Source organism: Paenibacillus sp. 2TAB23 (genome assembly GCF_052115165.1).
In the GTDB taxonomy this organism is placed as follows: Bacteria; Bacillota; Bacilli; order Paenibacillales; family Paenibacillaceae; genus Pristimantibacillus.
In genome coordinates, this window is record NZ_JBFRGD010000001.1 from 57,672 (window position 1) to 114,972 (window position 57,301).

Sequence of the window (57,301 nt, forward strand, 5' to 3'; positions counted from 1 at the left end):
AACGGAATTTTTCCTGCGTATCTGCTCTTTCGGCATCCGATAAGCCGCCGTGGTATTTGCCCGCTTGAATGCCCCTTCGTGTCAACTGCTCATATACGTTCTCCACTTCTTTGCGTGTGGCCGCATAGATAATGCCGGATTGATCTTTGCGTCCTGATAAAAAGTTTTCAAGAAACTTTTTCTTATCAACGCCGGTAACGACGGATAGCGATAGATTAGGCCGGGCAAAGCCGGTTACGAATATGCTGGGCTCGCGAAGCTTTAGCATATCGGAAATATCGGTCGCAACCTCTGTCGTGGCCGTTGCCGTAAATGCCGCAACGAGCGGCCGGTCCTTCATGCGGGCGATCCAGCCTGCAAGCTGCCGGTAGCTTGGACGGAAATCATGTCCCCATTGCGATACGCAGTGGGCTTCGTCAATGGCAATGAGCGGGATGGCAAGCTGCTCCGACAAGGTTTGGAACATTGGCGCGTCAAGCCGCTCCGGCGCTACGTACAGCAGCTTGTACTCGCCCTGCATCGCATTGCGCATCACATCCCGGTATTCTGCCGCTCCTAATGAGCTGTTCAAATACGCGGCAGAAACGCCTACTCTCCGCAGCGCGTCAACTTGGTCCTTCATCAGCGATATGAGTGGAGAAATGACTAACGATGTGCCTGGCAGCAGCATGGAAGGAATCTGGTAGCATATCGATTTCCCGCCGCCGGTTGGAAGTATCGCAAGCGTATCACGCCCATTCAATATGCCCGAAATAATATCTTCTTGTCCTTTGCGGAATGAATCATAGCCGTATACCTTTTTCAGTGCTTGTCTCGCTTGTTCGATCAACTCTCCCACCTCCATAACAACTATAAACCATTCGTACCGCAAACATAAACAGAGAGGACCCTGGCAGCAATCTGTCAGGGTCCTCCCAAACGCATTCGTTTATTTCAACCTGCTTGCAGCACATTTATTAGCCTGTTACCACTTGAATGACATTGCGAACGGATTGGGCAGATTTATCGAGCGCAGCTTTTTCTTCTGCAGTCAAATCAAGCTCAATCACCTTCTCGATGCCGTCCCCGCCAATAATCGCCGGAATTCCCATGAATAAATTGTCATAGCCATATTCGCCTTCAAGCAAAGCGATAACCGGGATAATGCGTTTTTTGTCTTTAAGGATAGCTTCTGTCATTTGAACGAGCGAAGCGGCTGGCGCATAATACGCACTGCCATTGCCAAGCAGGTTCACGATCTCGCCGCCGCCAACGCGTGCGCGTTGAACGATAGCCTCGATACGATCAGCCGGGATTAGCTTTTCAATCGGGATGCCGCCTACGTTCGAGAAACGAACAAGCGGTACCATATCATCGCCGTGGCCGCCTAGCACGAAGCCGCGAACATCTTCAACAGACACGTTGAGCTCCTGCGCAATAAACGTGCAATAACGAGCCGTATCTAGAACGCCGGATTGCCCGATTACGCGGTTTTTAGGAAAACCAAGCGCTTGGAACGCCGCATACGTCATCGCATCAACCGGATTGCTTAAGATAATGACATAAGCGTCTGGGCTGGTCGACTTGATGTTCTCGCATACGGATTTCACGATTCCGGCATTGGTGCTGACAAGATCATCGCGGCTCATGCCTGGTTTACGTGCGATACCCGCTGTAATAATAACGACATCGGAATCCTTTGTATCCTCGTAATTAGCCGTACCGATAATTTGGGCATCAACCCCAAGCACCGGCGTTGCCTCCAGCATATCAAGCGCTTTGCCTTTTGTTGGGTTTTCAAGCGGCGCGATATCAACGAGAACAACGTCGCCAAGTTCCTTCTGAGCAAGCATAAGCGCAGTAGTTGCGCCAGTAAAGCCCGCTCCCACTACCGTGATCTTTTTACGTTTAATCGCCATCTTGAATAAAACCTCCATTAAGAGAATTTCGAACCCACCTAAATCCTCCCTTCCAAGGGAGGACCCCGAGGCGCTGCGCCCTCTGGACACCCGCTGGACTAACGTGGGAGATTAATCGGCGCTTGGTTTAGGACTGTTGAGCTTGGATCGCTTTCGTCCCTTTGGGACACGCTTTACGTTCGCTTGTTGGGAATGTGTCCCTTGTGGGACTTCCATTCCTAGATCAACTGCCAGTGAGAAGTGCAGAATGGGTCCCTTGCGGGACCGACATTCCCAGATCAAAATCGGCTGCGAAGTGCATCCGACATTCCCAAACCAAAAGCGGCTGCTACGTGCTGAATGGGTCCCTTGCGGGACCGACATTCCCAAATCAAAAGCGGTTGCTACGTACTGAATGGGTCCCTTGCGGGACCGACATTCCCAGACCAAAAGCGGCTGCGAAGTGCAGAATGGGTTCCTGCGGAACACCCATTCCCAGATCATGATCATTTGCTACTGCAAAGTGAAGCTTGTGTCCCTTCAGATCACCATGCTTAGGTCAACAGATACAGATAATACGAAGTGTAGAATATGTCTCTTGCGAGACGTCTATTCCTAGAATGAGAACAAGTTCTAGGGATTGAAGCAAAATGTGCCCCTTTCGGGACACATTCTTTGTGGTTTGAACTATTTAGTTAAAGATTGGACTACATGTTTTTGATGATTTGATCAGCGAACTCGGAGCATTTCACTTCAGTTGCGCCTTCCATCAAACGTGCGAAGTCGTAAGTTACGGTTTTGTTGTTGATCGAAGCTTCCATACCTTTATAGATAAGGTCAGCCGCTTCCTGCCAGCCTAGGTGCTCAAGAAGCATTACGCCGGAAAGGATTACGGAACCTGGGTTTACTACGTCAAGGTCAGCATATTTCGGAGCTGTACCGTGAGTTGCTTCGAAGATTGCGTGTCCAGTCAAGTAGTTGATGTTCGCGCCTGGTGCGATACCGATACCGCCAACTTGTGCAGCAAGTGCATCGGACAGGTAGTCACCGTTAAGGTTCAATGTTGCGATAACATCGAAATCAGTTGGGCGAGTTAGAACTTGTTGCAATGCGATATCAGCAATTGCGTCTTTAACAATCAGCTTGCCAGCAGCTTCTGCGTCTTTTTGTGCTTTGTTAGCCGCGTCAGTGCCTTCTGCTTCTTTAATGCGGTCGTATTCGCCCCATGTGAACGTTTCGTTAGCGAATTCTTGCTCAGCCACTTCGTAGCCCCAGTTTTTGAACGCGCCTTCTGTGTATTTCATGATGTTGCCTTTGTGTACAAGGGTAACGGATTTTTTGTTATGTTTGATCGCATACTCAATCGCTGCGCGAACAAGACGCTGCGAGCCTTCTTTGGATACTGGCTTGATGCCGATACCGGATGTTTCTGGGAAACGGATTTTGTTTGCTCCCATTTCATTTTGAAGGAACTCGATCACTTTTTTCACTTCTGCTGAGCCTTCTTGGTACTCGATACCCGCGTAGATATCCTCTGTGTTTTCACGGAAAATGACCATGTCAACAAGCTCAGGACGTTTTACTGGGGATGGTACGCCAGTGAAGTAACGAACTGGACGCAAGCAAGTGTACAGATCAAGCTCTTGACGAAGAGCAACGTTCAACGAACGGATACCGCCGCCGATAGGCGTAGTCAATGGCCCTTTAATGGCAACGATATACTCGCGGATTGCTGTAAGCGTATCAGCTGGCAGCCACTCGCCGTATTCGTTGAATGCTTTCTCGCCGGCAAAAACTTCGTACCAAGCGATTTTTTTCTCGCCGTTATAAGCTTTCTCTACCGCTGCATCAAGTGCGCGTTTCGAAGCTTTCCAGATATCGCGGCCAGTGCCGTCACCCTCGATGAAAGGGATAATTGGGTTGTTAGGTACGTTAAGAACACCATTGTCAATTGTAATTTGCTCGCCTTCTGTTGGAAGCGCGAATTTTTCGAACTGTGCCATGAATGAAATCCTCCTTGGATTGGGATCTGCTTATCGAGCAGATCAAATGATTGGTGTTGCTTGCAATATATAACCTTTCATATGTACAGCAATATAAAAGACTATATGAACGTCTAGGGAACAAACAACTTGTTCGCTCCCTAATCATTGTATCTCAAATAAGCAATTAGCGCTGCTCGATTGGGATATACTTCGCGTTTACCGGTCCAACGTAATCTGCACGCGGTCGAATTAGGCGGTTATCTTGGTATTGCTCAAGGATATGTGCGCTCCAACCAGATACGCGGCTGATCGCAAAGATAGGCGTAAACAGATCGCGTGGAATTTCAAGCGTTGTATAAACGGAGGCGGAATAGAAGTCAACGTTAGGCTTCAATCCTTTTTGTCCCGTTACGAGCTCTTCGATTTTGACGGACATTTCATAAAGCTCCATATTGCCTGTCAATTTGCCAAGCTCACGCGACATTTTTTGCAAATGCTTCGCACGTGGATCGCCGTTTTTGTAAACGCGGTGTCCAAAGCCCATAATTTTGTATTTATTAGCTAGTGCGTTATTAATGAAGCTCTCAACGTTAGCTGCAGAACCGATCTCCTCCAGCATAACCATAACAGCTTCGTTCGCGCCGCCGTGAAGAGGACCCTTCAATGCGCCGATCGCAGACGTTACGCCCGAATAGATATCCGACAACGTTGCAACCGTTACGCGTGCAGCGAACGTAGAAGCATTCAGCTCATGGTCTGCATGCAGCACAAGTGCCTGGTCTAGCGCTTTAATAGCTACTTCAGCCGGCTCTTTGCCAGTCAGCATGTATAGAAAGTTATAAGCGATCGATACCCCTTGCTTAGGAGCAACAGGCTCTAAGCCTTGGCGGATACGCGCAAATGCAGCAATAATAGTTGGAAGCTGTGCTTGCAACTTAATGGCTTTCACTTGGTTCGCTTCTGGAGACATATCGTTAGCCGAAGCATCGTACAATGCTAGGCTGGAGACTGCTGTCCGAAGAGCAGCCATGGAATTTGTATCTTTTGGATATAGCTTAATTTGGTCAATGACGCCTTGGGGTACTGCCGCAAATTCGTCCAATTGCTTCTGCAGACCGTCAAGTTCAGAACGAGTTGGCAATTTTCCGTACCACAGCAGATAAGCGACCTCTTCAAATGTAGCGTTTTCAGCGAGATCGTCAATATCGATTCCGCGGTAGGTCAGTACGCCATCAATTATCGAGCTGATGGAGGACGCCGCGGCGACAATTCCTTCCAAACCTTTAGTTGCTGTCATCGTTCTCTCTCCTTTAACATGGGATTCGTTAACAATAAAAGGGATTCGTTTTGTACCATCGCCTTTAATCATAAATGATTTCGGCACCGAAGTGAACAAATACGGACATAAAAATGCTTTATCGGCATCATTGATTTTTTGAATGGGCTACTTGTCACATTAACACACAATAGCGCGGAAATGCTAGTTTTTCACAATATCTTAGTGTTCCACCTGACATGAACAGATATACGTTTTCACGCACTGGCGTGGGCAAAATGTGGGCAATATAAATAAATCATGACATTGCATTAAGAACACGCGTTCGCATATAATATGAGCATAACGTTAAAGGACGGTGCTCATATGTCACGGAAAAAACTTGAAGGTAACGGGATGTGGGAAAGTAGCAGAATGATGCTGCCTGAACACAAAGTAAGACTGAATCAACTTACTGAAGACGAAAAAAAGAGGCAACGTATTGATTTGGATGAGCAGGAATGGGTAATCATATCACAGCTCGTAGAGGATTCGCTCAAACACCGGCAACTGATCAAACTACAGATGTTCCATGAAACCGAGGAATTAGAAGTCAGCGGCATAGTCGATCGGGTAGATCAACTCAAGGGCCGTTTTATGGTTGATGGCGAATGGTTTGCGATTAAGGATATTGAAGGCGCCAGTCTTGAGGATTGACCGGCAAAAGCTGATTGAGCACCTAGAGCTGAAATCAGAAGAGTTACGTTTGAAGATTGACGGATTTGACGAGGCAAAATGCGTCGATAGTGGTTTGGTATTAATGTGGGTCGCTAAGCAGATCGTTGTAACCCACCTACTGAACGATCTTTACAAAGGTACATTTAATGAAGGATAATTCTCAATTCCGTCGAATTGCTCTTTAAACTAGGAGGGCGATATAATGCGGATAGATGATTATTTGGGGCTTGTTGTTGTATTGGAACTCGATACAATGGTAACACATGAGGGCTATCTTGAGGACGCTGAGGGTACACATGTCAAAGTTTCTAATGGTTCCGAGGTGTGGGTGATTCCGAATGAAGAAATCGTTAAGATTACGCCTATTTTACCCAAGCGATTTAAAAGTGAATAGAGTAAGTAAAAGCCGCTTAGCGAACCATAAATTCGCAAGCGGTTTTTTCAATTCAAATAAATGCTTATCAGGTAAGTTTTTCCATATACCACGAACATGATTATCCAGTAGTCCTATCATACAATTATTCGTACCACATTTAACATTTTCAAGCTAATTTAATTTACACATATCGCCAATTTACAAATTCCATAGTAAAATAGTCACAATCGCAAATTTGAGCAAATACTCCAACCGATGGAGAACAACAAAGGAAAGTGTTTATGCTTACCCCAATGACTGACAGAGAGATATCTAAATCAATATCAAATATTGTAAAGCGATCTGAGAGACAAGAAGATGTGGCACTATTAAAAAAATCATTTACAGATGATGTTGGGGCATATGACCAGATCGACAACAATGAAAATCAAATAATTTATGGAAGACGTGGCACAGGAAAAACACATATACTAAAAGTTCTACAAACAAATAAAGAACCAGAAACAAACATAATTGTTCATTATATTGATTTACGTACCTTAGGAAGTACAAACTCCTTCACAGATAAATCAAGATCTATTTCTCTAAGATGCTACGGACTATTCAAGGATTTGCTAGGCGAGGTCCACAATGCTTTATTACACCATGCAAGTGGATTAAATCCAGATGAGGTAGTAGTTGATTTTGAAGAATTGAACAAGCTTGCTGAGACTGTAACTAATATTATGTTGAAAGAACAAGAGGTACAATTTAATCGACAAGAACATATTGAAACAACAGAAAGTGATGAAGGTTCTTTATCTGTTGATCTCACACAAATTGGAATTACCTTAGGTGGAAGAGACGAGATAAAGCGAGGGAAACAAACTGGTGCATCAATCACTGCGATTCCAAATTATAATTTCGTAATTCCAGATATATCAAGTAAGGTTAAGAAAATTCTTGAAAATTGTAAAATCACAAAGTTCTATTTACTAATAGATGAATGGAGTACAATTGATTCAGAAATACAACCTTTTTTTGCAGAGTTTATTAAAAAAACTTTTTTACCCCTTCCCAGATTTGTAATTAAGATCGCTGCTCTCGAATATCGCTCAAAATTCTTTATTAAAGACACAAGTGGGAATTTTACTGGCTTTGAATTGGGAGGAGATATCTCCGCTGATGTTAATCTTGATGACTACTATGTATACGACAAAAATCCTGAACTAGTCAAAATGGCATTTGGAAAAATTCTATTTTTCCATGTCTCATCCCAATTGCCCGAAAACTACTTACAAAATAATTACGATATAAAAACTTGGGAAGTTTTTGTTTCTAAATTTTTCACTTCTACACAAACTTTTTCTGAAATAGTAAGGGCTGCCGAAGGAGTTGCAAGGGATTTAATTCATATTTTCAATCTTTCATACTTTAGTTCAAGGAGTTCCTCAGACAAAATTGATTTAAAAACTGTAGAACAAGCTGCAAGAACATGGTTTTTGAATGATAAAGAATCTAATCTTTCAGAAAACCAAAATCATATACTAACAAAGATTGTTGATGATGTTATTGGACACAGAAAAGCACGCTCCTTCTTGCTAGAGCAGCAGTACGGCAAAGATGAGATGATAAGATCACTTTTTGACGCCCGAGTCATCCATTTAATGCAAAAAGGTTACTCAGATAAAGATACACGCGGTGTAAGATTTGATATTTATTCTGTAGATTATGGCACTTATGTACACCTTAAGCGAACTGCTAGTCAACCTGAACTAAAACTAGTGTTTGAGGAAGACCTAATACAAGAAAATTCATTATCTTCTAGAAATACTGAGTCACCACAACAAGAACTCATCCTGTTCGAAGATGGAGTACCACATTCTAGTGAAGAAAGAATCGTACCTTTTGATGATAAAAGGAGTATTAGACGAGTCATACTTACAAAGGAAAAACTTAGTATTCCAAATAACCCCTCTTCTTAATTGAAGAATAGGATTCAATAGACAAGCCAACGTTATACTTGGTCATGTCTATTGAATTCTTAAATTTCTGTTATTGACTCATAAGTCGTTGAGCGATAGCGAGCCCTCGCCAGCCTTGTTCAGTAAGCCGTGGATCTAGTATCTTGCCATCTAAATCCACAGAACCAAATTCTTTAACGAACCACACTGGAGTTGGCATAAGATTAGTATGTTTCACCAGCTCCTTTTTAACGTTGGACAACTCCGTGACCAATCCCCTAACCTGTTTCTGCAGCTTATCAAATTCCACTTGTTCAACATTTGTCATCGATTGTTCCTCCTGATTAAATATTGGTTGCAGCACACATGCAACTCTAGCTTTAAACTCCGTCCAACCTGTCCATTTTCCGTCGTCATGCATTAAGCGTGGGCATATCTTTCCACTCCAGTCATAATGCCTACGAAGTCGATCCACGCCCCAACCTCTCTCCTTAAGCATGATAGCCACAAGCTCGACAGCATTGTCCAATATCTTCGCATAGTTACCGCTCTCACACAGTTCTATTCCGATTGAAGTGCGATTACCACTCGCCGTCCCGCTGCCGTCACCTGCATGCCAACCATTCTCGTTAATAGGCAGGCACTCGATCGCACCATGCTCATCAACGACAATATGAAAGGATGCAGTTCGGTTGTTAGTCATGTTTGTCAGCCAGGCCCTTTCGTTTTTCGCTGTACTGGATGGATTGCCCGTATTGTGAATCGTGATCGATGTAGCAGACATAAGCAGTGCAGGACGACGATTGCACGCCGTCCCTTTAGGAATGTGGTCTTTTACATACTTAATTGGCATCCTTAGTCACCTCATCAGCTGACACAACGGTTAGCTCCGGCGTTATGCCGCCGCGCTGCGTCGCTCTTTGCACTTTCTTATCGAGCTCTGACCCAACCCATTTCAGCAAAGCCTCAAGCACATTAAGCGGCAGCCAGTTGCCCCAGCCAGCTCGCACTGAGTTAGCGACCATAGACTGGATAACGTGGTACAGTAGCCCCGCCGTCAATGCACCGAACAGGATACCAGGCAGCTTAAACACAAGGTCTAAGAGATGACCACCTGCAGGAAGCAATAGCATGAACAAAGTACGGGCCACGCCGTCGATCCCGTAGGAGCTGCCGTAGCTCATATCCTTTTTAGCAGCCCTCGTACCGCTGATCCAGTCCATCAAGATAAAAAACAATAGAGCAATCATAGACGTATACACCGCTTCACCAACCCCATACATGAACTCAAATACTGGTACGAATAGAGCTCCGATTGTTGTAAAAATAAAATGATCCTTATTCACGCTGAACGCCTCCTCAAAATAAATAGCCCCGCCGAAGCGGAGCTTTAATAGTTTAAATTTGAAATTTCTTTATATTGCGACTCTGTTATCCATCCCTTAGCAGCAACTGCCCTACGTAGTGCTGATTCGTCCATTTTACCAGCATCCCATAAGCGTTTAATGGAATCAAACATCCCTGCCACCTCCTAGTGCGTCCAGAACCAGCGCATCGATGACGGCTTGTTGAGCTGCTAACTGACCTTCCAGTTGCTCAATTCGGATTTGCTCTGCTGTCTTTGGCGACGGTGCGTTCTCTGCCTCGATTTCTTCCGGCGTTCTGTCTCTAGGCTCTACGTCAATTAGTACACCATCTTCAACAACTAACTGATAAAAGGGATACAACTCAACTACTTTTGAAGCGAGCTCCTTGCCTTCGTCCGTTTTCGTATCTACAAAATGACTGTCAGGATACGTCTCGGCAGATAACCAATCCGATGATTCATAGCTTCCGTTCTTATGCACCACTAACATATTGAACCTCCTTATCTGTAAGCAATATAAAAGTACACCTTGCCACTTTCGTTCGTTTTCGGAGCTCCTGAGCCTGCATTATACGACACAACAAACTTCATCGTACTTAATGGAACAGTCAGTGGTGAGCCGCCTGCAATTGACGTAGCCTGATAACTACTTGATGCCATATGATTAGCCACTTGTTCAATGGTTGGAGCTGCTGCTCTAGCAAATACCATTACATAGCTCGCTAAAAAAGGCAGAGCAATGTCACGCGATGCTGCTCCATCACCAGTGTAGGTACCTAACACATATCCGATACTACTAGGAAGTCCATCTAACTTGGTCTTATCGGCGGAGGTATAGTCTTCAGTAGACAACTGTTTACCCGCAACTTTATCGACCTTATCTGTATTCAGCGCTTCAAGCGATTTGGTCGGCGGAGTAAACCAGTCGGCCTTTCCCGTAATCGCGCGTATCATCGCGCCAATCTTCGAAAATAGGTTAGTAGGGGTATCGGTGTCCGTAGTCCCGACCACGATTGTATCGTTAATCGTACGCATGCCGATTACGATATCTGTAGCCGAACCTGCACCGCCTGCGCCTGTTGCGATACCGTCAAGTTTCACCTTATCTGGAACATCAAAAAAGCCAGCTTCTGTTATAGTCGCTACGCCGTGAGCTGTTCCTCGAGATCCGATATGCGCATTAAGATCGTAACGAGTATTCAAAGCATAAGCCTCATCGAGCAGCAGCTTCCAATCCTGCACACCGTTTTGTGTTTTGATATCTGCAATGTCTTGTGTATTTTTAGACACAGCGCCACCTAGTGTGGATTGGTACGTGACTGTCGTATCTATCACGTTTGATGAATAAAGGTACTTGTCCAGAACTTGATAGGTTACGGTGTATTCGGCTGTTGGGTCGTAATCAGTGGTTGGTACGGATGCCCTAACAAAACCGTATGCGTCAGCGTCGTATACTCTTGTCCACTTATTATCAGGATCTCCGTTTTTATAAATCTGGATGATTTGAGCGGATCTGTTTTTAAGTAGAGATTCCGTATATTGGATGCGATTAATGAAAGCTGTACCCGATCCAACTCGCGGTGTAACTTTCTCTCGAACTATTACCCCCTCTATCAACTCCAATTGATTACCACCAGCCTGCAATGCAATGGCTCCTGTGTCTCCTTCAAACGGTTCCTCAAAGCCTTGCGACAAAACATAGTCAAGAGTATAAGGAGTGTAAGACAGTGTTGCATAGCCTGTCGTTGGCAACGTGGTTACATTTAGAACGACTTCTAACTCCACAAAATCAGTATTGATCGTTGATGCGATCGTTCCGTTCGATGCGTCTGTGTAGGCTAGGAAGTGAACGAAGCCGTTTGCGTCAGGTGAATATGTCGTGAAGTCACTTGTCGAGAACGACAAACTGGCAACAGTACCGTTTGTGTGCGTTTGCGGTGACGCATTCCACGCCGAAACACTTTGTCTCCATCCAGTGAAATACGCCTTGTTTCCAGAAGGCACACTTCCGAAACCGTGCCACCTACAAATAAACTTCGTCACATTCACTTTCAACCACGCTACACGATCCGCAATCGATACCGCAGAACCGAATACACCGACGCCGTAATTGCGGATTACATGTTCGATAAGGTCGAACGAGAATAGCGTTTGCGAAATGTTTCCGTTTCCTGTGTTCGGTAAGTCAAAAACAGCGGCGTTGAGTGTCATTATGCTGTTATACTGTCCTTGACTTAGCTCAACAAAATTACTATTGCTTGGCGCTAGTAAAGACGAGTTCGTGCCGCTGTTACCGCCTGGCGTTCTCTTGACAATGTGAGGATTAGCAACCGTACTTGACGTAATCTTGCCGACGAATTTCGCATTTAGGGTTACTATTGGTGTCCAACTTTTAGTGCCGGTACCATTGTACGGAGTTTCAACATTCCCGTCGTTCATCCTCCAGCCGTTAAAATATGCTTTGATTTCTGACGTTGAAGGAACATACGACTCACCCCAACCACTATCAGCGTTGAACACCGCTAAATTGAAACCCCCTGGCCCGAAATACGCCTGATCACCCGACGAAAATCCCAAGCTAGGAAATAGTATCTGACCGTTATGCTTGGCGACGTTAATATTTATAGAGTTTGGCGAAACGCCTGGAAGGACCGAATGCAAGAAATAAACCGACTTATACCCTGTATAAACAGTTCCTATAATCCACGCCAACGAACCATTCAATAATACACCCGTTTTCCAACGTCGAAATGTTCGTCCAGTGGCTGTATCGTAGCTGTCAGCTATGGAACGATCAATGTTACTGGCAAGCATCGGGAAATTAACGTAATCGTCATTGCGTGTCGTGAAAGGCGTTGCAACGCTGCCTATTTCAAGTTGCCAGTCGCTAAATAAGAAAGTTCCTGCGCCGTTGCTAGTAAAAATAATCTTTAAATTCGTTGTATTAGCATGCGTTGTGAAATTAACAAAGCTTGCCGTGTCAAGAATCGGTATATCTGAAGATACGGTTTTCGTTCCAAAATTATCAAATTGCTGAATCCAGACTCTTCTCAATGAAGTACCCACGTTTAAAGATAGTCTGTACGAAGTACTCCCCATTACTTTTGTTGATAAATCAGAACCACCAGTTCCCGTAAGTGTTAATTGATAAGGTGCATTCACAACGGCGTTCGAGTGAACTATATCAGGAATACCAGCCAGCATATTCTTCCCGATCTTACGGACTGCTGCACCTTGCAAGTGTTTTACACTATCAACATATGGAAATTTCTCAGCAAGCTTATCTCCTGTATATTCAAGATCAATGTCAATTTTTGCGTAATCCGCTGCGGTTACTTCATAAAGAAAGATTTCATCTGCGTAATACACGTTAGTAGCGGCGGAAGCAACTCCGACTCGCATCCTAAATCCTTCACCTACAACCGTATTTGCGATTGGGATCTTTCCATAAACAAATTGCCATGATCCAATAACACTTGTATTGAAGTTAGCCTGATATCTCACATTAGTAGTTGCAAAATCTCGAATTGTTAAATTGAGAGCGCCGTTAGTCCACGACTCTACATAGACCCACATACCAAACACATAACATTTTGTGGCGTCAAGCCTAAAAGGATAGTCTTTTTGTATATTCGCTATGGAGTTTGAACTATTAATTTTAATCGAACTGTTCCCGCTGCGTTTCTGTGTTGAATTCAATTCGACTGAACCAGATAACGCAAACGGTGTTAAGCTCTCGCATCCCCCGTCTTTCCCCAATAAGTTAACAAGTGTACAACCCAGCACCTTAAACTCAGCTGGCGAAGCTTGTGTGGTATTAACTACGTTAAGACCCCTTTTTATAGTGGCAGGTATTGTGGAAGCCTCAGACTGTGCTGCCTTTAGAGCCGCAATGTCCGCTTTAGCCGTTATAAGCTCAGGAATCGAATCAGACCCTCCCTCATTATGGCTGCTTCCGTGTGCACCTGGCGTTGTTGTCCCAGTAGCTGTAATCGTCGCAGTCTTTGTACCTGGATTAGTCGTAACTGTGATGCCGATACCACCAGTCAACGTAAGCGTATCTGTTTTCCCAGTCGCTTCTATGTTATTGACCTTGGCAAAAGCGTTCTGGTTTACTTCTGCTCCGGTAGCAACTCCATTAAGCTTGCTTCTTTCAGCTGCTGTGTAATCTTCAGTTGAAAGCTGCTTTCCTGACACTTTATCCACTTTGTTATTCCATGCAGTGCGCTCCTCAGCTGTAAGGTGGCGTACATTATCATCTACATGTGACTTGGTAGCCGCCAGAGTAATGTCTGGCGTATCAAATGGATTCGCCTTACCGGTAATCGCTTTGAAATATTTGGCGATCCAGCTCCATATTTGAGTCACTGTGCCGGTCAGTCCGTATGCAGTAGCTGTGTTTGGATCAGCCGTGCGAGTACCGACTACGGTATCGGTTGCCGATCCAGCTCCACCAGCTCCAGTAGCAATACCTGCAAGCTTGTCCTTTTCGGCTTGCGTAGTGTGGATGGCGGCATTACCGCTGTGTGTCGTCAGATTGCTCTGCACCGCATTCGTCTTTGTGGTCGCATCAGTGGCTGCAGTAGTTATCGCAGAGTCAACCTCAGCCTTACGGGCAATATCGTCCGACGCAGCTGGAGCCGCAACCTTCGCCCGTCCCGACGCATCTCGTTGCATAATGCGGCTGGCCGCCGCTGCTGATGTAGATCCATGGGCAGCATTTGCGCCAGTGTGTGTGTCCAGGTCACCTTGTACACCGTCAAATCCCTCATTGATCTCGGTGTAGGAATCGCTTATACGTTGATTACCTTGCAAATTCGTATAACGGTTAGCCATGCTTTTCAACTCCTTTCCGTAGTTGATTCAGACGTGCTTCACAAGCCTCATGCACACCAAGCAGGATTGCCTCCTCCTGCCCCTGGTGATAAGGCACAATGGCCTGTATAACTGCACAAATCTCTGTTACGGGCTTTAACGGATCGATCGCAATGTTTAATACGTGCTGCACTTGTGCCATATTAAGCCTCCTTCAAAGTAAAAGAGCCGCCCATTGGACGACTCTTGTTGGTTATTGTTTTTCTAGCTCAGCTAGTTCCTTTTTCAATTCGTCTGCTTCTATTTTAAGAGATTCAATTTCTAGTTTGTAGGCTTCCTTTTGTTGTTCCGTTAAAGTATCTGCTTGGCTAAACCCAATCATTATAATTTCACTATTCCTATCATCGATTGCTGCGCCTCTTTTTTTAATTTCTGCGATTCTTTCCTTTTTCGTGTCGGTTTGTGTTTCCACGGGATTAGTAACCTCTCCTTTAGGTGCGCCGAGAACGACCTTTTTATTAACAAACCCAACTTCGAACCCCGCAGCCTCTCCGATCACACGCACTGGCGCATAACTCGATCCGTTGACAATGATCGCCGTGCCAAGCTTCACACCGTTAACTAGCACATCTGTTTCACCACTTATCTTTTTTCCTACAAGACTAATAGAATCAGCAGCTGCCCCCACTCCGAACGTTAAAACTGAACCTATCATGATCCCAATTGCAATATATCCTATCTTTTTCATGTCTAAACCCTCCGCGATGGTATTTTTTGTCTAGTATACCATCTAGTTTTGAGAGTGGGAATGAGATGGGACATTAATCCCTCCCCATGTAACGGAACCACCGCCTGCAGTTGCTAATACTGTTCCTACAGGAATGCCTCCGTTAAGCGAAGCAGCACCAGCCGAACTTGTGGAAGAACCCTTCGTTGCTTTACCAGCAATTATTATTGATAGGTTATTAAGTGCTGCCGCAAGGCTCTGACTGTCCCCCCTACTGTACAATTGAGACCAGCTTGGAATTGTGACAGCATTCCCCGATCCAGGCCTAAACCCTATATCATGAGAAGATTGAATAGAATACTCAGTCCCGAACAGACTTGAAGCAAATATTATTCCATTTACTGTTCCATCCGTTGAGTGGAGCGCAGGTGATCCGAATAAACTTGAAGTAATTTCTGAATACACGTTTGCTGATAGTAACGCCCGAAAGAAATCCCCTGTATTACTCATCTCAGCTCGCGGATACTGCCCGGCAGGCTTTGTCTGAATCAAGGATCCTGTCACTGTACCTCCTACAAATGAAGAAGCCGTAATTGCACCACTGAAGCTGYCGCTCGCCGCCACAAGCTGACCAGTAAACGTACCCGACGCGGCTTGTAAAGAGCCTGCAAATGTACCGCTTGCTGCCTGTAACTCTCCTTTGAATGTACCTGTAGCAGCTTGAAGCAATCCGGAAAACACTCCATCAACGCCTTCCAACGTCCCAGTGAACTTTAACCGATTAGCTTGTGCATCATAATGCAAGGCGCTGCTACCGTTTACCTGCCAGTCCATGACATCAGAGTTAAGTGTCAGCTTACTTTTGCCATCCTCACGCTGGACGACGATGCCATCAGTTCGACTGTGTGAAACGCCATAATAGGCTTTGTCGTATTTAACCGAATCTTTGTTTATACGGTCAATTTGTTGCGTCAATGGGCCTTTCATGACAAATTCACTTTTCTGCTCAGATTTGGACGGACTCTCTATACGCATCTTGAGCCCGCCGCGATAGCTGAACACCTGATGCATAATAATAGTTTGGTATTTTGCCACTCCGTCCCACGGCAAATGAGTGTCCTGCCAAGGTGACTGCGTATCCAGCCATGTTCCGCCTTCATAACGCTCAATACCGAGCCTATCACCGGGCTCCAATTGCGGATAGCCTCGGGCGTCCATGTCGACTGGCATATAGCTAAAGCCATTTAACCTCGCATACAGCGCATTTGTCATGGTCTGCGTCATAAACGGATTGGTTACATGCAGCGTGTGGTTCTCGTCACCGCTTCCTGCTTCGTAGGTCAGCTTATCCTCCTCGTCATATGTCACTACAAATCGTGTGTATGTCTTGATCGGATTAAGCTGCTTTATCCGTACATAGTCAGCTCCAGTCATTGACCAGACAGGATTGTCAGCAACCGCGAATCGTCGAAATTTGATCGTTCCATCTTTGCCAACAAACACGCATGCGCTATTGGCCGAGGCGATATACCCCAGCACCTGCCGCATGCTAAAGCCAGCTGGCCCTGCTTTTATCTGATAGGACGGATTAATTTGTACGCTGCTATCGTAGGTGTAACCCAACATGCTGCATATCTCGTCCCAAACAGCTTGTTGCGATGTCGGGTAACTTAATGCGCTAATGTAAGGCGTGTCAGCCCATACGAGCCTGTCGTAGCACGTAAACACCCAAACATCATTAACCTGCTTACGACTATCGACGTAAAACTCGCCAAGCGGCATGCCTGATTGATCACCAAGCCAAGTAACATTCATACCTTGCCACGGATACACAGCTTGATCCCAAGTTAAAGAGGATAGCGACTGGGAGAGGTACAGTCTAATCCGAGCATTTCCAGAGATAACATTTTGTGTCCGCAAGGTGATCGTCAGCATACCGAGCACTTTTGTACCGAGTTGGAATTCTTCGCCGGCACGTATGCTGTTTTCTATTTGGAAATCTACGATTTGAGCATGATTGTAAGTCACGCCGTCAATGTCTGCGTAAATTTGAAAGTCCCGATCCCTACGCCGCAACTGGTCTAAAAACACCTCAGATATCGGATACATGGCTATTGCTCCGTCAGGGTAACTTTAAGCCCTGACCACAGTACCTGATCGCCCTGAGCAACGGAAAACGGTGCTGGCCTGTTCCCGACATAAAACGTTTTTGTCGTGTATGTGCCGATTTGCGGATCGGGATAATACAATTCAAAAAACACATTGTTCATAGACTTCAGCAGCGCAGAGATTTGGACCCAAGTGAGCACGCCCCACTCCATATCAATCTGCCGCTTGACAGCGATACGGTCCCGATTAAGAGTACCGTCCGCTGTTCGAGTGGTCGAGTCGCCATCATCCAAGTCCATCGTCGTAACCGAAAATTTAGAAGGATACGCTGCAATGAGCGCTCCGTTAACCTTGAGCTCCAATATCAGCCCTCCTTATATCTGTAATAAGCCACCGCCTGCTTGTTGGTTAGCAACATTAATAGCCCGCGCCGCTGTCCGACCGAGCTCTGCTTCCCCAACCTGCAACACAGCAGGTCTAGCATTACTATCCTTTAATGCGCGCAGGATCTGCTCTAGTACCGCCACAACCGGCTGCTGATTACCCCCAAGCATGTCCTGAAGCTTTGACAACGGGCTGACTACTTCAGGATCGACAGAGGCTCCTTTGTTATCGCCCACCATCGCCAGTGTTGGACCGTAGGCCAGACCGCCTTTGGCCAGGCGCGGAATTTTGGGCACCTTCATTCCAAAACTCTTACCACCTAAATCACCCGGTACCCAATCTGGTACATCAATTTTAAAATCGTTCAATCCGGATATCATTTCGTTGATTGCGTCAATAATCAGATTCAACGGCGTTTTCACAATCCCATAGAGCGAATCAAATACACCTTTAAATATTCCCTTAACACCTTCCCAGGCTTTACCCCAGTCACCGGTAAACACTCCAGTTATAAACTTGATGATCCCTACTAGCGTAGTCTTAAGCCCATCTATGACTATCCCGATACCTTCAAACACCGTATTAAACGTAGGCTTCAGCTTTTCCCACAAGACGGATATGATTGGGTTGATTACCTTCTCCCAAAGGAATTGCAGTACCGTTATAACATCCTTGATTATCGGTATAACGGTCTTGGTGAGGATTGCATAGATGCCGTTCCACGCTTCTGCCAGCACGCTTCCTATAGCATCGGCAAGCGGCAGTACAACATTCTTCCAAATCATCATTAGCAGGTCAGCTAGGATTTGAAACACCGGCTTTAATACCGTGCCAATGAATTTACCCAAGGGAATAAGCACGTCTTGCCAGAGCTGCTTAAATATGCTGATCAGGTTAGGGATCAACGTTTTAATGAAAAAATCAATAACCGGCTTCAGTATCTTGTTCCAGGCATCTACCAAGACCGTCTTAACAAAGTTGGCCATTGGTTGCAGCGCGTCAAGCCAAGTATTGCCCAGGTCTACAAGCGCCTCTCGGAAACTCTCGCTTTCTGAATACAAATCGATAAAGCTATAAATCAACAGTCCCAGCCCCGCCGTTATTAATACAATAGGCGAGGTGACCGCAGCGAATGCTGTCGATATGGCATAGAGCAGAAACGGTACAGCAGCACCAGAGGCGATGAAGGCACCGATCGTTGATACCAGCGATGCAATACCGGAAATAATGGGAGCAATCGCCAATATCAAACCTGCCACCTTGAACGCTACGAAGAAACTCGCAATGAACAGGGCACCTTTTACGAACGTCTCCTGATTGTTCATGATCCAGTTAGACAGCCCGCTCAGCCCCTGTGCAATGAGTTGTAGCGTGGAAACGATCAGGCCTCCTGACCAAGCTGCCAGTGGCTGCAGGACGTTATCAAACAACCAGACGCCATATGGCATGAACGCGGTAATGACTTCCGTCAGCACGCGGATACCGCCGCTTAACACGTCGATGAATGCAGGCAATGCTTCGGTAATCGTCCATTTTCCGAGCGGTACAAGAACCTCTGAGTAAAACCATTTAAGGCCTACACCTACACCTTGAGCAAACGGCTTTAGCGCATCGCCCAGCCCTTGCAGCGACTTTTTAAGCGGATTAATATTCCAGCCTGCACCGCTGAACATGGATTTAATATCATTTATAAAACCTTGAACCTTCGCTTTGATTGGATCGACATCGATATCAGGAGTTGAAATGCTACCCATATCCATGCCGGTTGCTCCCATTCCCTCGAACATGTCGACTGCGGAGCCTGCAGCATCGTCCAGTGCCTTCGCTGCGCCTTGGGATATGGTATTGAGTTGGTCAAAGCCACCAAGCGATCCTTTAATCGCTTTGCCAGCCTTTTTCACATCCTTGCCGGCTCCTGTTGCCGCCGCCCCCATGTCGCCTACACCTGACGCTGCCGCCTCTGTTGCTGTTGTCACAGCCCCCATGCCTCCAGCAGTCGCTTCACCAAACACAAGCTCCGTGAATGCTTTAAAGTATGCCGCGGCTATTTGCAGCTTAGCAATAAGCCAATTAAGCCCCTTAACGACAGGCGTTAGGATGTTGATAAAACCTGCGCCCATGGTACCCTGAAATATTTTCCACTGCTCTGTCATGACCCGAATTTGGTTAGCCCAGCTGTCACCATTACGTGCAAAGTCACCTTGAGCATCGCCTGTAGCACTCAATAGGTAGTTATAGCGCAGCAGCACTTGCTCTGCTTGAGACATGGCCGTCCAAGCCTTGGTAATGCCTTGCGATAAGGCATAGGCTTCCATGTTGGCCACGTTCATGTTAACACCGAGCGCCATTAGTGGTTCAGTCTCACCTGCGATTCCCGATCGGATCTTATCAAAAGCATCATCCGTGGACAAGTTGTAGAATGAAGCCATATCCGCAGCCAGCTTTGTTATATCTATGGATAGATCCCGCACAACTGACCCCGTAAGCCCCGATGATTTGAGCATAGCCCCCATAACAGAGGTATAACGTTTAGCCGATAACTCCGATAAACCGTATGACTCCAGAGCAGAATTAGCAAAAGCATTCACATCTGCCGCCATAGCCCCAAATGTCACGTCAACAACGTTCTGAACTTCCTGCAGGTCGGATGCTAACTTGATTGCTTGATTACCAAAATCAATCAAACCATTAACCGCAAAAGCTGCTGCAATGATCCCACCAATGCCGATAAAAGCCTTCGCAACTTGGTTCGAGGCTTGCCCAGCTATTCCGGAGAGCTGACGGTTAAACTCACCGAGGTTCAACCCTAAATCTAAATCAATCCTGCCTGCTGCTCCTGGCATCTATCCGCCACCTCCAAATAGCCGAGCCATTTCGGCTTCCATTCTCTTCATCCCATCTACCAATGCATCTGGATCATCTAACTTGTTCTCCGCGCTTCGCTTGCGCCAATCACTATAAATGCGCCGCTGGTCAGCACTCCAGCCTCGCCGTACCTTGGCATCCGTTTCTGCTCGTATAGCCACAATACTGCCGAGCGGCGTGTCAGGCATCAGACCGGACAGCAGTGCGCAAAACTCGTCCCAAGACATATCTGCATGCTGCCGGATACGGATGCCGTACTGCGCGGCTAGGCTCGCTTCAATTAAAGGCCAATCGTCGTGCAGGTCATACCAACTATTTGGTTGACTCTGCCCGTTGAAATCGCGCAGCTGCCTCGTCATAAGAGATTCCGGACTGAGCCGCAAGAATCCCCGTTGACAGGATTTTGACATTTTCTAAACTGAACGTCATAACGCCAATCTCGTCGAATGCTTCAGCCCCCAACGCACCCTTAAGCGCATCGAGCATCCCCTGAAGACCTTTGTCAGCTGCCTCTTGGAATGCGAGGACTGCCTGAATACCGTTGTCGATCGGATATTCTTTTTTATCGATTTGAATAGCTGGCTGAGCCTTACTAAACTTGCCTGATAGATTGATTACCTTTGACATGTGTTATCCCCCCTTATGGCGCAGCCGGCGTATATGTCGGCTTGCCGTCACTCAATAGTTCAAATTCCAATCCGTCAATATTCGTGCTGTCGCCGCCTGCTGGAGCTGTCAGGTTGATAACACAATCCATAACCAGCTTCGCACCACTAGGCATTGTCCACTCAAACTTTGTTTCCACATCCTGACCGGTACCGATCATCAAGCCTGCAATGTAGTCATTGCCGGGATCACCGTAATTTCGCTTTCCTGTGAAGCTGATCGTCATACCCTTGCCTGTTACTGCCCGGCGCGTCCATCCGCCTTGGTCCATCGGCGACCATTCTTCCGTGTTGCCATCGATGCTAATAGAGAAATTCTCCAAGTCCTTGACGGGTAGCATTTCCGTTGCTGTCGATGCGCGACCAGCAGTACCGATTTTAAAAATGTTATTATGAACCGGAAAAACGCCTGTTTCTGCCATCTAATTCCCCTACCTCTCGTAATAAATCGTGACTTCGATCACGTATTCGTAAATCCCTTCATCATCCGTGCCAACGTTAACCGGCTCGGGCGTTCTCATATCGAATATAGCTCGGCGTCCATTGATCTCAGCCATCTGGCCAAACATCACACTAAAGACCTCCTGTGCCTTCTGCTCTGCTGCGTCAGGATTTTTGCCCCAGTGCACCAAAATAGATACACCCTTAATCGCATAACTCGTTTGCTCCAGACCACCAAGCGCAATAACTGGCTTACCGCCGCCGTTAAGGTTGTACACGCCGATGCACTGCGGCTTCTTACCGTCCAGCTTGCCGATGTACCAGCTTGGGCAATCGACTTGCGTCTTGAGCCAGTCCTTCACCTGTGCCAGTGTCATCATCGTATCAAGCCCCCTGCAAATCGTTTCCAAAGATCTCTAAATACCTTCTTAACGACATTATCCTTTTTGCCGTTCGCCCACGCTTCAAGCCACAGTCCCTGTGCATTTCGGTTCTTATCCCGGCGGAAATTGTATTCGGGATGAAAGTAAAGCCTGCGCGCATACGGCGTATCATAGATCAGCGTCACTTTGCCTTTTTTACTTTGCGACTCGTCAATAAATACGCTTCGCTCCAGCTCGCCTGTTTGCTTAGGCACGACCTCGGCAGCCATGATATCACCCAAGATACTATCCTTTGATGCGTCTAAGGTTTGTTCTAACGCTTTTACTGCTGCATCTTTAATCTGCTTGACCGCTCTAGGGTCCATCTTTCCGCGTGCCTTAACTTTGCCCATCAGTTCAACTCCAGTTCGGTGGAGAAAATGCTGCCGTCTGGATTATGAGGGCGAGCTGACCTGAAAATGGAGCGCTGTGCTCCGCCAACGACGACATAACCCTCTATCAACTTATCTGGGTTAATGTCACCCTGAATGATCACCTTGCCAGAGAGCGTCACCAGACGGCGCTCCTTATCCAGTGTCTGGCGCATCTTCTCGTCATAACAGCAAAGCCCATCGAAGATTAACTCCTCGACAGGCCCCTGATCCTCGCTTAATTCGGTTTGATAGACTTTAATTGGGGTGTTAAGGATCCACGTCGGAAACGGTAATTTGCCGCGCATCAGCATAACCCCCTATTGGTCAGCCCTGTAGCCCGCAGCAGACTTGTTACAGCCTCTGTGGTTTGGACGCCGCCTGCACCCTCAACAGCCTTAAATGACAACGACACGCTGCCGGCAGAGTATCCAGCAAGCGGCATCGTCACATAATCCCCATACTGGTACATAAATGATGCCTGCTGACAAACCGCTTTGATTACATTAAGCTGTTGAAAAGTAGACAGCCCGACCATTCCGCGTCCAACGATGCGGTTATAGGTCAGGCTGTCGATTTGATCAGATGCTAGCTGCAGCTCTTGCTCAAGCTCCTCGCCCGGTATCTGCCCATCACCATATTGCGCATAATTCTCTGGGGATGCGTAGGCCATACAATCACCTAATTCTGCTCAGCAGCAGTAATTTCCGCTGTGAGAGTATTGGCATCCTTATCGGCTACACCTTCAATGCCTAGCTCTGTGGCCTTCTTTCGGAGTGCCTTAAGCTGCTTCTCCGCTTCTTTCTTAGCAGTTTCTGCAGCCTTGTCCTCTTCTTGGGCTACCTGTTCAACCTCGTAGCCTTTTTCAGCAAACCACTCCAGCAAGTGAGGATCGTCTGTCTGGCCAACGCCATTCATAAACATGACGCCTGCCGACAAGCCTGTGTATTCTCTGTTTGGTGCAATGACTTGTGCCATTAGCTACCGCCCTCCTCTTCATCCACTGGCTCTGGATAATTCGGTTCCAGTGCATCCGGCGTGACGGTACCAATTCGTACGGTATTCCGTTGCACAGAATGCCCGTCTCCCTGAGCTTCCAGTACGTCCTGTGTTGGGCTACCTTGCTTAATACCGACGTAGTAGCCGTTGACATAGCCTTTTGGCAGATCGTCTTTATACTCCATTGATTAGCCCTCCTTACTGTACTTTAATTTTGCGCATAACGCCGGCAGCCTTGGTTGCCTTGAGCGCTACAGCTGCAACCATCTCGACCTCGCCTGTTTTAACAGCACCGGACGTATTGAAATCCGGTAGCCAAGTCCGGACAGGTGGGTGACCAGCCATACTCACACCGTGGAAACCATCTAAGCCTAGACGCGGTACATAAATGCTCGTTTCTCCGGTGCCATTTGTGCCAACAACAGGGTTATTCGTGCCTGCTTTCGCTCCCAGATCGACCAGCGGGATCTCGTTATATTTCTCGACCTGCTTACCAAACTCATCGCGTGTCGTGGTATATGTGCCAGCACGGCGGGCGCACGCTCTGATCTTGGCAATCAACTTCAAATTGCCCATAATTGCAGACGGATCACCGTCAAGCCCCATCAAGAACTCGTCAAGCTGGTCAAGAAACACCTTGTAGTTCGTATCAATCGCGGCTGATGTAGACAAATCGATTGCGGTACCAGGAATGTATTCTGTGCTGGAACCCGTAAGAGCCTTGTCCAAACCGTCAAACGTTTCAGCATTAACTGCCGAGTCACCATTGATGACCGTATCATTAAACAGCGCCTGCGCAGCCTTAATCTTCTGTTGCATCTGCAATTGAACCTCATCAGCAATGCCGCCCATACCTGCAATGATGCGGTCGAGCTGATAGGCGCCGCCAAACACCTTAAGATCAACCGTATAGCGCTGTTTCTTCACTTCTTGCGGCGTGTATTCCTCGTTGACCGAGCGGAACTGTGCTGTAGGCTGCGTGATCAAACGTGTGTAGCCGTATGTCAGAGTCGCGCCACCACCTGTTGGGCTCACTGCATCGTCAAACGTCAGGTTCTCCAACAAAAAATTATTCTTACGAAACTCGTCAATGACGCCTTGTGTCAAGGCATCCTGAACGTTCTTCTTTGCTTCACTCAATGTAATTGGCATACTATTTCATCTCCTTATGATTGTGCTTGTGCTTGAATACGTGCAGCAATTGCGTCCTTAAGGGACGTTGTTGTAGCAGGAGGTGTTGGATTACCACTTCCACCGATCTGAAAGCCTGGCTTTTGCTGTTGCTGCTGGTTCGGATCTTCGACCTTAAACAAAAACGCCTTTGATTCCTTCAGCCCTTTGAGCTGTTCTTCTAGCCCAACGATCTTATCACCATCGATAACCAGTTTTGTGCGGTCAAATAGGCCAGCAGCCAGTGCCTCGTCATGCACCTTACCAGTCAGCGCAGTCTTGATTGCATTTGTCAGCGTTAGCTCCTTCAGGTCAGATTCATATTGCTCCTTCGCCGCTGTGTTGTCGCCTTGCAGCTTCGTGATCTGCGCCTTCAGTTCCTCACTGGCTCCCGCCGTCTTGCTGAGCTCATCCAGTTGTTTGTCGCGCTCCTTCAGCGTATCTTCTGCGGTCTTCTTCGCGCCGTTCACTTCATCAAAACGCGATTTAGGTACAAACCCCTTAAGTTCATCACCTGAAGCAGCAGCAGCCTTATCGGCCAAGTCCTCGGTCAATCCCAATGCTATAAACTGTTCCTTATTCATATGTCCATCCTCCATTCATCTTCGCTTGTTAACCCGGTCGCGTCCGGTGATGTCCTGTTCTTTAACGTCTACAGTACCGAAAAGACGGCATGAAAAAAGCACCCTCGCCTATGCGTGAGTGCTTCTACTTCTTCTTTTTGTTTTTCTTTTCAACGTCAGCCAATTCATGTGGCCGAGTTATGGCTTCAATATATTTTTCCAAGAAGTCTGGATCATTGGGATTATGCTTATCCAAATATCCGTCATCAATGCCCCCAACTTGGCGCTCTTGCTGCTTTGAAATCTTCGTCATACTTCCACCCCAATTCCTTAACAATGTCCTGGAACAAAGCCTAATCTAAAATGGCGTCTACTGCCCACTGTATGCCTTTTTCTATATCGATTTGAGGATACTTTTGCTGAAGCTCGCGCAAGAAATCAATGAACTCCTGACTCTGCAGATTATAGGAGACGTCTTCAAAATAACCACTCATCAAATTAATCTGATTAGAAGTACACTTAAGCAACAATTCTTTCGTTTTTCCGATATCCTGACTTAGCACATTTATTATGGGTTGCCAATAGTCATCCAGCGGTGCAGAACCTTCATTAGACAACATTTCAATGATCTCCATATTATATGAAATAATCTCAAAGTCCTTCACTTGTCCTCATCTCCTAACATCCGCTGAGTTTCATCTGGGAATATTGTAGTTACCTCGCCTCTTTTGGCATCATAGCAGACGCCGACCGTTACGCCCTTATATTCAGCGTACTTGAATACTGCAATCAGCTCGCCATTTACGCGTTTAGGGGTCAGCTGAAATTTAGATGAATCAGTTAGGTTGGTTACATAAGAAGCAGCAGCATCGATATCCTTTGCGCTCCAGTCCTTAGGGAACCATGCTTGCTTCGTACCGGACTGCTTGATTTTTTCCTTATGGGCCGGCACATTACCGATCCGAACACCATTCTTGTACTCTTTAACAATATTATACGGGATACCATGCTGTTCCAACAACTGGATATTCTCTTCACCATGGCCGCCTTTACTAAACTTACCCACGGCCTGCTTCTTAGGGTTCTTCGGATTCGTGAATTCCCCTTTAGACGCATGCGACAGATGTTCAGGTTTAATCGTAATCCTTTTGTTGCCATTGCCAAGTCCATTATCCGGCTTTCTCTCGATCGGTAGCTTATTCTGCTCCCTACTGCTATCACGCCGCAGATAATCATGCTCAGCCAAATGACCACGTAGCTTCTTCTGCCACTCCTTGACCTTCGCAGCAGCGGCTGCTTGATTCTCAGGATCAACGCTGCCAGCTTCACGACGCTTATACTTACGAATCTGACGTTCCATGTAACGCTGCTTCTGCTCGGACTTGTAGTTGCCTAGCGCAACCTCATCGTCAACCGGCTCTGGTAAGCGGCTCACACCAGGGAAGAACGTCGCCATGTTGTGTCGGCAATTGGGATGAAATAAGCCCGCGGCAATGGCTTTACTTAGCAGCGGGTATTTACCATTCTTTTGGGAACCCTTGCTATACACATCATCGATATAAACCTTACCTTGCCACGGCAGACAGAGCGGCGAGCAGTTGTTATGCGCTGATATAACGACAGTACGCACGCCTATTTCGTCACGCCTTGCGCCCTCTCCCGCAAACGCAGCTCTCTGCGAAGCAGCACGCAGCGCCATTTCAGCATAGCTAGCGATGTTGACGCGACGGCCATTGGAATAGGTGATACTATCGATCCCCTTATCCAAGAAGTCCCTTGTCGCCATGTCAATGGCTTTTCCGAGTGTTGCTGCACCGCTGTTCATGTACACGTGTGATTTATATATCGTTTGTCGGTACACATCGTCCATTTTTCGCAGAATAGCATGCTGTGATGCTCTGAGCTCGCCCTGTGACGCCTTGACCAGCGACCCTACACGCGGCTCATTGATCTTAAAAAAGTTACTGTCATCATCCATGCGCGGTTTAGGATGCGTAATGTCTTCCCGCTTTCCGAAGCCGAATCGATTCCACAGCCTACCTGCGAAATCACCAACATTGCGGGCGCCTCGCAGGAACGATCCGCGAATGTTTCTTTCAATGTCCTCCTCGGCAATAGGCATATGCTCCTCTACAATACCTCGGTTTCGCTTCTGGTAAGCATTTAGCGCTGCCAACTTCCTAGCCTGCCATTGCGTCCACTTAAAGCCGTGCTTCTCTTGCTCGGCTTCGTGGCGTGAGAAATTACGCTTCATGCTCTTAATCAGATCAAGCTCCATTTCAGCCATTATCTGTCGCATGTTAATTTTACTCATTCTTCATCAACGTCCGGATCGTCTTCCTCATCGTCAGGCGGCGGATCTCGATTAAGCGAAGGCTCCTGCGCTTCCATCGGTCCTTGCTCAGCTTTCAGTCGCTCGACTTCTGCAGCCTTGTCCTCATCGCTCCAGGTGTCGCCATACATCTCCTCGATAGCGCGCTCCACGCTCATAACACCAAACGTACGCGCCTTGCCCACTGTCTCCACGACAGCATCAAACGATGGTGAAGCATACTCCCCAAACGTAACGGTTGCCGCATAATCGGCAGTTGTGCGGTTTCTCATTGTGTCGTATACCTTCAGCACCACATCAACAAGCTGCGGAATAACTTGATTCAACACCTCTACCAGCTTACCGCGAGTGTAGAGCGTTGCTTTCTCCTTCTCACGCTGCGCCTCAGCGTTATCGAGCTTTTTCAAGTCGATGCCAAGCGTAGATGGGCTGATAATGCCCTGCAAACACATATCCAGCGCTGAAGCATAGGACTCCACAAAAGCCTCATACAAGATTGCAGGCTGCACGGTGATAACCTGCCCCTTGTTGTCCTCAGCTAGTGATGTTCCAAGCCGGATGAACTGATTGTCAAACGGGTTAGGCCGCAGCAGCTCGCCTGTCTCACTGGAGCGCGGTATCATGTCCTCTGGAATATACTTTTGAACACGTCCGGCGCGTATCGCATCAACCCATTGGCTAATAACCTCATCCAGCGCGTCGAATTCGTCGTTCTTTGAGTCAAACAACGATTTGCCGCGGCCTTGCCACTTCGCTGATTTGTAAAATTGCATCGGAACGGCCATCATAAAGCCACCGTCATAGGTAACTTCTGGCTGAAGGTGTGACGTTTCAGGCACCGAAGCCAACTCTACCTCTTTACCATGAGCATCAAGCAGACGTGAGCGAACATATCCCTTGCCAAACGTCTCTTCCAGCCGGTAATCCCGGTCCTTGAAGTGGTAGTCCGTATAGAACAGCACCTCCTGAAGCCTTCCACGTTGCCGCTTGTAGTCTACCTGCTCACCGCTGTAAAACTCAATGATCGGATATTCCGTCACGTCCGGATCGACCGTAATCTTAAACGCTCCGTCACCGGCTACCAGCGTGTCGGTGATACCCTCACCTAGCAGCTTATCCAAGCCGTTGTCCTCAGCTATTGTTTGCCAGTTATCGGCTACCTCTTGCGGCTGGAGCTCGATCGCATCCAGATCCGCTATGATGATGTCACTGAGCGTTCCCGCTATCATTGACGGCAGCCCGCTGTGAATCTTGCGGATTCGCAACCCCTGACTCGCTGACGCTGCCCAGAAACGCGCTCTGCTTACGTTGTCCGTGGCCGTCTGCATCGCAAATTGCTCCAGCTCGGACGGATCACCACGAAACCAGAGCCGATTACGAAGTACGTTGGTGCCGTAGCTCAGAGGCTCCGTTATCGTTATGACTCGATTCTCTGCAGCAGGCTGTATACGCAGCATCTTCATGACCATATTCTTAAACCACCCCATTCCTATACCTCCAATCTCCGCTTAAACGGCTGCACGGCGTATTCGCTACTATCCAGACAGTCAACTGGATAACTGCCGTCATCGGTTCGCACCCATTCACCGGCCATACGCTCTTTCTCGTCCCATGTCGCATTCTCCAAAGCCTCCAGCCACTGCTTAAGGTGTTGCATGACTTTATAGCGGCCCTGGTTGATTAAGATGTTCGTCAGCCTTATGCGGTCCACAATGCCCTCTTTCTTGTATGCTGGCACGACTTGAATGTGTATGCCGCGGCGCTTCAACTCGTTAGCCAGCGCCTGCCTGAACAGCTTATCAGCCGACTCTGCAAAGATATGAGCACACGACAAAAAAGCCGGATAGGTTTCCGACCATTCTACGATTTTATCAACGATCTCCTGTGCATACCTGTCATGCGTGTATCCTGATTCCTTGCCTTGCTTGTGATAATAGCCATCCAGTAGCACAACGTCCTTATAACGCGGCGTCATGCCTGTTAGCGTGGCCACTGTAGCGTCAGTGCCCCCGATGTCGATGCCGATGCTAAACTCAATGAACCGGTAATCCTTTATGTCCTGCCGTGTGACGACGACAGCCTTGCTATAGCCTGTGTAAATCCGTCCTGTTGCTGCTGTTCGCTTGCCTAAGATGTCAGCCTTATACCACAGGCTATCCTTGTCATACGTAGCCAGCACGACTTTTAAGCGGTCATTCGGAATGCTCAGATTACCCAGCACCGTGAAATGCCCGTAGTTATATCCGGGATTCTCACCGCGCTCCAGCAGCTCATCCTGGTAGTTCAGCACATCACTATAAAACCAATGTGATGGCGGCTTAGGATTCAAGTCAAAGAACAGCTGCCTGAAGCTACTGGCCAGCGTCCGGTCAAATACCTCCTGCACAAATGACTGATGGCACTCGTTAACCTCAGTGCCGTATACCGTACCGTATGAGTTACCCTTGATCCGGGCCGCATCGTTCGCTTTACCGCCGCCGGCAATGATGATAATCTTCTCACCGGTCTTCGTCTGGATGTACAGGGCATCGCGGTTCTTGTACTCACCCTCACGGCAGCGGCCCTCAAATAGCCACTGTAGACCAAAGCCGTTGGAGTCGATCACGTTCATTTTAGCAGCACCTAGGGAAACCCCGAATACCAGGTGCAGCTTATCCGGATGGATCTCCAAGCACATGGCGTAAGCAATCAGGTTGATGATGTTCTTGCCGGCACGCTTGCCACCCTCCGCCACATTAAGCCAGGAATCCTTGCTACGGCGTATATAATCGGCCTGCTTGGCCGTCAGAGGCGCATAATCAATCATCGTCCAGCACCCTCTCAGGAGCCGGGTTATTAATCAGATCGGCCAGCGCCGTTATCTGGGCGTTCGGATCAACTCCGTCTTTGTTTGGCACCTTCGATTTCAGCACATCGATACGGGCCTTTTGCTCCTCTGTTGCCAGCTCAGTGCGTAACAGGTCATCGTACTGGCGGATGAGGCTTTGAAGCGTCCCCATGGCCCGGCTCTGCGCCTGCAAGAAGGTTGCCTGCTTGTCCCAAGCCTGTTGCACTTCCCAACGCTTCTCAGTACCAAACATCCCCGGCTTATCGCCGACAAGCGTCTTCGTACTGTCCTTCTGGTCCTTAACGTACATGATCTGCTGCGCCCGAATGATGGCCGTATACTGGATCATGATGTTATCCCAAACGATATCAAGCGGGATCTGCTGCTTGAGCTGCTCCATGATTTCCAACGACTCGGCAGGCATATACTTCTGGAACAAACCATGGGTGACTGCATTGCTGTTGCCACGTGGAGCTGCGCCGCCTTTATTACCCATAGCATTTTTACTGCCCGGTGGTGCGCCTGGCTTTTTTGTGTGCACACCTTTTTGAGAGGGTGCACCTTTTTTTCGCTCCCAGCCATGTCGCTGTTTCCATGACTTCACCGTATTGAGGGATACGCCAAACTTGTCGGCTATCTCCTTGTATTTCATGCCGCGCTGATAATCGGCTTCTGCTTTCCTATGCATGCTACATTATCACCACCTCCGGGCTTTATGTTTGTTTTGCAAAAGAAAAAGCCGTTCAAATTTCGAACGACCTTTAAAGTGTACCCTTAGGACTATTCAGGCTTATATTTCTGAAAACCTATACTGATATCAAACATGACGTATATTTTTAATTTCAAAACTACATCCTAAGGTAAAAAGAATGGAGTGTAACCAAATGACCATACCTGTTCCTGGGCACGAAATTGTACTTAAACCTGTAAAAAAACCTTTCAATAGAGGTGCTGGACCTTCAGGAGAATGCCATATAAACTTAAGTAACACAAGGACTATTACTCTCCCTCCTCACTCCGTTTTCAGGTGTGAATTTGATATAAAAGGCCACAGACAGAATGCGATTATAATCTACGAATGGCAAGGTAAAGAATCAGTTGATCCGGTAGTGTTACGTGGGAATTATTATTTCAGAAATGATTATTATGATATTAGAAACACTTCTAACTCGCCTCAAGAATACTTGATAACAGGATGGTATAAAAATCCACCACTTGCTGGACAAGCACTTTGGGAAATATCAGGCTGTAAGGATCTTGAAGTCAGTGAGTTTTTTTTCAAAATTGGATTCGAAGACTACAATGAAACAAACGAAGAACATGATTTTAACGAAGCTATTGTCACAATTAAAAAAATTGATAACTAACAGACTTTGTTTAACAATAAAAACTCGATGATATAAAAAGACAGTGCCGTCTACGCCTTATCTTAGTCGGCACCGTCTTTTATTTCGTTCGATAATATCATACTAACACGGATTTCATTGCTTTTGTTCGCTTTCCGTTCGCATTTATTTCGCTATTTTTTCGTACTCTACGATTGCCTTTCGTCTCCAGCGATAAAAGACATCCTTCGAAACCTGCATCTCCTGTGAAGCTTCACCCCATGCTTTGCCATCTACGTAGTGTATTCGTAGCAGCCGTTCGTAATCTGGTTTATAGCCCTTAATCGCCTCTAAGACCGTATCAATTCGGGCAACCTCGTCCTGTAGTTCCTGTAGCTCCACCATCCGATCAAGTACAGCATCCAGATCATCACGTACGTCATAACCCCGTGCAGCTATCACCTTTCCGATCTTGTCACGCAGCTCCTGCAACAGCTTGTCATCCTCCGCATCAGCTCCTTGCTGAGGTATAACTGCCAGCTGGCTCTTAACTCCTGCAGGGTACTGCGTCAAGTAAGCATGTGCTGTTGCTTCTAGCTTTTGTTCTCGCTTACCCAAGTACATATAGCTAGGCAAGTTTCGTAACCTGCGGTGCAATTCCTGAAGCTGATCGTCTTGGTTAAGCCTGCTTACTGTGATTCCAGCGCCTACGCTGTAAGTGCTAAGAACTTGTATCCTTGCTTGCAGTTGCTTATATCGACTTAGCTGCTCAACCGTTTGCTGTTCTGTCATCGCCCTTCTCCTCCTACTCGTTCGATTCTCGCTTTCACAGCCGCCATCAAAGCATCTTGTCCGACCGCTTTACCTTCCAGCGCCGCCATGACATCCTCATCGATCGTACCCTCCGAAACTAGATGATGAATAATTACGCTCTGTGTTTGCCCTTGGCGGTGCAATCTCGCATTCGCTTGCTGATATAGCTCAAGGCTCCAGTTCAGACCGAACCAGACAATGATATTACCGCCTGCTTGTAGGTTAAGACCATGCCCAGCTGATGCGGGATGAGCCAGCAACATCGAGATGTCACCGGCGTTCCACTCTGCAATGTCGTCTGCCGTATCCAGTGTTCGTGCTTCCTTGAATCGCTGCTGAATCCGGCTCAGGTCGTGCTTATAAGCGTAAAAGACAAGAACCGGATGACCGTTAGCCCCTTCAATCAAATCCTCCAAGGCATCTAGTTTGATATCGTGGATCTCACGAACGCCGCGGTCCTCATCATAGGCTGCACCGTTTGCCATCTGAAGCAGTTTGTTGGACAGTACAGCTGCTGTACTTGCAACGATGTCTGATCCCGCCATAGGTAGCAGCAGGTCGCGTTCAAGCTGTTCGTACTGAGCTCTTGCTTTATCACCCATAGTCAGCGGTACGATACGATCAATGCGAGCTGGCATATCGAGCCAGTCTTCTGCTTTCATGCTGATGCAAATATCTGCAATCTGCTCATGGATCCGGTCCTCGGCCTCTTTTTTCTGTTTCCACTCATATACGACATGACCGTTTTTGGCACCGGCTGAGAAGTATCGATCACGATAACTGGATACGGTTGTTCCGAGTCGTTCACCACGGTCCAGCAGGTAAATCTGCGCCCATAGATCCAGCAGTCCATTCGGTGCAGGCGTACCGGTTAGGCCGATAACCCGTTTCATCAGTGGTCGCACCCGCTTTAAGGCTCGGAAACGTTGTGCGCTGCTGCTCTTGAAGCTCGATAGCTCATCAATGACCACCGTATCAAACGGCCACTTGCTGCCAAGAAAACCGACCAACCACTGGACATTTTCCCGATTAATCACGTAGATGTCAGCGTCAGCCTTCAGCGCGGCTTCTCGCTTCTTGGCATCGCCAAGGATCTTACTGATCCGTAGATGCTTGGTATGATTCCATTTGCTCGATTCACGGCTCCACGTATCCTCCGCCACACGCTTAGGCGCTATAATCAAAACCTTGGTTGCATCGAAGGAATCATACAGCAGCCGGTCAATCGCGGTTAACGTTACGACAGTTTTGTCAACCTAAGCCCATCTCTAAAAATAATCCGACAGCTGGTGTATCCATGATTCGATTAACAGCGTATTCCTGATATTTATGGGGGATGAACTTCATTCGGCATCACCTCTCTTGAAAATCTCAGATATAAATCGATCCGTATCCTCGTTGCAATCTATCTTGTAAAACACATGTCCCATGTCCGTTAACGTCCTTGCCCATTTCTGTTGCAGAGGACTCAACGGTTTGCCCGGCGCCTTCAGCTCGACGTACACCGTCCGGCCATCCGGTAGAAGCACGATTCGGTCCGGCACACCATTATGTCCTGGCGACACGAATTTAAGTGCTTTACCTCCATGCTTCTGAACCTTATCTGTGAACCGCTTCTCAATTGTACGCTCTCTCATTGCTTACCTCCCGAAATAAGGGTGTACCTTATGTAACCGTTGGGGTCGTACATACACGTATATGGGCAAATTACGCGTTAGCATATGTTTTACACGTACACATGCGCCCATTTTACTATGCTAATTACATTTTCACTATATATAAGATATTTACGGTTACATAAGGTACAGCAACCCTCAAACCCTTATGGTTATTGGCTTAAAGCCGTACCTTACTATTAAAAATTACGGTTACACTCACGGTTACATAAGGTACAGTAGGTGTAACCGTAAAAATTTACGGTTACACTTTAGCGTTTTACGGTTACACCCGTTCAAACGTTTTTTGCTGTCCGTAAATCTTGAATCTGGTCTTCTCTGGCACCCGTTCTTGCCAGCCTGGAATCCTACGGACAATGTCGCAAATTACTTTTGACTCCCAAGGCTTAAGCATTTTAAGAGGCGACTCCAAACACTCTACCCATACCTCAGCTGCACATACCCGAGTCCGCTGCACATCGCCTGTCGGTGTCCTTAAATACTCGCGCCGATCGTATTCGTTCATGTCATCCCAAGTTTTAGGCAGAAACGTGTCGAGATACTCCTGAATGAGCCCCTCACGTGGATCCGTATCCAAATGCCGCTCTTGCATGGCTTGAGCCTGCGTATACATGTCAGCATCAAGCTCCAGCCGTTCGCCGGCTTTATAGAGAGTCAATGCTTCCGCCCACAGCTGCCCGACAAGGTCCTCGGTAAGTTCCGTAAAATGGTTCTTGATACGCTTCTCTGGATCGACACTAACGGGCCAGAAGCGGCGGTTCCCTGTGGCATCTTGTAAGAAATTATGATTATTAGTAGTGCCGAAAAAAACACATTTACGCGGGAAGTCCGAGACCATACGGTCATAAGCTACGCGGTATCGATCGCTCTCCTTAGATAGGAACTGCTTGATCTCATCGACTTCAGCTTTCTTCATTGCAGCCAGCTCACCGATTTCGATGATCCACGCCCCCTGAAGGTGCTCACCGGCTTCCTTGGCGTCGAACGTCTTAAGCGAGTCACTAAACCATTGCTTGCCCATCTTCGCCAGCAAGCTACTCTTGCCGACGCCCTGCGGCCCTACGAGCACGAGCATATAGTCGAACTTGCACCCGGGTTCATAGATCCGCTTGATCGCTGCGACGAACATCTTCCTCGTCACCGCTCGCACGTACGGCGTATCCTCTGCGCCAAGGTAATCGATGAACAGCGTATCCAGCCGCGCAGCTCCGTCCCAGTACTGGCTCTCCAGATAGGTCTTGACCGGATGGAAGGTGTTTCCGTGAACGACCTCGGTTAAGGCGTTTTTGATCGTATCAGCGGATTTGATATTGTACTTCTTACTAATATAGTGTTGCAGCCTGCGGTCGTCGGCGCCTAGCCACGGCTCATACTCCGTGTTCGGCCGTTCGCGCTTGCGCCACGGCAGTTTATCTTTCACGACCTCAGCGTTTTTGAACGCATCGTAGGCAAGCACGTCCTTTAATGGTCCGTTGGTCAGGATAAGCTCTACATTGCGGGCATTCGGCAGGATGATCTTCGGATTCTTTTTGTTTCGCTCGAGCTTCGCCATCCAGTCGATCGTTTCCTCATCCAAATCGTCCATGTCTCCGAACTCGTCCGCTATTACCTCACGCATAACAGGCTCATCGCTCATAGCGAACTCCATCATCGCCTGGTAACTCGGCAGCTTCGTGATGTTCGTCTTATCGCTGGTGTTGTCGTCCAGATCCTTGAATTTATGTAGCCGGACCAGATCGAAGGCGTTTACTTCACGGCCGCTGATCGGGTCCGACTCATGATGACTGAATGCAAAAATATCTTGATCGTATATGACAAGCCCGCCGTGGGAATCAGAACCACTAAATGACCAACGGTTCTCAATGGCTGTGGGCAAGTATGCTTCAGCTAAAAAAGTTTCAATAGCACCGCTTATGCTGTACTGCCGGCAGAAAGCACCGATCACGCCGCTCTTCTCCCGTGGGTCTTCCATCTTAGCGCCAGTCCGCCGCTGTGCTTCTTCATCCGGATGACGCTCCCACTGTACGGGGTCCGTCCAATCCTCGTATTCCGCCAGCAGCACATCAACGTCTAGCAGCTCACCTTCTACCTCAGTCAGTACAGGCTCCGCGTCACTGGAGCAGCTCGGCAAATACATCAGCCGGTGAACGTCGAACGTGGTCTTATCGAAATGCCGCATGCCGATGTTGGCAGCAAGCTTACGGGAGGCTGCTGCGTATTCATCAGGACTCATCTCTCTGCTTGTCGGCACGACGATCCGGTACTTCGGCTTATCCTCCCGATGGCTGTGCGTGGAATATAAGACGTAGGCATTACCACCAAGGATGAGATCCAAGTTAAATATGAAATCCTCGTTAGCATGGTCCACATCCAACGTAATGAGGCAGCGCGTGTCCACGTTCTCTTTCTTCCGGCGCCCACCTTGGACAAGGCCGCCGACGAAGGCAACCCCATCCTTGACCTTACCTTTAGCTGGGACGGACAGCTTGTCGTACTCGGCCATCGTCTCGGTCGTCCGGCGAAGCGAGCGAAGCCGCAGTACAAATTCGCCCCAGCTGAGGTATTCGTTTTTCCAATTCGTGTCGCTCCGGTTCCGCCCGAACGCGATGACTAGTTCGACATCATGCATACAGTCACGTCCTTTTGTTTGTAAAACATTTCCTTGTAAAATATAATGAAAACTAGTAACTCTACAAAAACAACAATATTAATCACTAAAACAACATGATGAAAAGGGAGTCCTTATCAATGAAGCTAATCAAATCAACACGCCAAGAACAAACTTTTTACGGTGACATTTTCGAAATTAATGGAGCAGGATGTGTCGTGTTCGGTTTCGGCAAAACTAAAGCTTGCCGCGAAGCAATTAATAATAATGAGGACAACGAAATCGGTTTAGATTTTGCAAGTCTATCTAGAGTTAATAACGATCTATATGCTCATTGCGAATTTGAGTTCTGGGCAGACAATACCCCAGACCCAATTAATGATCGTGTACCCATTAGATATTTGCTAAGAATGCTTGACCAAGATGAAACCAGTAATCTAGTAAATCCAGAACAGATCCAAGTCGTATCCTATGAGGATTTTGTTGAATATTCACAATTTAACATTAACTTTCAAATGCCTATAGTTTACACATCTGAAGAGAGAAACGCTTCTTTCAAAAGTTTAACTGAAGGAACTAATATATCTGGTTTTCTTCTAGTCCCTTGGATGAACTCACATATTGAAAAGGGATCCTTAATGCGTTCATTCATAAAGTAGGTAAATTATATTTCTTTTATAAAAGTATTCTTAGCCGAGTCCATATTCGAATTGTGATAATTACTTTATAAGTAGAGCTCGGGGAACCAAGCTCTACTTATTTTTCTGATACCTATCCCATTCTTCTCGTACTGCTTTCAAATGAACATGAGCTGCTTGCCGAGAGAATCCTAACCGCTTACCAGCTTCTTTAGCATTTAACCCTTGTAACATCAAGTCCAGCAACGCCCGGCGCTTATAATACTTGCCTTTTAGAGGCAACGACTCTACAAACTCCTGCGTATATACCACCGACAAGTCAACACTAGTAGTGGCATATAGATCAGCCAGATTCACTGTCTCACCTTCCACCTGCAACAAGATCGGAAAGAGCCTAATCTCTAAATAGTGCTTAGCGGAATTAATGTACTCTACTCTGGAGTTAAAACGAGAGGCTAATTCCTCTGAATTAACATCGTACAAATCTCCGATACGAATTCGATTTGCTAGCCGTTTGATATGTGTAGGTACCCGTATCTGTCCATTGGTGTTGATCGACCTTGCCGCATAGCCCCATATGCACCTGTAGGCATAGCTGCTGAATGCATAACCCTTCGACTCGTCATAGTGCTGAGCTGCAAACATTAAGCCGATGCTGCCAGCAGAGAACAGATCGTCGTAGTCCATTGCAGGGTCTCTTAAGCCATAGCTCATGCGCCTAGCAATCTGACGCACCATACCGAGATTCTCAGTAACCAACGGATGTAGATGTTCCGGAAACCTCTCCATCTCCCTCAGCCCTCTCTATCAGTCGGTTGATGTACCAAACAGCCTTACGCAGATCCTCGACACCGTTCTTCCGTTTCCAGCGCCACAAATATTTAATTGCGTTCGCCGTGCTGACGGCCTCGATGCCAAATAACCCTTCTGTAGCAGCCTCCAGCGCGTCGTAGCATTCAACTTTTCCAGCAGTGTAATGCGAGGGATGATTCACGTTATCTTTACTCAAAGCAACCAGCCCCTTTTAAGTAATCATTTATGACTCGAATTCCGTATAACACAGGCAGCGCCTGCAAAGGATCAACAGCATTGCCGAGCGCCTTTAGTCGTGCCGCTCTATTCTTAACCCCTGTCGCTACACGTGATGGCTCCCATTCGTGTTGCTCCTGCCCCATAAGTGCAGGCTGTGGATAAGAGGATATGAAGTTAATAAGGGCATCCAGCGGATTCATTCCCCATCCGTCCATCCAATCGGAAAGTTCATAAGGGCTTCTACCCATTCCGGATTGAGCTGTCCGCTTTTCACCGATACGCACATTGAGAGGTTCACTTGTTTCCCCTGTTCGATCCGTTGCTGTATTACAGGGTTCGATAGATTCCCTCGGTCGCGGTCGTCTCCCGCTTGAGGTGTCGGCCACATTTTCACATGATGCACGGCTCCCGATAGCGCGTAATTCCCTTTGCTGTCCCGGCTGTTCGGTCCCCCGTGTTTCCCATCTCCTGCTCTCGGTGTCGGCCACATCTTGACCGCATCGTTCAACCCCGGAGTCCAGCCCTGTTCCCTTTTCCTTGTCGCTCTCGGTCCATTCGGATCGTCTCCGCTGCGATAATCCCGCGCCTGCGGCGTAGGCCACAGCACCGCCCCAGGCAGCCCGTTCCTTGGGACGTTTGCAACCTCTCCGCGCTTCTCCGCATCGTTCGCTCTCGGTGTCGGCCAAAGCCTCATATCTGTCCGTAGACTCTTCGTTTGCCCTCCTCCGCTTGTCCCCGTTGCGTCCGCTGAATTGGGAGTAGCCCAGAATGAAGATCCGGTAGCGCCTGTGCGAGGCACCGACACCGCAAGCTGGTATAACAATTGGGACGGATTGATACCCGATTGCTTCAAGGTCTTGCCGGATGGTTTCGACGACCATTTCCGCTTCCTCGCATATTGTTGTTTCATCTTCCAAGACAAGCTCGCTATCGGACTGTGCCATACTGACGAGCCCATCAACATTCTCAGCAAATACCCAAGTGGGTCTAAGCTCGTCAACGATTCTGCACATTTCAGGCCAGAGGTAACGGTCATCTGCCGTCCCGGTTCGCTTTCCTGCGTTACTGAAAGGTTGACAGGGGAAACCACCTGCAATAATGTCGATTCCTGTAATGCCGTCATTTTTAAGCACCTCCTTTGTTAAATTAAAAACATCATCGTATATTGGTTTATTAGGAAATCGGCGGCGGAGCACATTCTGAGCGAACGGCTCTTTTTCACAGAATGCAACAGTTTCAATACCCGCCCACTCCGCTGCTAAACTGATTCCTCCGATCCCTGCAAATAAATCAAGTTGTCTCATTGCTATCCCCCTAAAAAAGGAATTTGTTAAATTATGTCGAATAAGGATACTACAAAAATGAGGTGATCCTAAATGTATTGTCCTGCATGTGAAAGACCGACCCTTGAGCGAATTGACGATGAAGAGAAAGATGATTTTAAGCTAGTTTGCACGAGTTGCGGGTATGAATGGGATTAAGATAAGATTGCTATAATCAATCCTTTCTATAGAAGTCGCATTCGAAGCCGTCTGCTCGCAGAGGTAACCTTGGTGCCCAGCTGATCGGCTGGCCCATAATCTCGCATGCACGTTCTAGTGAACCCGATGCCTCATCGAGAATGACCTCATCGTGGACGTGCATGACGATGTTGTGGCCTGCTTCATCTAGCCGAATCATTGACTCCGCCAAACAATCCCGTGCTACTGCCTGTACGATGTTCTCCACAAGCTTGCCGCCGTATGTCCGCAGCCTGACCCATTGCTTCGTATCATTGACGCCTTCATAGCTAAGCTGTTTCTTGCCGTAATTCCCGTCTTCCAGCCGTGGTTTGAAGTAAGCCAGCCTACGACCGGATGGCAATTGGCAGAACAGTGTACCAGGCGTATAGATGAAAGAAATTCCATGCTTCAGCTTCACGGTCCGCTGTTCTTCAACAGCCGTTACCGCAGCATCACCTACTGCATACCAGAACCGTTTGATCGCTGGGTTTGCTTCACGCCACGCATCAACGAGTGGCTGCAGCTCTTCCTCCATCAGTCCATTCTTTAAAGCACCCATCGTGACAAGTGCATTAGGTCCACCTTGATAACCAAGCGCAAGCTCCGCGACCTTCCCGCGCTGCCGATCTTCTTTAGAAATCTGGTCAATAGGAATCTTAAACATCTGAGCTGCCGAGGCTTCGTATATCTTGCCGTGACTATTGAATACATCAAGCCGCCACTGTTCACCGGCTAACCACGCAATCACCCGTGCCTCGATGGCCGAGAAGTCAGCCACGCCGAAGGTGTTACCCTCGGACGGAACGAACGTGGTGCGAATGAGCTGTGACAATACATCCGGCACACTAGCGAACAGGATTTCAAGAAGCTCGTAATTCCCTTCTAATAGAAACTGCCTCGCAAGAGCCAAATCATTAAGATAGTTTCGCGGTAAATTTTGTACCTGGACCAATCGACCCGCCCATCGCCCTGTCCTGCCGGCGCCGTAGAATTGGAGAAGCCCGCGCACTCGGCTGTCGGAGCAGATTGCACGCTCCATAGCCTGGTATTTCTTGACCGATGTCTTGCTGAGCTCTTGTCGAAGTTCTAATACTCGCTTTGCAGTGTCTCCCTCGACCTGCTCAAGCAGGATCGGGACCGTATCCTTCGTCAGGCTCTCGACTTCCAAGCCCTCTGCCTCCAGTAACCACCCTTTGATCTGCGGGCCGCTGTTGGGGTTATCCAGCCCCGTAAGCTCCACAGCTTCTGCCATTAGCTTTTCTTTGTACCGCTCATCACAGACGATTGCGTGAGCCACAAGCTGCGGATCGAGTCGAACACCCTTGTCATTAATCTTCTGATCGAGCGCCCACAGCCTGTGCTCGCTAGCCGGCAGCGGATGCTGATCGAGCACCTTACTGATGTCTCGCTCTACGACAACATCCTGATTGCAATAAGCCTTATATTGCTCCCACTTCTCAGGCGCATGATGCGGATAGTTTCGTGTGCGTTGACCGTTCGCTTTGGTAGGCTTGCATGGTAACGAGAAGTATTTAATCAAGTTCTTGCCCGCTGTGTCCTTCTGAGCAGACAGGTTCAGTACCTTGGCGACACCTTCAAGATAGTTAGGCAAGCCGAGATACAAAGCATGTACAGCAGTACAAACCCACTGTTCTGGCTCCATCGATACGCCGAAATGCTTGGCGATACAAGTTCGCTCGAAAGCTGCGTTGAAAGCCTGCTTCGTGATAGTTGGATCTTCGAGAGCATCCATGACTTGCTGCGGTATTTCCTCAAAATCTAGAAGATCGATTACTTGCACCGGATCGTTATCAAAGGCATAGCCGAATAGTAAGATCTCAAAATCAGGTGAATCGACGTACTTATAAACGCCGCTTTTGATAAGATCGACAGAAGAATAGGTTTCGATATCGATGCGCAACGTGGTCACAGCTTTTTACCACCGTGCCTCTGCGGCCGTGTTGCGTTATACGCCATCTTCTCCTCAATCGCTTCCTCCAGATCGATTCCGAAGTATCCGCACATATCGAAAATCCGAATTAATACATCCGCCAGCTCTGTTGGAATGCCGCATGGCTTATCGCCTTCATAGTAAATCTCCTGCATTTCACGTCCGTTACGATGATCCTCTAAAGCTTCGGAAACTTCCGAATGTACAAGGGCGATCATTTCACCAAATGTGCGTGGCTCCTCATACCAGCCTTTGTTAATAGCATTCTGATGAGCCGTTTCGACCAAGTAAGCAATTCTAAATTTTTGTTCCATTCTATATAAACCTCCCATATTTTTAGATAGGAAAAGGGACCCGTTGCCGAATCCCTTTCAGTTGAATTAATTCAAGAAATCGTCTTCGCCCAAGTCATCCTCGAACTCTGTATCCGAGAAGTCGTCGTTCACGCTGCTGCGGCCGCCGAGGAAGTCGCCATCCTGCACCTTAACCAAGTTGTTCAAGCCAGCAGCAACACCGCGGTTACCCTTCGCATCGAACGGATAGAAGTTGAGGCTCACTTTTGCATAGCAGCCAGAGTAAACCTCGGTCGTGTCCGTAATCTCCGCAAATTTCGTCTTGCCGTTCGCATCTTTACCACTCGGCTTAGCGATACCCGGTTTGTTCTTGCTGGACGCATTCAGGAAGTAGTGACCTGCATACGCCTCATCATCCGGACGCTCTTCGTCGCCGTCACGCAGCGGCGTCTTCGCATTTGCAGGGATCTTGCCGCCCCATTTGCTCTTACCTTGTTCCTTAGCAGCATCAACTGCTGCTTTGATCTTCTGCAACGTCACCTTGTCCGTTTTTGGGATGAGGATCGCAGTGCTGTATTTCGCATCGCCACCGTCAATAGACTGCGGTTCAAAAACATGGGTATAAGATAGACGAACTGTTCCAGTTACTACTTTTGTATCCGTATTTGTAATTGCCATTTTAGTTGGCTCCTTTATAATTGGTTTTTGAATGATTACCCTAGGCATGAATCGCCATTTATAGGCGTCATTACCGATTTTATTGAGCAAAGCTCTTTGTGCCAGCTTTTTGGAAGTTTCAGAGATCCCAAAACAAAACTTTTTCGAAATAGTGCTATAGATACCCCACTGATCAGCCAACATGATCCTCTCCTGCAAAATCCGACTCAATAGAGGCTAGTGAAGACAGCTCAGGTCGCTTGTCCGATTCCTCTACGAGAGTCGGTTTGCCTGATGGCTTGATAATCAAATCTGACAGCAGCTCCCCGAACATTTTCTTGCCGACAACCTTCTCCATCTCACCAATACCAACAAGTTCCTGCGGCTTAAAGATGGAGTCCGGCTTGAAGTGCTGGCCGAAATGCTTCTGTTTGATTGCTTGCTCCAGTGTGAATTTAACAGCGTCCTTGTCCGAATATATCCGGTTGCTTCGACCTTCAACGAGCTTCCAGCCAGGATAGCGAATGTTATGCTTCTCAGCCTGCTCTAGCATATGGTCCTTCACATCGCCTGCCCAATTGACAAGGTTCTCGATCTTGCCGCGGATATCAGCTAGCTCTTCGAGCGACAGCAGCTCAGGCTCTTTAAACTCATGAGCGAGGAGCTCCATATTCGCAAAGGCTCTCGTACGACAAACCGCTTTAGCTTTACAGAATTTGCAATGGTCGCCGGATACCGTATCACCTTTACCTGATACAGCAAGATCAGCGCCAGGCTTGACGACATCTTCTGCCCATTTAAACAACGCCTCAGTTGTCAGCATCTCTGTGGATACGCTGTCTAGCCGTGGCTGGACGATTGTCATTCGGACGTTCTGCACATCGTATAGGAAACTGAATCCGTTTATTGCGCCAAGACCATATAACCTGAGCTGGCTGTTATCCTCAGCTGAGACTGGTACACCCTTGCCGTATTTCAAATCTATAACCTCAAGCGTTCCGTCAGCTATGATTACGACATCGCCCGTACCGAAGCCCTCCGGCACCCATGGTGAGAAGTCTAAACGTTCCTCAAACAGAATCGTCGCATCAGGCGTCTTGGCTCTCGCTTCATTGATTCGCTCGATAACGACATCCATATAAGTTTGAACATGATCCTCCATCTCTTGCGAATAAAACTCACCCTTCTTAGCGGCCGCAAGTTTCTTCGTGTGCTGTGCCTTCGTGATATGGTTGAACAGATAGGCAAGATGGATTTCGGAGAGCTCGTGTGCCGCCGTACCCTCCGCCGCGAACACACTACTACCGCTCTCGCTTGGAAATAACGCCTCTAGTCCGACACTGCCCGGACAAGACAGCCAGCGCTCAGAACCAGACGCCGACAGCTTGGCATGGGCTCTGCTGGAATGATTGACGCTACTCATTCGCAACAGCCTCTAGTGCCGCATAAACTTCAGCACGTTTGTCTTCGGGTACCGCGCTAATCGAAGCAGAATCAAATTGAGTCAGAATAGCTTTAACTTTAGCCTGCTTGCCTAGCTTAGCTACCTCAGCCGCTTTGGCTCTCAGATCCTCCACCGAATACGTGGATGGGATATCGTCATCACTAGGACCTGGATCTTCCTTAATAGGCTCTTGCTTCGATTCAGGCTCGACAGGTTTATTAGTACGGGAAGCACGTGGTTGCTTAATTGTCTCAGCTGCAATAGTTGCTGATGCGGTATGTTTATTAGAAAAGCCTGATGAAAGAGCAATAAGTTCGTTAAGTGTTTCAGTGGCGTTTTCGCCGTTAATCGTGATTTGTACTGGCATATTAGGTAACCTCCTCGTTTATCTCTTTGATACAATAATGGCAACTTCGATTCCATTCCAAGGCTTCAAAGATTGCAGCTCAACTTCATGGCCGCAGATTTCGCACTCAGGAGGAAGCAATAATAAAGTGACACGGGACACAAGCAGCCCCTCCTATTTTCAATCCAGATAAATTGTGTTAAGATTGCGGTAACTAATTTTGTCTTTCGTGGCCTTTGCGACTCCTACATCGCAAGGGTCTTTTTCATGCGCTTTTGGTTCTCCCACGTCGCAAACTCCAAACAAACCATACGTTCCTCTTTCGTTAGCTCCAGCCAAACGCGACCTGTAACACTCATGCCTTCTCACCTCCTTCACGCAATACCCTCACCCAATCAAGCAAATCGCTTTTATGTATTTTTCGTGAAGCCCCAATCAAGAAGCTCTTAATCTCTCCAGATTGACAGAGCTCATAAATACGGCGACGCGATATTCCAATGTAATCAGCGATATGCTGCGGTGTTAGGACATCAGGTAACTGCTCGATTGCTGTGACTTTAATTTTAGTCATATGAGGATCACCTCTTTCTTGAGTTAATGGTGATTTCCAAATCCAGAGCCCCGCAAACCTTACTCATCGTCTCTTCGTTCCAACGTTTATCTCCTTTTAGTAAATCGTGAATGTACTGTGGTGAATATCCGGTTTGCCTTGCCAACTCTGAAGGATTCATTTCTTTTTCAGCTAAAATGTTTTTAACTTTGGTTGAGAATCCCATCTGCATCACCCCCTGAAGTAAATATTAAGCCATTTGATTAATTATATCAAATAGCAAATTTAATCAAATAGATTAAAATAAGAGCATTTAAGAGTATTAATCATATAGATTAACAAAAATGCTCCGAATAGCTTAAATTTGCTCCATTTTTAATCTATTTGATGATTGTGTTTTAATCTATTAGATGATAAAGTTTTAGCATAAGAAGAATAAGGAGTTGTTGCACGTGGTTTCACCTGAATATAGAATCCGAGAATTAAGGCAAAAAAGGAATCTTAGTGGCGTAGAGGTTTCCAATAAATTAGGGATTTCGCCACAATATTATTACGACATCGAGCGGGGTAAAAAAAATCTAAGCGCTGATAATGCCGTACTTCTAGCCGATATTTTCAAAGTGACTCTTGATTATCTACTCGGTAAGTCTATTGGAGCCATTATTGAGAAACGTCTAAATGATTTGGGTCTTACAATAGAGGAGTTATCGAGACAACTAGATGTGCCTTTAGCTATATTGATGAATCTAGATTACGGGCAACCTGCTCCATGGGATTACGAACCTGGCGGTATCATAGATCGTCTTTCGAAAACTTTAGGGCTTAGCTTCAAAGAATTAAGTTCAGCCTACTCCCGTCAAGAACCGCCGATATACGAAGGTCAAATGCGCAGTCCAAAAGAGTTATTTTCGAATCACCACCTTTCTCCTAGAGAGGAACGTGATATCGCTGTCGACCTTGAGCGCATGATCGGAGAACTTGAATCCACAGAAGCTATGGCTTTTCACGGTGAACCCATGGATGAAGAAACCAAAGAGCTGATGAGGCTATCACTTGAGAATTCGCTTCGACTAGCTAAAGGAATGGCCAAACAGAAATTCAATCCCAATAAAAACAAATAAGGGGCGCGCTGAATGGGGATTAAACACTTGGTCAGTCAGCTAACCCGCAAGCACGGAACGAACGATCCATTCAAGATCGCATCTCAGAAAAACATCGTCGTCTTATTCGAACCACTTGGCAGCATGATGGGCTACTTCAATACTTATAAACGCATACCTATGATTCATATTAATAATGCTTTGGAGGAGCAGGATCAACACTTCACATGTGCCCACGAGTTAGGACATGCTATCCTGCACCCCAAAGTAAACACACCGTTTCTTAAAAGGCATACACTCATGAGTGTTGAGCGGATAGAACGTGAAGCAAATGAGCTTGCAGTAGAACTTCTAATATCCGACGAATTATTAATTAGTGGCATGACATTATACGAAGCCGCAACTTTGAGTGGAGTTCCTATCGAAGTTGCTCACTTAAAACGCCCGCCAAAACGAACATTCTGGGCAGACGAACAATCCTATATAAAAATGTAAACTTGCGCTTCACCGCTGCGAGGCGGTTTTCCATACACCAAAAACAGAACATATGTTCTAAAAAGGAGCCATGAGATATGAAAGGAACGTATCGTAAAAGAGGTTGTGCATGCGGAGAAGGCAAGAAATGCAAATGTGGCGCCACATGGTCTTATAGAATTGATATAGGATTAGATCCAAAAACAGGTAAGCGAAAGCAAAAAGAGAAAGGTGGATACCGAACTGAATCTGAAGCAAGAGCTGCTGCAGCAAAGATATATGTGGAGATAATGGAAGGTACTTTCTCTCAAGAATCTAATGTGAAATTAGAGAATTTTATAGATGAATGGCTGAAGGATTATGGTAATAGCGGGGTTAAACCCAGTACTCTGGCATTGCGTAAGCATGAAGCTGAGCGATGGAAAGAAAAGCTTGGGCGAGCAAAGCTTTTAAAAAACGTGTCACGATCCGATTATCAAACAGTTATAGATGAATCGGCAGAGAAATACGCGTTTAATACTGTAAGCAGCATGCACCGAACAGGGAGGTTAATATTCCACAAAGCTGAGGAAATTGGAGCTATTAAAATCAACCCTACAAAGTTTACTCAGATCCCACGAAAGCGCACAACGATTGAGGAATTGGAAAACAACGAGGAATTAGCAAAGTATATGGAGAAAGAGGACTTAGCAAAGCTGCTCCTTTCCGCTAAAACTTCAGGGAAAGATTTAGACTACCCTGCCCTTCTTGTTCTTGCCTATACCGGGATGCGAGTTGGAGAGCTCTGTGCTCTCAAGTGGACTGACCTAGATTTCGAGGAAAAAACGATAAGGATTACGAAAACGTATTATAACCCTTACGGAGTCATCGTTAACTACGAGCTCCTGACACCGAAAACGAAAACATCGGTTCGAACAATTAGCGTTGATGACATCGTCATTAAAGCATTAATTGATCTTAAGGCGAAACAGAATGTAGTTAAGATGCAAAAAAGAGATGTATACCATGATCACGATTTCATATTTGCTAAATTAAAGAAATACTATGGCTACCCTGAACCTAAATGGCTTGTACGACAAAGGATGCTAAAACTGTTGAAACAAATCGGAATGGATAATGAAGGGCTCACTGTCCATTCACTTAGACATACACATACATCATTATTGGCAGAAGCCGGTGTCTCGTTGGAAGCTATCATGGATCGACTTGGCCATAAAAACGATGCAACCACCAAAGCTGTTTATCTACACGTAACGAAAAGCAAAAAGAAAGAAGCTTCCGACAAATTTGCCGAGTTAATGAGCGGACTCTAAATTATCCAGACCCATGTGGGCAAAATGTGGGCAAGCCTCTACACTACCTTCGAAAACCCTCGATGAATCAACTGTTTCCGCGCTTTGTACTTTATCGGCATCATTAATATTTTTTTCGCTTATTATTTCACCACATCGTACCATAGGCTCCAGCTGCATTTTTCCCTATTCGCTCTATTTTTAGCCGCAGCATAAACTAATTTTACAGAAGCGAATATAGTGGTAAAATGTCATATAGAGAACAAAACGAGCAAAATTCGCTGTACTTGGAGGCGCTACATGACTAAACAACGCATCGGGATTATTGACATAGGCTCCAATTCAGTCCGACTTGTCGTATACGAGAGGACAGCAAATGGTGCTCATCGTGTGGCGGATAGCAGCAAACGGCCTGCTAGATTAAGCGAACGTATTGACGAAGACGGCTGTCTTCCACTTTCAGCGATCGACGAGCTCATAGACACGCTGAACCATTTTACCATGATTTGCACACACAATCATACAAGCAATATTCGTGCTGTCGCTACCGCAGCTATTCGAAACGCCCAAAATCGCAATGAAATACTAAGCAGGATAAAAGTTGAAACCGGCTTAACCATTGAATTGCTATCCGGTGAGGATGAGGCTTCCTATGGTTTTTTAGGGATGGTCAACTCCCTGAATATCAAAGACGGACTCCTTATTGATATCGGCGGAGGAAGCACCGAGCTATCGCTATTTCGCAACCGCGCCCTCGTTCGCTCCGTATCCTTCCCATTCGGATGCGTCAGTCTCAACAAACGTTTTGGCGCCAAAGGCATGCTGCTCGATGAGGAGCTAAAGGCGCTTGAAACGCTTGTCATTGAGGCCGTGAAGAATGAGCCGTGGATTGGCGAGATGCCTGGACTTCCATTAGTTGGCGTCGGAGGCACCGTGAGAGCACTAGGCAAAATGCATCAGGCTGCCTACAAATATCCATTCCCGCAAACGCATAATTATCCTGCTACGTCCGAGCATGTCGATGAGCTGTTTCATCAAATGCGTAAGCTTCCGCTCGAAAAAAGGCGCAAGCTGCCAGGCTTGTCCAAGGAACGCGCCGACGTGGTTGTACCTGGCGTTGCCATACTACGTGTCTTGTTTCGTGCTACGAAAGCATCTTACTACCGCATCTGCGGGGCAGGGCTGCGGGACGGCTTATTCCATGCTACTCGATTTCCGAATCACCCAAAGCTGGATGACGTGCTGAAATACAGCCTGACGAATTTAAGCGCTCTACATCCTGAAGCGCCTAAGCAGCATGTGATGCAGGTGAACCGCATTGCGCTCGAGATATATGATGTGCTCCATTATGAGAACGCTCTGCCTTCGCAGACGAGAGTATTGCTCGACACCGCCTCGCAGCTGTTCCGAATCGGAGCTTCCATTGATTATTACGAGTATGCTCGGCATTCCTTCTATCTCATTATCAATTCCCAATTGAACGGACTAACTCACCGGGAAATGATCATGACCGCCGCCATTGCTTCATACAAAAGCAAAGGCCGGGCACGTCAGCATATATCCGAATATAAAGAGCTGCTGAACGATTCCGACCTTGATATTATTTATAAGCTGGGTGCTTTGCTGCAATTGTCTGCCGCCTTGGATCGCGGGGAGACGCAAGCCATTGCGCAGTTGAATGTCCAGCTATCTGGCAACCAGCTGCTGCTTCGGCCCGTTCAGCCCCGAGGAACGCTTGACGTAGAACGCCGCGAGGTGGATGAGCTTGCAGCCGAATTCAAGAAGCTGTGGGCGTACACGCCGAGTCTCGATTATTCGGCTACGCACGTCCCTTCCACGACGATATAACCTTGGCTTCAAACTGGCTGCGGAACGGCTGCTTATCGACGCTAGAGATATGCTCATAAGTACCGTTCGGCTGCAGCTCGCGCGCCTTGACGTTATCATCAATATTTAAATTAAGCATCTTGATCAATATTTGTCTAAGCGTTGGATCAAATACCGGACACATCAGCTCTATCCTTCTTGTGAGATTGCGTGTCATCCAATCCGCGCTGGACAAGTAAACCTCTTCTTCCCCGCCGTTATGGAAATACATGATTCTCGCATGCTCGAGGAACCGGTCTACAATGCTTATAACCTGAATATTTTCACTTCGTCCTGGCACGCCTGGACGCAAGCAGCATACCCCTCGTACGATCAATACGATTTTCACACCGGCTTGCGATGCCTCGTAAAGCTTATCAATCATTTCCTGATTGGACAACGAATTCATTTTGGCAATAATACGCGCCGGCTTGCCCGCAATCGCATTTAAACGTTCGCGATCGATCAATCGGTACAGCTTCTCTTTCAAGTCGGAGGGTGCAACGCCAAAGGCTTTCCATTCATAAGGCGACGAATAGCCTGTAACCTCGTTAAATAACGCCGAAGCATCGCCTCCGATAATTGGATGTGAAGTAAACAGCCCGATATCCGTATACAAGGTGGCCGTGCTGTCATTATAGTTGCCCGTGCCAACATGAACGTACCGGCGCAGCGTGCCCTGCTCTCGCCTAACGACCAATAAAATTTTGGCATGGGTCTTTAAGCCAACCAAGCCGTATACGACATGACAGCCTGCCTTCTCCAGCTGTCGTGCCCATGCAATATTCCGCTCCTCGTCAAACCTTGCCTTCAGCTCGACCACGACCGTTACCTGTTTGCCAGCCTCTCCTGCCTTGGCAAGCGCCTGAACGAGTGCAGATTGGCCGCTGACGCGGTATAAGGTCATCTTGATGGCAAGGACATCTGGATCATAGGCAGCCTGCATAACGAAATCATTCACTGCGTCGAACGACTCGTATGGGTGGTACATCAGCACATCACGCTGGCGGATAACTTCGAACATATCATCCGTTTCATCGAACTCCCGCGGGTAGACTGGCTCAAGCTTCTCGTAGCGCAAATTGTCATTGCCGGGAACGGCTCCTGCGAATTTCATCAAAAAGCTAAGATCCAGCGGTCCGTCAATCTCGAATAAATTATCTTCAATCTCCAGCTCTTCTGTAAGCATTTCAAGCGCATAAGGATGCATCCCCTTTGCTACTTCAAGCCTTACCGGAATGCCCCAGCGGCGCCTGCGCAGCTCTTTCTCAATCTCTTCCAGCAAATCCTCTGCGTCTTCCTCATTCAGTGTAATGTCCGCGTCTCTTGTAAGTCGAAATGGATGAACCGAAAACGGAATATACCCATTGAATAAGGTATCAATAAATTGCTGGATTAGATCCTCAAGCAGCACAAACTCCGTCTTTTTGCTATTGATCCTTCCCGGCACAGGAACGAATCGCGACAATATAGAGGGTACCTGCACAATCGCAAACAACGGTTCGTCCTCCGCTGAACTACCTTCCTGCCTTAAAAGCACCGCCAAATATAATTCTTTCGTATGAACGAGCGGGAAAGGTCTGCTCTGATCGACAGCCATCGGTGTTAAGACAGGAAATACGATTTCATGAAAATAGTCCGAGACTGCTTTCGTCTGCGTTACGTTGAGCTCTTCGAGTGAACGAATAAATATGCCTTCGCGGCTTAAACCGCGAAAAACTTCTCTGTATGTACGATATTGATCATTTACCATTTGTGTTGCACGTTTAATAAGCCTCTTCCAAAGTCCGGAAGGCGTATATCCAGTAAAGTCCGTTTTAGATAGGCCTGCTCTCATCTGCATTTGTATGCCTGCGACTCGCACGCTCATGAATTCATCGAGATTGCTTGTCACAATCGCTAGAAACTTTGCTCTCTCCAGCAGGGGATTGCCCGGGTCCTGTGCTTCTTGGAGAACTCTTCGGTTGAACTCGATCCAACTTAGGTCACGATTTACATAGTTGGACAAAAGCTTGGTCATTTCTCACGCCTCCTGAGTAATTTTGCGAAATTAACCTGCTTTTATAGCATACGCTTCAGTATGCCTATCAAGACTGCTGCAGGAAACGACAACGATCTCTTACATTATGAAGCATAACTATTATTTCCATGTTAACCTTTTGTAAATATGACGTAAATATTAGAACCTTCCAATCTTAAAATTGCCATTTCTCATTCTTTTTTCAATCCAATGCAGCATCATTTGCCTATAAAAGGTTCTCGTTGCCGGAAAGAGTAGCGTAACACCTACGATATCGGATAAAAAGCCCGGCATGAGCAGCAGTATGCCACCCGCGAGCACGCATAAGCCATCCAGCATGGTCTGTCCCGGAATTTGACCGGCCTGCATTTGGCGCTGTGCTTCGCTCCATACTCTGCGGCCTTCCGCTCTGGCTAAGTAGGCTCCGGCAAGTCCCATCACAATAAGAATAAAAAACGTATTCCATCCGCCGATCCAGCTGCCCATCTGAAAAATACCCCAAAGCTCAATAACGGGTACGATAATAAAAACCGCCAACAGCCATTTGTACATGATTGGACCTCCTAAAAAGTTGCATAGCGAAATTGGAACTTAAGGCTATACTTTAATTCGATTGTGAAGCAACTTGCTTCAAAGGATAAGCTTCGTTTACATAACAAGCTTACTTCAAAGCATAAGCTCCGTTTACATCGCAAACTTGCTTCAAGAGCATAAGCTCCGTTTACATAACAAACTTGCTTCAAAAGCATAAGCTCCGTTTACATCGCAATCTTGCTTCAAAAGCATAAGCTCCGTTTACATCGCAAACTTGCTTCAAGAGCATAAGCTCCGTTTACATCGCAAACTTGCTTCAAGAGCATAAGCTCCGTTTACATCGCAAACTTCCTTCGCAAGCACAAGCCTACTGGTTTGCGCGAGCTTACTTTGTAAGCAACAGGTTATATAAATCGGGCATCGCTTTATTAAGACGGGCGGGCTGCCAGGAGGCATTCACCCAAACATGCTTGGTACCGCCCTCAACGAGCAACTCACCAGGCAGCTGATCGCTACCAGCAAACACTCCTGCTTCGAACTCTTCTTTCCCTACCCTTCTTACCTGCGATTCAAAAGTTACCCGCACCGGCGTGCAAGCACCGATGCGCGTGCACACAATGACCATGTCGTCATAGCGAGCAGGCAAGATGTAGCGGCATTCCAAATCAACGACAGGAAGCAGCAAGCCATTGGCTTCAATTTCTTTATAGCTATATCCCACGTTTCTTATCCATTCTGTACGTCCAATCTCGAACCAGGTTACATAATTGCCATGAAACACAACACCCATCTGATCTGTTTCCTCATAACGCACACGCAGCGGATGCGTAAACCAACTAGCTTGTGTAAGCATGATATCCCTCCTAAAGGCAATTTAACCATTTCTGTGTAAACATGACGAATGAACAAAAAGCGACGGTGAGATCACCATCGCTTTCATCTGCTTCTTATCTAATTGTTAGAAAGTACCTTTAGGATTAAAGGACTTTAGATTGGCCGTGATAAACAACGCCCGTTTCGCCATAGATGGTAACTTCCATGCCATCTTTAAGCAGTTCGGTTGCGTTCGAAATGCCAAGAATAACCGGAATTCCAAGGTTAAGACCCACTACCGCTGCGTGGCTGGTAATGCCGCCTTGCTCAGTAATTACCGCTCCCGCTTTCTCGAAAGCAGGCATATATTCTTTGTCTGTCGAGACCGTAACCAAGATGGAGCCTTGAGTCGTTTTTGCAATGGCTTCTTCTGGTGTACGAGCTACAACGATTTTACCGATAGCTGTTTGGCTGCCGATACCTTGTCCTTGGGCAAGAAGCTCACCGATGTGGTGAATTTTGATCAGATTTGTTGTACCCGCACGACCAACAGGAACGCCTGCCGTGATAACAACCGTATCGCCAAGGTTTAGGAATCCAGTGCTCATGCCGCCTTTAACTGCGTTTTCGAACATTTCGTCCGTTGTATCCGCATCAGGACCAAGAACAGCGAACACGCCCCAAATAAGGGATAGACGGCGCAATACTTTCTCATCTGTCGTAACCGCAATAATCGGCGCTTTAGGCTTGTACTTCGATACCATACGAGCAGTAAACCCGCTTTGAGTCGAAGTAATGATCGCTTTCGCTTTCAGATCAAGCGCTGAGTTTGCAACGGCTTGGCTGATTGCTTCCGTAACGGAGGTTTGCTGTGCGTTTGCTTGCTTTGTGAATATTTCACGGTATTCCAATGCCGCTTCTGCACGCTCAGCAATACGAGCCATTGTTTGTACGGATTCAGTCGGGTAACGTCCCGCAGCTGTTTCACCGGACAACATGATCGCATCTGTACCGTCAAAAATCGCATTGGCAACGTCGCTCGCTTCTGCGCGAGTTGGACGAGGATTGCGCTGCATGGAATCAAGCATTTGCGTCGCTGTAATAACAGGCTTGCCTACGCGGTTGCCTTTTTTAATCATATTCTTCTGAACGAGTGGAACCTCTTCAGCTGGAATTTCTACGCCAAGGTCGCCGCGCGCTACCATCAAGCCGTCAGAAACCTCAAGAATTTCATCAAGGTTGTCTACGCCCTCTTGGTTTTCAATTTTGGAAATAATTTGGATATGTCCTGCATTATGACGCTCCAAGAGCTCACGGATCTCAAGCACGTCGCTTGCTTTACGCACGAAAGAAGCTGCGATGAAATCTACGCCTTGCTCGATCCCGAATACGATATCGTTCGCATCCTTTTCGGTAATACCAGGCAAAGAAATCTTCACTCCAGGTACGTTAACGCCTTTTTTGCTTTTGATTGGACCGCTGTTTACGATGCGGCACAAGATTTCAGTTCCTTTAACCTCTTCTACCGTCAAACCGATCAAGCCATCGTCAATTAGAATCGTCGAGCCGATGGATACATCATTTGGCAGGTTGTTGTAAGTAATGGGAACGCGATTCCGATCGCCAAGAATTTCCTCAGTCGTCAACGTGATCGTGTCGCCTTGGTTCAATTCAATAGGCTCTTCTTTCAGCTTGCCTAGGCGAATTTCAGGTCCTTTTGTATCAAGCAATACCGCAACTGAAGTGCCTAGCTCAGCATTTGCAAGGCGGATGTTCTTGATACGGTTGCCGTGCTCTTCAAAATCTCCGTGGGAGAAGTTAAGACGGGCAACGTTCATTCCTGCATGGATAAGTTTCTTTGTGTTCTCCAACGATTCGCTGGATGGACCGATTGTACAAACGATTTTTGTTTTGCGCATGTTAAGTTTCCTCCGTAAATTGCCTGATATTCTATACTATACTGACACGACACTCCACTGCTTGTACAGTGAAATAATCAATTTTACATATAATTTACTGAATGGTCGGTGTTGCCACCTGTGTCTGATCGGAGGTTTGCTCCGTCTCATCGACCAATTGAGCTTGATTGCTATCAGCAGTCTGCTCATTTGAAAACTCAAGCGGCTTCTCCGCAATTTTGAAATAACCGACTTTCCGGAACTTATTATAGCGGTCCTCGATCAGCTCATCGGCAGTCAAAGGGAGAAGCTCCTGCAAATGCAGCCACAGCTTATCCTTAATTTGCTCTGCTTGATAGGCCAAATCCTTATGCGCACCACCCTGAGGCTCTGGAATGATATCTTCGATGATGCCGAACTCCAGCAAATCCTTAGCTGTGATCTTCATCGCTTCAGCGGCTTGATCCGCTCTTGAAGCGTCCTTCCAAAGTATGGATGCCGCGCCATTCGGAGAAATGGCGCTATATATAGCGTTCTCCAACATGAGTACGCGGTTGCCGACGCCTAGTGCAAGTGCGCCGCCGCTGCCGCCTTCACCGATAACAATACAAACGATAGGCACGCCAAAGCCTGCCATTTCCCGCAAATTGCGCGCAATCGCTTCTGACTGGCCGCGTTCTTCCGCAGTTTTTCCTGGATAAGCCCCCTTCGTATCGATGAAGGTAATGATCGGGCGCTTGAACTTGTTTGCTTGCTCCATAAGGCGAAGCGCCTTGCGGAAGCCCTCGGGATGAGGACTGCCGAAGAAACGAGCAATATTCTCGCGGGTATCCTTGCCTCGTTGATGGCCGATGACTGTAACCGGTATGCCGTTCAGCTTGGCTAGTCCCCCCACGATTGCAAGATCATCCGCAAACAAACGATCTCCATGAAGCTCCATATAGTCGGTAAAAACCGTTTGAATGAAATCTAGTGAGGTTGGACGCTGATGATGACGCGCCATGTGCATTTTTTGAGCTGGAGACAGCTCGCTGTACAATTCTTCCTCTAGTTGTTTGCACTTCAGCTCAAGGCCGCGAATCTCTTCGGTGAAGTCAATCCCCTTCTCCACGCTTAAGGTCTTCAGCTCCGTAACTTTCTGCCGCAAATCATTCAACGGTTTCTCGAAAGGCAGCTCACCCGCCATAGGATGTTTCCCCCCTTGCGACATGCATATCAAGCAGCTTCGTTAACGTAGGCTTCATATCTTTTCGGTGCACGACTTTATCCAATTGGCCGTGCTGCAAATTAAACTCAGCTGTCTGGAAATCGTCCGGCAGCTTCTGCCGAATGGTCTGCTCAATGACAATCCGTCCGGCAAAACCGATCAGCGCGCCAGGCTCGGCCAAATTGTAGTCGCCCAAGCTTGCAAAGCTAGCCGATACCCCACCTGTAGTAGGATCGGTAAAAATCGAAATAAACAAACCACCTGCGCCTTGAAATTTCGAAAGCGCTGCGCTTGTTTTGGCCATTTGCATTAAGCTGATTATACTTTCTTGCATTCGGGCGCCGCCAGAGGTCGAGAAAATAAGAAGCGGCAGCTGTTTGGCGTGAGCCGCTTCAATCGCTCTTGTTATCTTCTCTCCAACGACCGATCCCATACTACCCGTAAAGAAATCAAAGCTCATTACGGCTACAACAACCGGAAACCCGCCGATCAACCCTTCTCCTGTGATGACAGCCTCGCGAAGACTCGATTTATTCTTCTGCTGTTCCAGCTTGCCAGCATAGCCAGGGAAGTTAAGAGGATCGACAGATTCCATATCTGCATCGTATTCTAGCAAATGTCCTTCATCGAGCGTTAATGCAATGCGCTCCAATGCCGTCAGTCGGAAATGATGCCCGCAGGAGGAGCACACCTTCAAATTTTTCTCAAGCTCTTTGCTGTACTGAATGGTGCCGCATTTGGAGCACTTATTCATCAAGCCCTCAGGAACCTCGCGCTTGCGCGGCTCCGATGGTATGGTCGCATACTTCTTCTTCGTAAACAGATCCTTTATTTGCACGTGTGACACCTCTCAAGGCGCAATAGTATAAAGCTATCCATCATAAAGGCCTCATTATGGAGTTAAATACTTCCTGTACTTCCTCCAACTCGCCTGATGGAACCAGTATCTCGTATTGCTGTTTGGACAGATTGACAGAGCGGATTTTCACCAAAAATCCTTCCTCCGTTAGCCGCTTCTTGATGTTATCTGCG

General features: G+C 47.2%; 60 protein-coding genes and 3 pseudogenes (2 of these 63 only partly in view). 10 read left to right on the plus strand and 53 right to left on the minus strand.

What is annotated here, in order from left to right; all coding sequences use genetic code 11:
• The 4 genes from recQ to citZ form a co-directional block, all read right to left on the minus strand.
• Positions 1–829, minus strand: the 5' end (the start) of a protein-coding gene (gene recQ, locus AB4Z29_RS00215) for a DNA helicase RecQ (protein WP_441941169.1). The gene continues 1,331 nt to the left of window position 1, outside the view; 829 of the gene's 2,160 nt are visible here — the first part of the coding sequence; the start codon lies at positions 827–829; its stop codon lies beyond the left edge, outside the window.
• A gap of 127 nt (positions 830–956) precedes the next feature.
• Positions 957–1,898, minus strand: coding sequence for a malate dehydrogenase (mdh, locus tag AB4Z29_RS00220; protein ID WP_441941170.1), 942 nt, complete (start codon positions 1,896–1,898; stop codon positions 957–959).
• 686 nt (positions 1,899–2,584) lie between these two features.
• Positions 2,585–3,880: an NADP-dependent isocitrate dehydrogenase gene (gene icd, locus AB4Z29_RS00225; protein ID WP_441941171.1), complete on the minus strand. Its 1,296-nt coding sequence runs from the start codon at positions 3,878–3,880 to the stop codon at positions 2,585–2,587.
• A 166-nt stretch (positions 3,881–4,046) separates the two neighbouring features.
• Positions 4,047–5,159 (minus strand): citrate synthase, encoded by a 1,113-nt coding sequence (gene citZ / locus AB4Z29_RS00230; RefSeq protein ID WP_183557492.1) that lies wholly within the window; start codon positions 5,157–5,159, stop codon positions 4,047–4,049.
• Positions 5,160–5,504: 345 nt separating this feature from the next.
• Here citZ and AB4Z29_RS00235 point away from each other — a divergent pair, with 345 nt between their 5' ends.
• From AB4Z29_RS00235 to AB4Z29_RS00245, 3 genes are all read left to right on the plus strand, one after another.
• On the plus strand, positions 5,505–5,834 hold the full coding sequence (locus AB4Z29_RS00235; RefSeq protein ID WP_441941172.1) for a YolD-like family protein: 330 nt from the start codon (positions 5,505–5,507) through the stop codon (positions 5,832–5,834).
• Between the two features lie 223 nt (positions 5,835–6,057).
• Positions 6,058–6,249: a hypothetical protein gene (locus AB4Z29_RS00240; protein WP_441941173.1), complete on the plus strand. Its 192-nt coding sequence runs from the start codon at positions 6,058–6,060 to the stop codon at positions 6,247–6,249.
• Positions 6,250–6,512: 263 nt separating this feature from the next.
• Entirely contained in the window at positions 6,513–8,195 is a 1,683-nt protein-coding gene (locus AB4Z29_RS00245) for an ORC-CDC6 family AAA ATPase (RefSeq protein ID WP_441941174.1), read from the plus strand.
• A gap of 70 nt (positions 8,196–8,265) precedes the next feature.
• Here the strand turns inward: AB4Z29_RS00245 and AB4Z29_RS00250 are convergent, their stop codons facing one another.
• The 27 genes from AB4Z29_RS00250 to terS all read right to left on the minus strand — a co-directional run bounded on the left by AB4Z29_RS00250 (position 8,266) and on the right by terS (position 30,918).
• Positions 8,266–9,027: a peptidoglycan recognition protein family protein gene (locus tag AB4Z29_RS00250; protein WP_441941175.1), complete on the minus strand. Its 762-nt coding sequence runs from the start codon at positions 9,025–9,027 to the stop codon at positions 8,266–8,268.
• Positions 9,017–9,520, minus strand: coding sequence for a phage holin family protein (locus AB4Z29_RS00255; RefSeq protein ID WP_441941176.1), 504 nt, complete (start codon positions 9,518–9,520; stop codon positions 9,017–9,019). The genes AB4Z29_RS00250 and AB4Z29_RS00255 overlap by 11 nt, the downstream gene beginning before the upstream one ends.
• Positions 9,521–9,564: 44 nt before the next feature.
• On the minus strand, positions 9,565–9,693 hold the full coding sequence (locus tag AB4Z29_RS00260; RefSeq protein ID WP_441941177.1) for an XkdX family protein: 129 nt from the start codon (positions 9,691–9,693) through the stop codon (positions 9,565–9,567).
• Positions 9,686–10,030 (minus strand): hypothetical protein, encoded by a 345-nt coding sequence (locus AB4Z29_RS00265; protein WP_441941178.1) that lies wholly within the window; start codon positions 10,028–10,030, stop codon positions 9,686–9,688. The genes AB4Z29_RS00260 and AB4Z29_RS00265 overlap by 8 nt, the downstream gene beginning before the upstream one ends.
• Positions 10,031–10,041: 11 nt before the next feature.
• Positions 10,042–14,376 (minus strand): hypothetical protein, encoded by a 4,335-nt coding sequence (locus tag AB4Z29_RS00270; protein WP_441941179.1) that lies wholly within the window; start codon positions 14,374–14,376, stop codon positions 10,042–10,044.
• On the minus strand, positions 14,369–14,557 hold the full coding sequence (locus AB4Z29_RS00275) for a hypothetical protein (protein ID WP_441941180.1): 189 nt from the start codon (positions 14,555–14,557) through the stop codon (positions 14,369–14,371). The genes AB4Z29_RS00270 and AB4Z29_RS00275 overlap by 8 nt, the downstream gene beginning before the upstream one ends.
• Before the next feature lie 51 nt (positions 14,558–14,608).
• Positions 14,609–15,103 carry a hypothetical protein gene (locus AB4Z29_RS00280; protein WP_441941181.1) on the minus strand — a complete coding sequence of 165 codons (495 nt, stop codon included), beginning with the start codon at positions 15,101–15,103 and terminating at the stop codon, positions 14,609–14,611.
• 42 nt (positions 15,104–15,145) lie between these two features.
• A complete protein-coding gene (locus AB4Z29_RS00285) occupies positions 15,146–17,191 on the minus strand; it encodes a hypothetical protein (RefSeq protein ID WP_441941182.1) in 2,046 nt (681 codons plus the stop codon).
• A 2-nt stretch (positions 17,192–17,193) separates the two neighbouring features.
• Complete coding sequence (locus AB4Z29_RS00290) at positions 17,194–17,553, minus strand: DUF6711 family protein (RefSeq protein ID WP_441941183.1); 360 nt, start codon at positions 17,551–17,553, stop codon at positions 17,194–17,196.
• 12 nt (positions 17,554–17,565) lie between these two features.
• On the minus strand, positions 17,566–20,418 hold the full coding sequence (locus AB4Z29_RS00295) for a phage tail protein (RefSeq protein ID WP_441941184.1): 2,853 nt from the start codon (positions 20,416–20,418) through the stop codon (positions 17,566–17,568).
• Positions 20,419–20,799, minus strand: a complete 381-nt coding sequence (locus AB4Z29_RS00300) for a Gp15 family bacteriophage protein (RefSeq protein WP_441941185.1) — start codon at positions 20,797–20,799, stop codon at positions 20,419–20,421.
• Positions 20,753–21,067 (minus strand): hypothetical protein, encoded by a 315-nt coding sequence (locus tag AB4Z29_RS00305; RefSeq protein ID WP_441941186.1) that lies wholly within the window; start codon positions 21,065–21,067, stop codon positions 20,753–20,755. The genes AB4Z29_RS00300 and AB4Z29_RS00305 overlap by 47 nt, the downstream gene beginning before the upstream one ends.
• A gap of 13 nt (positions 21,068–21,080) precedes the next feature.
• Positions 21,081–21,527, minus strand: a complete 447-nt coding sequence (locus AB4Z29_RS00310; RefSeq protein WP_441941187.1) for a phage tail tube protein — start codon at positions 21,525–21,527, stop codon at positions 21,081–21,083.
• Positions 21,528–21,536: 9 nt separating this feature from the next.
• A complete protein-coding gene (locus AB4Z29_RS00315; RefSeq protein WP_441941188.1) occupies positions 21,537–21,926 on the minus strand; it encodes a phage tail terminator protein in 390 nt (129 codons plus the stop codon).
• On the minus strand, positions 21,923–22,321 hold the full coding sequence (locus AB4Z29_RS00320; RefSeq protein ID WP_441941189.1) for a hypothetical protein: 399 nt from the start codon (positions 22,319–22,321) through the stop codon (positions 21,923–21,925). The genes AB4Z29_RS00315 and AB4Z29_RS00320 overlap by 4 nt, the downstream gene beginning before the upstream one ends.
• A complete protein-coding gene (locus AB4Z29_RS00325; protein WP_441941190.1) occupies positions 22,321–22,647 on the minus strand; it encodes a hypothetical protein in 327 nt (108 codons plus the stop codon). The genes AB4Z29_RS00320 and AB4Z29_RS00325 overlap by 1 nt, the downstream gene beginning before the upstream one ends.
• Positions 22,647–23,012 carry a hypothetical protein gene (locus AB4Z29_RS00330; RefSeq protein ID WP_441941191.1) on the minus strand — a complete coding sequence of 122 codons (366 nt, stop codon included), beginning with the start codon at positions 23,010–23,012 and terminating at the stop codon, positions 22,647–22,649. Before AB4Z29_RS00330 ends, AB4Z29_RS00325 begins: the two co-directional genes overlap by 1 nt.
• Positions 23,013–23,020: 8 nt before the next feature.
• Complete coding sequence (locus tag AB4Z29_RS00335) at positions 23,021–23,317, minus strand: hypothetical protein (protein WP_441941192.1); 297 nt, start codon at positions 23,315–23,317, stop codon at positions 23,021–23,023.
• Positions 23,317–23,523, minus strand: coding sequence for a hypothetical protein (locus AB4Z29_RS00340; protein ID WP_441941193.1), 207 nt, complete (start codon positions 23,521–23,523; stop codon positions 23,317–23,319). The genes AB4Z29_RS00335 and AB4Z29_RS00340 overlap by 1 nt, the downstream gene beginning before the upstream one ends.
• A 13-nt stretch (positions 23,524–23,536) precedes the next feature.
• Complete coding sequence (locus AB4Z29_RS00345) at positions 23,537–24,490, minus strand: major capsid protein (protein WP_441941194.1); 954 nt, start codon at positions 24,488–24,490, stop codon at positions 23,537–23,539.
• A 14-nt stretch (positions 24,491–24,504) separates the two neighbouring features.
• The gene (locus AB4Z29_RS00350; RefSeq protein ID WP_441941195.1) at positions 24,505–25,092 is read right to left on the minus strand and encodes a phage scaffolding protein; all 588 of its coding nucleotides are present in this window, start codon (positions 25,090–25,092) and stop codon (positions 24,505–24,507) included.
• A 124-nt stretch (positions 25,093–25,216) separates the two neighbouring features.
• Positions 25,217–25,384, minus strand: a complete 168-nt coding sequence (locus AB4Z29_RS00355) for a hypothetical protein (RefSeq protein ID WP_441941196.1) — start codon at positions 25,382–25,384, stop codon at positions 25,217–25,219.
• A gap of 40 nt (positions 25,385–25,424) precedes the next feature.
• Positions 25,425–25,736 carry a hypothetical protein gene (locus AB4Z29_RS00360; protein ID WP_441941197.1) on the minus strand — a complete coding sequence of 104 codons (312 nt, stop codon included), beginning with the start codon at positions 25,734–25,736 and terminating at the stop codon, positions 25,425–25,427.
• Positions 25,733–27,370, minus strand: a complete 1,638-nt coding sequence (locus AB4Z29_RS00365; protein WP_441941198.1) for a phage minor capsid protein — start codon at positions 27,368–27,370, stop codon at positions 25,733–25,735. Before AB4Z29_RS00365 ends, AB4Z29_RS00360 begins: the two co-directional genes overlap by 4 nt.
• Positions 27,371–27,381: 11 nt before the next feature.
• On the minus strand, positions 27,382–28,890 hold the full coding sequence (locus AB4Z29_RS00370) for a capsid protein (RefSeq protein ID WP_441941199.1): 1,509 nt from the start codon (positions 28,888–28,890) through the stop codon (positions 27,382–27,384).
• A gap of 2 nt (positions 28,891–28,892) precedes the next feature.
• A complete protein-coding gene (locus AB4Z29_RS00375) occupies positions 28,893–30,209 on the minus strand; it encodes a PBSX family phage terminase large subunit (RefSeq protein ID WP_441941200.1) in 1,317 nt (438 codons plus the stop codon).
• A complete protein-coding gene (gene terS / locus AB4Z29_RS00380) occupies positions 30,202–30,918 on the minus strand; it encodes a phage terminase small subunit (protein WP_441941201.1) in 717 nt (238 codons plus the stop codon). Before terS ends, AB4Z29_RS00375 begins: the two co-directional genes overlap by 8 nt.
• A gap of 196 nt (positions 30,919–31,114) precedes the next feature.
• On the opposite strand from terS, the gene AB4Z29_RS00385 reads away from it, so the two are divergent.
• A complete protein-coding gene (locus tag AB4Z29_RS00385) occupies positions 31,115–31,597 on the plus strand; it encodes a hypothetical protein (protein WP_441941202.1) in 483 nt (160 codons plus the stop codon).
• 144 nt (positions 31,598–31,741) lie between these two features.
• On the opposite strand, the gene AB4Z29_RS00390 is transcribed toward AB4Z29_RS00385, so the two are convergent.
• From AB4Z29_RS00390 to AB4Z29_RS00405, 4 genes and pseudogenes are all read right to left on the minus strand, one after another.
• Positions 31,742–32,347: an RNA polymerase subunit sigma-24 gene (locus tag AB4Z29_RS00390; protein WP_441941203.1), complete on the minus strand. Its 606-nt coding sequence runs from the start codon at positions 32,345–32,347 to the stop codon at positions 31,742–31,744.
• Positions 32,344–33,715: pseudogene (locus AB4Z29_RS00395) on the minus strand (DEAD/DEAH box helicase). The gene AB4Z29_RS00390 and the pseudogene AB4Z29_RS00395 overlap by 4 nt, the downstream one beginning before the upstream one ends.
• Positions 33,712–34,005, minus strand: a complete 294-nt coding sequence (locus AB4Z29_RS00400) for a VRR-NUC domain-containing protein (protein WP_441941204.1) — start codon at positions 34,003–34,005, stop codon at positions 33,712–33,714. Before AB4Z29_RS00400 ends, AB4Z29_RS00395 begins: the two are co-directional and overlap by 4 nt.
• A 304-nt stretch (positions 34,006–34,309) precedes the next feature.
• Positions 34,310–36,673 carry a VapE domain-containing protein gene (locus AB4Z29_RS00405; RefSeq protein ID WP_441941205.1) on the minus strand — a complete coding sequence of 788 codons (2,364 nt, stop codon included), beginning with the start codon at positions 36,671–36,673 and terminating at the stop codon, positions 34,310–34,312.
• Between the two features lie 119 nt (positions 36,674–36,792).
• Between AB4Z29_RS00405 and AB4Z29_RS00410 the strand changes: the two genes are divergently transcribed.
• Positions 36,793–37,311, plus strand: a complete 519-nt coding sequence (locus AB4Z29_RS00410) for a hypothetical protein (protein ID WP_441941206.1) — start codon at positions 36,793–36,795, stop codon at positions 37,309–37,311.
• A 93-nt stretch (positions 37,312–37,404) separates the two neighbouring features.
• Here the strand turns inward: AB4Z29_RS00410 and AB4Z29_RS00415 are convergent, their stop codons facing one another.
• The 11 genes and pseudogenes from AB4Z29_RS00415 to AB4Z29_RS00465 all read right to left on the minus strand — a co-directional run bounded on the left by AB4Z29_RS00415 (position 37,405) and on the right by AB4Z29_RS00465 (position 45,291).
• Positions 37,405–38,079, minus strand: coding sequence for a sigma-70 family RNA polymerase sigma factor (locus AB4Z29_RS00415; RefSeq protein ID WP_441941207.1), 675 nt, complete (start codon positions 38,077–38,079; stop codon positions 37,405–37,407).
• A complete protein-coding gene (locus AB4Z29_RS00420; protein WP_441941208.1) occupies positions 38,039–38,299 on the minus strand; it encodes a DUF3310 domain-containing protein in 261 nt (86 codons plus the stop codon). The genes AB4Z29_RS00415 and AB4Z29_RS00420 overlap by 41 nt, the downstream gene beginning before the upstream one ends.
• The gene (locus tag AB4Z29_RS00425; protein WP_441941593.1) at positions 38,292–38,522 is read right to left on the minus strand and encodes a hypothetical protein; all 231 of its coding nucleotides are present in this window, start codon (positions 38,520–38,522) and stop codon (positions 38,292–38,294) included. Before AB4Z29_RS00425 ends, AB4Z29_RS00420 begins: the two co-directional genes overlap by 8 nt.
• A gap of 438 nt (positions 38,523–38,960) precedes the next feature.
• A pseudogene (gene dcm, locus AB4Z29_RS00430) lies at positions 38,961–39,626 on the minus strand (DNA (cytosine-5-)-methyltransferase); the annotation flags it as partial.
• Positions 39,627–39,819: 193 nt separating this feature from the next.
• Positions 39,820–41,754, minus strand: a complete 1,935-nt coding sequence (locus AB4Z29_RS00435) for a DNA polymerase (protein WP_441941209.1) — start codon at positions 41,752–41,754, stop codon at positions 39,820–39,822.
• The gene (locus AB4Z29_RS00440) at positions 41,751–42,089 is read right to left on the minus strand and encodes a hypothetical protein (protein WP_441941210.1); all 339 of its coding nucleotides are present in this window, start codon (positions 42,087–42,089) and stop codon (positions 41,751–41,753) included. Before AB4Z29_RS00440 ends, AB4Z29_RS00435 begins: the two co-directional genes overlap by 4 nt.
• A 66-nt stretch (positions 42,090–42,155) precedes the next feature.
• The gene (locus AB4Z29_RS00445) at positions 42,156–42,746 is read right to left on the minus strand and encodes a DUF2815 family protein (protein ID WP_441941211.1); all 591 of its coding nucleotides are present in this window, start codon (positions 42,744–42,746) and stop codon (positions 42,156–42,158) included.
• 172 nt (positions 42,747–42,918) lie between these two features.
• Positions 42,919–44,148: a DUF2800 domain-containing protein gene (locus AB4Z29_RS00450; RefSeq protein ID WP_441941212.1), complete on the minus strand. Its 1,230-nt coding sequence runs from the start codon at positions 44,146–44,148 to the stop codon at positions 42,919–42,921.
• Positions 44,141–44,536 carry a hypothetical protein gene (locus tag AB4Z29_RS00455; protein ID WP_441941213.1) on the minus strand — a complete coding sequence of 132 codons (396 nt, stop codon included), beginning with the start codon at positions 44,534–44,536 and terminating at the stop codon, positions 44,141–44,143. Before AB4Z29_RS00455 ends, AB4Z29_RS00450 begins: the two co-directional genes overlap by 8 nt.
• 334 nt (positions 44,537–44,870) lie before the next feature.
• On the minus strand, positions 44,871–45,086 hold the full coding sequence (locus AB4Z29_RS00460; protein WP_441941214.1) for a helix-turn-helix domain-containing protein: 216 nt from the start codon (positions 45,084–45,086) through the stop codon (positions 44,871–44,873).
• Between the two features lie 7 nt (positions 45,087–45,093).
• Positions 45,094–45,291, minus strand: a complete 198-nt coding sequence (locus tag AB4Z29_RS00465) for a helix-turn-helix domain-containing protein (RefSeq protein ID WP_441941215.1) — start codon at positions 45,289–45,291, stop codon at positions 45,094–45,096.
• A 226-nt stretch (positions 45,292–45,517) separates the two neighbouring features.
• Between AB4Z29_RS00465 and AB4Z29_RS00470 the strand changes: the two are divergent.
• From AB4Z29_RS00470 to AB4Z29_RS00490, 5 genes and pseudogenes are all read left to right on the plus strand, one after another.
• Positions 45,518–45,694, plus strand: a pseudogene (locus AB4Z29_RS00470) (helix-turn-helix domain-containing protein); the annotation flags it as partial.
• Positions 45,695–45,805: 111 nt separating this feature from the next.
• Positions 45,806–46,186 (plus strand): hypothetical protein, encoded by a 381-nt coding sequence (locus AB4Z29_RS00475; protein WP_441941568.1) that lies wholly within the window; start codon positions 45,806–45,808, stop codon positions 46,184–46,186.
• 12 nt (positions 46,187–46,198) lie between these two features.
• A complete protein-coding gene (locus tag AB4Z29_RS00480) occupies positions 46,199–46,660 on the plus strand; it encodes an ImmA/IrrE family metallo-endopeptidase (protein ID WP_441941216.1) in 462 nt (153 codons plus the stop codon).
• Between the two features lie 77 nt (positions 46,661–46,737).
• Positions 46,738–47,952 (plus strand): tyrosine-type recombinase/integrase, encoded by a 1,215-nt coding sequence (locus AB4Z29_RS00485; protein WP_441941217.1) that lies wholly within the window; start codon positions 46,738–46,740, stop codon positions 47,950–47,952.
• A 279-nt stretch (positions 47,953–48,231) separates the two neighbouring features.
• Positions 48,232–49,779 carry a Ppx/GppA phosphatase family protein gene (locus AB4Z29_RS00490; RefSeq protein WP_441941218.1) on the plus strand — a complete coding sequence of 516 codons (1,548 nt, stop codon included), beginning with the start codon at positions 48,232–48,234 and terminating at the stop codon, positions 49,777–49,779.
• Here the strand turns inward: AB4Z29_RS00490 and ppk1 are convergent.
• The 7 genes from ppk1 to AB4Z29_RS00525 all read right to left on the minus strand — a co-directional run.
• Positions 49,751–51,817 carry a polyphosphate kinase 1 gene (ppk1, locus tag AB4Z29_RS00495; protein WP_441941219.1) on the minus strand — a complete coding sequence of 689 codons (2,067 nt, stop codon included), beginning with the start codon at positions 51,815–51,817 and terminating at the stop codon, positions 49,751–49,753. The two genes, AB4Z29_RS00490 and ppk1, sit on opposite strands and share 29 nt — an antisense overlap.
• Before the next feature lie 159 nt (positions 51,818–51,976).
• A complete protein-coding gene (locus AB4Z29_RS00500) occupies positions 51,977–52,369 on the minus strand; it encodes an FxsA family protein (protein ID WP_441941220.1) in 393 nt (130 codons plus the stop codon).
• Positions 52,370–52,736: 367 nt separating this feature from the next.
• Positions 52,737–53,204: an acyl-CoA thioesterase gene (locus tag AB4Z29_RS00505; RefSeq protein WP_441941221.1), complete on the minus strand. Its 468-nt coding sequence runs from the start codon at positions 53,202–53,204 to the stop codon at positions 52,737–52,739.
• Between the two features lie 124 nt (positions 53,205–53,328).
• A complete protein-coding gene (gene pyk, locus AB4Z29_RS00510) occupies positions 53,329–55,083 on the minus strand; it encodes a pyruvate kinase (protein WP_441941222.1) in 1,755 nt (584 codons plus the stop codon).
• Positions 55,084–55,177: 94 nt separating this feature from the next.
• Positions 55,178–56,248 (minus strand): acetyl-CoA carboxylase carboxyltransferase subunit alpha, encoded by a 1,071-nt coding sequence (locus AB4Z29_RS00515; protein WP_441941223.1) that lies wholly within the window; start codon positions 56,246–56,248, stop codon positions 55,178–55,180.
• On the minus strand, positions 56,238–57,107 hold the full coding sequence (gene accD, locus AB4Z29_RS00520) for an acetyl-CoA carboxylase, carboxyltransferase subunit beta (protein WP_183557471.1): 870 nt from the start codon (positions 57,105–57,107) through the stop codon (positions 56,238–56,240). The genes AB4Z29_RS00515 and accD overlap by 11 nt, the downstream gene beginning before the upstream one ends.
• A 40-nt stretch (positions 57,108–57,147) precedes the next feature.
• Positions 57,148–57,301, minus strand: the 3' portion of a protein-coding gene (locus tag AB4Z29_RS00525) for a hypothetical protein (RefSeq protein ID WP_053374720.1). It continues 38 nt past the right edge of the window; the window shows 154 of its 192 coding nt (coding positions 39–192); its start codon lies beyond the right edge, outside the window — the gene reads right to left on this strand; its stop codon occupies positions 57,148–57,150.

Coding starts and splice junctions, on each gene's coding strand:
- mdh (WP_441941170.1), bottom strand. CDS start 1,898: ATGGCGATTAAACGTAAAAAGATCACGGTAGTGGGAGCGGGCTTTACT.
- icd (WP_441941171.1), bottom strand. CDS start 3,880: ATGGCACAGTTCGAAAAATTCGCGCTTCCAACAGAAGGCGAGCAAATT.
- citZ (WP_183557492.1), bottom strand. CDS start 5,159: ATGACAGCAACTAAAGGTTTGGAAGGAATTGTCGCCGCGGCGTCCTCC.
- AB4Z29_RS00235 (WP_441941172.1), top strand. CDS start 5,505: ATGTCACGGAAAAAACTTGAAGGTAACGGGATGTGGGAAAGTAGCAGA.
- AB4Z29_RS00240 (WP_441941173.1), top strand. CDS start 6,058: ATGCGGATAGATGATTATTTGGGGCTTGTTGTTGTATTGGAACTCGAT.
- AB4Z29_RS00245 (WP_441941174.1), top strand. CDS start 6,513: ATGCTTACCCCAATGACTGACAGAGAGATATCTAAATCAATATCAAAT.
- AB4Z29_RS00250 (WP_441941175.1), bottom strand. CDS start 9,027: ATGCCAATTAAGTATGTAAAAGACCACATTCCTAAAGGGACGGCGTGC.
- AB4Z29_RS00260 (WP_441941177.1), bottom strand. CDS start 9,693: ATGTTTGATTCCATTAAACGCTTATGGGATGCTGGTAAAATGGACGAA.
- AB4Z29_RS00265 (WP_441941178.1), bottom strand. CDS start 10,030: ATGTTAGTGGTGCATAAGAACGGAAGCTATGAATCATCGGATTGGTTA.
- AB4Z29_RS00270 (WP_441941179.1), bottom strand. CDS start 14,376: ATGGCTAACCGTTATACGAATTTGCAAGGTAATCAACGTATAAGCGAT.
- AB4Z29_RS00275 (WP_441941180.1), bottom strand. CDS start 14,557: ATGGCACAAGTGCAGCACGTATTAAACATTGCGATCGATCCGTTAAAG.
- AB4Z29_RS00280 (WP_441941181.1), bottom strand. CDS start 15,103: ATGAAAAAGATAGGATATATTGCAATTGGGATCATGATAGGTTCAGTT.
- AB4Z29_RS00295 (WP_441941184.1), bottom strand. CDS start 20,418: ATGCCAGGAGCAGCAGGCAGGATTGATTTAGATTTAGGGTTGAACCTC.
- AB4Z29_RS00300 (WP_441941185.1), bottom strand. CDS start 20,799: ATGACGAGGCAGCTGCGCGATTTCAACGGGCAGAGTCAACCAAATAGT.
- AB4Z29_RS00305 (WP_441941186.1), bottom strand. CDS start 21,067: ATGTCAAAGGTAATCAATCTATCAGGCAAGTTTAGTAAGGCTCAGCCA.
- AB4Z29_RS00310 (WP_441941187.1), bottom strand. CDS start 21,527: ATGGCAGAAACAGGCGTTTTTCCGGTTCATAATAACATTTTTAAAATC.
- AB4Z29_RS00315 (WP_441941188.1), bottom strand. CDS start 21,926: ATGATGACACTGGCACAGGTGAAGGACTGGCTCAAGACGCAAGTCGAT.
- AB4Z29_RS00320 (WP_441941189.1), bottom strand. CDS start 22,321: ATGGGCAAAGTTAAGGCACGCGGAAAGATGGACCCTAGAGCGGTCAAG.
- AB4Z29_RS00325 (WP_441941190.1), bottom strand. CDS start 22,647: ATGCGCGGCAAATTACCGTTTCCGACGTGGATCCTTAACACCCCAATT.
- AB4Z29_RS00330 (WP_441941191.1), bottom strand. CDS start 23,012: ATGGCCTACGCATCCCCAGAGAATTATGCGCAATATGGTGATGGGCAG.
- AB4Z29_RS00335 (WP_441941192.1), bottom strand. CDS start 23,317: ATGGCACAAGTCATTGCACCAAACAGAGAATACACAGGCTTGTCGGCA.
- AB4Z29_RS00340 (WP_441941193.1), bottom strand. CDS start 23,523: ATGGAGTATAAAGACGATCTGCCAAAAGGCTATGTCAACGGCTACTAC.
- AB4Z29_RS00345 (WP_441941194.1), bottom strand. CDS start 24,490: ATGCCAATTACATTGAGTGAAGCAAAGAAGAACGTTCAGGATGCCTTG.
- AB4Z29_RS00350 (WP_441941195.1), bottom strand. CDS start 25,092: ATGAATAAGGAACAGTTTATAGCATTGGGATTGACCGAGGACTTGGCC.
- AB4Z29_RS00355 (WP_441941196.1), bottom strand. CDS start 25,384: ATGACGAAGATTTCAAAGCAGCAAGAGCGCCAAGTTGGGGGCATTGAT.
- AB4Z29_RS00365 (WP_441941198.1), bottom strand. CDS start 27,370: ATGCGACAGATAATGGCTGAAATGGAGCTTGATCTGATTAAGAGCATG.
- AB4Z29_RS00370 (WP_441941199.1), bottom strand. CDS start 28,890: ATGGGGTGGTTTAAGAATATGGTCATGAAGATGCTGCGTATACAGCCT.
- AB4Z29_RS00375 (WP_441941200.1), bottom strand. CDS start 30,209: ATGATTGATTATGCGCCTCTGACGGCCAAGCAGGCCGATTATATACGC.
- terS (WP_441941201.1), bottom strand. CDS start 30,918: ATGCATAGGAAAGCAGAAGCCGATTATCAGCGCGGCATGAAATACAAG.
- AB4Z29_RS00385 (WP_441941202.1), top strand. CDS start 31,115: ATGACCATACCTGTTCCTGGGCACGAAATTGTACTTAAACCTGTAAAA.
- AB4Z29_RS00390 (WP_441941203.1), bottom strand. CDS start 32,347: ATGACAGAACAGCAAACGGTTGAGCAGCTAAGTCGATATAAGCAACTG.
- AB4Z29_RS00400 (WP_441941204.1), bottom strand. CDS start 34,005: ATGAGAGAGCGTACAATTGAGAAGCGGTTCACAGATAAGGTTCAGAAG.
- AB4Z29_RS00405 (WP_441941205.1), bottom strand. CDS start 36,673: ATGCATGATGTCGAACTAGTCATCGCGTTCGGGCGGAACCGGAGCGAC.
- AB4Z29_RS00410 (WP_441941206.1), top strand. CDS start 36,793: ATGAAGCTAATCAAATCAACACGCCAAGAACAAACTTTTTACGGTGAC.
- AB4Z29_RS00415 (WP_441941207.1), bottom strand. CDS start 38,079: ATGGAGAGGTTTCCGGAACATCTACATCCGTTGGTTACTGAGAATCTC.
- AB4Z29_RS00425 (WP_441941593.1), bottom strand. CDS start 38,522: ATGAATCCGCTGGATGCCCTTATTAACTTCATATCCTCTTATCCACAG.
- AB4Z29_RS00440 (WP_441941210.1), bottom strand. CDS start 42,089: ATGGAACAAAAATTTAGAATTGCTTACTTGGTCGAAACGGCTCATCAG.
- AB4Z29_RS00445 (WP_441941211.1), bottom strand. CDS start 42,746: ATGGCAATTACAAATACGGATACAAAAGTAGTAACTGGAACAGTTCGT.
- AB4Z29_RS00450 (WP_441941212.1), bottom strand. CDS start 44,148: ATGAGTAGCGTCAATCATTCCAGCAGAGCCCATGCCAAGCTGTCGGCG.
- AB4Z29_RS00455 (WP_441941213.1), bottom strand. CDS start 44,536: ATGCCAGTACAAATCACGATTAACGGCGAAAACGCCACTGAAACACTT.
- AB4Z29_RS00460 (WP_441941214.1), bottom strand. CDS start 45,086: ATGACTAAAATTAAAGTCACAGCAATCGAGCAGTTACCTGATGTCCTA.
- AB4Z29_RS00465 (WP_441941215.1), bottom strand. CDS start 45,291: ATGGGATTCTCAACCAAAGTTAAAAACATTTTAGCTGAAAAAGAAATG.
- AB4Z29_RS00475 (WP_441941568.1), top strand. CDS start 45,806: ATGAATCTAGATTACGGGCAACCTGCTCCATGGGATTACGAACCTGGC.
- AB4Z29_RS00480 (WP_441941216.1), top strand. CDS start 46,199: ATGGGGATTAAACACTTGGTCAGTCAGCTAACCCGCAAGCACGGAACG.
- AB4Z29_RS00485 (WP_441941217.1), top strand. CDS start 46,738: ATGAAAGGAACGTATCGTAAAAGAGGTTGTGCATGCGGAGAAGGCAAG.
- AB4Z29_RS00490 (WP_441941218.1), top strand. CDS start 48,232: ATGACTAAACAACGCATCGGGATTATTGACATAGGCTCCAATTCAGTC.
- ppk1 (WP_441941219.1), bottom strand. CDS start 51,817: ATGACCAAGCTTTTGTCCAACTATGTAAATCGTGACCTAAGTTGGATC.
- AB4Z29_RS00500 (WP_441941220.1), bottom strand. CDS start 52,369: ATGTACAAATGGCTGTTGGCGGTTTTTATTATCGTACCCGTTATTGAG.
- AB4Z29_RS00505 (WP_441941221.1), bottom strand. CDS start 53,204: ATGCTTACACAAGCTAGTTGGTTTACGCATCCGCTGCGTGTGCGTTAT.
- pyk (WP_441941222.1), bottom strand. CDS start 55,083: ATGCGCAAAACAAAAATCGTTTGTACAATCGGTCCATCCAGCGAATCG.
- AB4Z29_RS00515 (WP_441941223.1), bottom strand. CDS start 56,248: ATGGCGGGTGAGCTGCCTTTCGAGAAACCGTTGAATGATTTGCGGCAG.